The organism is Segatella salivae F0493 (assembly GCF_000477535.1).
In the GTDB taxonomy this organism is placed as follows: domain Bacteria; phylum Bacteroidota; class Bacteroidia; order Bacteroidales; family Bacteroidaceae; genus Prevotella; species Prevotella salivae.
Genome location: NZ_AWGW01000029.1, coordinates 57,672 through 115,342 on the forward strand (window position 1 = coordinate 57,672; position 57,671 = coordinate 115,342).

General features: G+C 43.6%; 47 protein-coding genes, 1 tRNA gene and 1 pseudogene (2 of these 49 cut by a window edge). 24 read left to right on the forward strand and 25 right to left on the reverse strand.

Annotation, left to right across the window (positions count from 1 at the left end; genetic code table 11):
* From HMPREF9145_RS10415 to HMPREF9145_RS10435, 5 genes are all read right to left on the reverse strand, one after another.
* On the reverse strand, positions 1-141 hold the start of the coding sequence (locus HMPREF9145_RS10415) for a DNA adenine methylase (RefSeq protein ID WP_021826402.1). 885 nt of this gene lie to the left of the window's left edge; 141 of the gene's 1,026 nt are visible here — the first part of the coding sequence; its start codon is at positions 139-141; its stop codon lies beyond the left edge, outside the window.
* Between the two features lie 12 nt (positions 142-153).
* On the reverse strand, positions 154-378 hold the full coding sequence (locus tag HMPREF9145_RS10420; protein ID WP_021826311.1) for a helix-turn-helix transcriptional regulator: 225 nt from the start codon (positions 376-378) through the stop codon (positions 154-156).
* Positions 379-697: 319 nt separating this feature from the next.
* Positions 698-1,681: an ISAon1 family transposase gene (locus HMPREF9145_RS10425; protein WP_458693788.1), complete on the reverse strand. Its 984-nt coding sequence runs from the start codon at positions 1,679-1,681 to the stop codon at positions 698-700.
* A gap of 1 nt (position 1,682) precedes the next feature.
* Entirely contained in the window at positions 1,683-2,027 is a 345-nt protein-coding gene (locus HMPREF9145_RS10430; RefSeq protein ID WP_021826298.1) for an ISAon1 family transposase N-terminal region protein, read from the reverse strand.
* A 150-nt stretch (positions 2,028-2,177) separates the two neighbouring features.
* Positions 2,178-2,251: transfer RNA gene (locus HMPREF9145_RS10435), tRNA-Ile, on the reverse strand.
* 547 nt (positions 2,252-2,798) lie between these two features.
* Here HMPREF9145_RS10435 and HMPREF9145_RS10445 point away from each other — a divergent pair.
* Positions 2,799-3,743, forward strand: coding sequence for a bifunctional riboflavin kinase/FAD synthetase (locus HMPREF9145_RS10445; RefSeq protein WP_021826381.1), 945 nt, complete (start codon positions 2,799-2,801; stop codon positions 3,741-3,743).
* Complete coding sequence (locus tag HMPREF9145_RS10450; RefSeq protein ID WP_021826322.1) at positions 3,740-4,564, forward strand: CPBP family intramembrane glutamic endopeptidase; 825 nt, start codon at positions 3,740-3,742, stop codon at positions 4,562-4,564. Before HMPREF9145_RS10445 ends, HMPREF9145_RS10450 begins: the two co-directional genes overlap by 4 nt.
* Positions 4,565-4,741: 177 nt before the next feature.
* On the opposite strand, the gene HMPREF9145_RS10455 is transcribed toward HMPREF9145_RS10450, so the two are convergent.
* On the reverse strand, positions 4,742-6,628 hold the full coding sequence (locus HMPREF9145_RS10455) for a heavy metal translocating P-type ATPase (RefSeq protein WP_021826356.1): 1,887 nt from the start codon (positions 6,626-6,628) through the stop codon (positions 4,742-4,744).
* 776 nt (positions 6,629-7,404) lie between these two features.
* Here HMPREF9145_RS10455 and HMPREF9145_RS14210 point away from each other — a divergent pair.
* The 4 genes from HMPREF9145_RS14210 to HMPREF9145_RS10465 all read left to right on the forward strand — a co-directional run bounded on the left by HMPREF9145_RS14210 (position 7,405) and on the right by HMPREF9145_RS10465 (position 10,460).
* Positions 7,405-7,533, forward strand: coding sequence for a hypothetical protein (locus tag HMPREF9145_RS14210; protein ID WP_081697760.1), 129 nt, complete (start codon positions 7,405-7,407; stop codon positions 7,531-7,533).
* A 522-nt stretch (positions 7,534-8,055) separates the two neighbouring features.
* The gene (locus tag HMPREF9145_RS13220) at positions 8,056-8,433 is read left to right on the forward strand and encodes a hypothetical protein (RefSeq protein ID WP_155945309.1); all 378 of its coding nucleotides are present in this window, start codon (positions 8,056-8,058) and stop codon (positions 8,431-8,433) included.
* Positions 8,434-8,773: 340 nt separating this feature from the next.
* Entirely contained in the window at positions 8,774-9,808 is a 1,035-nt protein-coding gene (gene ruvB / locus HMPREF9145_RS10460; RefSeq protein ID WP_007134845.1) for a Holliday junction branch migration DNA helicase RuvB, read from the forward strand.
* Between the two features lie 118 nt (positions 9,809-9,926).
* Positions 9,927-10,460, forward strand: coding sequence for a hypothetical protein (locus tag HMPREF9145_RS10465; protein ID WP_036907501.1), 534 nt, complete (start codon positions 9,927-9,929; stop codon positions 10,458-10,460).
* Between the two features lie 48 nt (positions 10,461-10,508).
* On the opposite strand, the gene HMPREF9145_RS10470 is transcribed toward HMPREF9145_RS10465, so the two are convergent.
* Positions 10,509-12,590, reverse strand: a complete 2,082-nt coding sequence (locus HMPREF9145_RS10470; protein WP_021826364.1) for a TonB-dependent receptor plug domain-containing protein — start codon at positions 12,588-12,590, stop codon at positions 10,509-10,511.
* 221 nt (positions 12,591-12,811) lie between these two features.
* Positions 12,812-13,462 carry an HAD family hydrolase gene (locus HMPREF9145_RS10475; protein ID WP_021826286.1) on the reverse strand — a complete coding sequence of 217 codons (651 nt, stop codon included), beginning with the start codon at positions 13,460-13,462 and terminating at the stop codon, positions 12,812-12,814.
* A 277-nt stretch (positions 13,463-13,739) separates the two neighbouring features.
* On the opposite strand from HMPREF9145_RS10475, the pseudogene HMPREF9145_RS14355 reads away from it, so the two are divergent.
* Positions 13,740-13,817: pseudogene (locus HMPREF9145_RS14355) on the forward strand (tetrahydrofolate synthase); the annotation flags it as partial.
* A gap of 75 nt (positions 13,818-13,892) precedes the next feature.
* On the opposite strand, the gene HMPREF9145_RS13830 reads toward HMPREF9145_RS14355, so the two are convergent.
* Complete coding sequence (locus HMPREF9145_RS13830) at positions 13,893-14,006, reverse strand: DNA-directed RNA polymerase (RefSeq protein WP_196809775.1); 114 nt, start codon at positions 14,004-14,006, stop codon at positions 13,893-13,895.
* Positions 14,007-14,114: 108 nt separating this feature from the next.
* Between HMPREF9145_RS13830 and HMPREF9145_RS13835 the strand changes: the two genes are divergently transcribed.
* A complete protein-coding gene (locus HMPREF9145_RS13835) occupies positions 14,115-14,279 on the forward strand; it encodes a hypothetical protein (protein WP_081697762.1) in 165 nt (54 codons plus the stop codon).
* A 77-nt stretch (positions 14,280-14,356) separates the two neighbouring features.
* Complete coding sequence (locus HMPREF9145_RS13840) at positions 14,357-14,506, forward strand: hypothetical protein (RefSeq protein ID WP_021826405.1); 150 nt, start codon at positions 14,357-14,359, stop codon at positions 14,504-14,506.
* Positions 14,507-14,595: 89 nt separating this feature from the next.
* On the opposite strand, the gene HMPREF9145_RS10480 is transcribed toward HMPREF9145_RS13840, so the two are convergent.
* Positions 14,596-15,792 carry an esterase gene (locus HMPREF9145_RS10480; RefSeq protein ID WP_021826324.1) on the reverse strand — a complete coding sequence of 399 codons (1,197 nt, stop codon included), beginning with the start codon at positions 15,790-15,792 and terminating at the stop codon, positions 14,596-14,598.
* A gap of 132 nt (positions 15,793-15,924) precedes the next feature.
* Between HMPREF9145_RS10480 and HMPREF9145_RS10485 the strand changes: the two genes are divergently transcribed.
* Complete coding sequence (locus HMPREF9145_RS10485) at positions 15,925-16,461, forward strand: LOG family protein (protein WP_021826372.1); 537 nt, start codon at positions 15,925-15,927, stop codon at positions 16,459-16,461.
* A complete protein-coding gene (locus HMPREF9145_RS10490) occupies positions 16,462-17,145 on the forward strand; it encodes a YiiX/YebB-like N1pC/P60 family cysteine hydrolase (RefSeq protein WP_021826302.1) in 684 nt (227 codons plus the stop codon). It begins immediately after the preceding gene.
* A gap of 129 nt (positions 17,146-17,274) precedes the next feature.
* On the opposite strand, the gene HMPREF9145_RS10495 is transcribed toward HMPREF9145_RS10490, so the two are convergent.
* The gene (locus HMPREF9145_RS10495; protein ID WP_021826399.1) at positions 17,275-18,210 is read right to left on the reverse strand and encodes a PfkB family carbohydrate kinase; all 936 of its coding nucleotides are present in this window, start codon (positions 18,208-18,210) and stop codon (positions 17,275-17,277) included.
* 147 nt (positions 18,211-18,357) lie between these two features.
* Between HMPREF9145_RS10495 and HMPREF9145_RS10500 the strand changes: the two genes are divergently transcribed.
* Entirely contained in the window at positions 18,358-19,590 is a 1,233-nt protein-coding gene (locus HMPREF9145_RS10500; RefSeq protein WP_021826320.1) for a M16 family metallopeptidase, read from the forward strand.
* 501 nt (positions 19,591-20,091) lie between these two features.
* Here the strand turns inward: HMPREF9145_RS10500 and HMPREF9145_RS10505 are convergent.
* From HMPREF9145_RS10505 to topA, 5 genes are all read right to left on the reverse strand, one after another.
* Positions 20,092-20,580 carry a hypothetical protein gene (locus tag HMPREF9145_RS10505; protein WP_021826333.1) on the reverse strand — a complete coding sequence of 163 codons (489 nt, stop codon included), beginning with the start codon at positions 20,578-20,580 and terminating at the stop codon, positions 20,092-20,094.
* Entirely contained in the window at positions 20,570-21,076 is a 507-nt protein-coding gene (locus tag HMPREF9145_RS10510) for an RNA polymerase sigma factor (protein WP_007134835.1), read from the reverse strand. The genes HMPREF9145_RS10505 and HMPREF9145_RS10510 overlap by 11 nt, the downstream gene beginning before the upstream one ends.
* Positions 21,077-21,188: 112 nt before the next feature.
* Entirely contained in the window at positions 21,189-23,081 is a 1,893-nt protein-coding gene (gene speA, locus HMPREF9145_RS10515; RefSeq protein ID WP_021826308.1) for a biosynthetic arginine decarboxylase, read from the reverse strand.
* Between the two features lie 54 nt (positions 23,082-23,135).
* Positions 23,136-23,663: a shikimate kinase gene (locus HMPREF9145_RS10520; protein ID WP_021826377.1), complete on the reverse strand. Its 528-nt coding sequence runs from the start codon at positions 23,661-23,663 to the stop codon at positions 23,136-23,138.
* Positions 23,664-25,991: a type I DNA topoisomerase gene (topA, locus tag HMPREF9145_RS10525; RefSeq protein ID WP_036907504.1), complete on the reverse strand. Its 2,328-nt coding sequence runs from the start codon at positions 25,989-25,991 to the stop codon at positions 23,664-23,666.
* 284 nt (positions 25,992-26,275) lie between these two features.
* Between topA and HMPREF9145_RS10530 the strand changes: the two genes are divergently transcribed.
* A complete protein-coding gene (locus HMPREF9145_RS10530; RefSeq protein ID WP_021826340.1) occupies positions 26,276-26,857 on the forward strand; it encodes a DUF417 family protein in 582 nt (193 codons plus the stop codon).
* A 147-nt stretch (positions 26,858-27,004) separates the two neighbouring features.
* Here the strand turns inward: HMPREF9145_RS10530 and HMPREF9145_RS13845 are convergent, their stop codons facing one another.
* Together HMPREF9145_RS13845 and HMPREF9145_RS10535 are read right to left on the reverse strand one after the other, a co-directional pair.
* The gene (locus tag HMPREF9145_RS13845) at positions 27,005-27,142 is read right to left on the reverse strand and encodes a hypothetical protein (RefSeq protein ID WP_196809776.1); all 138 of its coding nucleotides are present in this window, start codon (positions 27,140-27,142) and stop codon (positions 27,005-27,007) included.
* A gap of 53 nt (positions 27,143-27,195) precedes the next feature.
* A complete protein-coding gene (locus HMPREF9145_RS10535; RefSeq protein ID WP_036907438.1) occupies positions 27,196-27,456 on the reverse strand; it encodes a hypothetical protein in 261 nt (86 codons plus the stop codon).
* A gap of 624 nt (positions 27,457-28,080) precedes the next feature.
* On the opposite strand from HMPREF9145_RS10535, the gene HMPREF9145_RS10540 reads away from it, so the two are divergent.
* Positions 28,081-31,206: a hypothetical protein gene (locus HMPREF9145_RS10540; RefSeq protein ID WP_036907441.1), complete on the forward strand. Its 3,126-nt coding sequence runs from the start codon at positions 28,081-28,083 to the stop codon at positions 31,204-31,206.
* Between the two features lie 134 nt (positions 31,207-31,340).
* On the opposite strand, the gene HMPREF9145_RS10545 is transcribed toward HMPREF9145_RS10540, so the two are convergent.
* On the reverse strand, positions 31,341-32,165 hold the full coding sequence (locus HMPREF9145_RS10545; protein WP_394357113.1) for an alpha/beta hydrolase: 825 nt from the start codon (positions 32,163-32,165) through the stop codon (positions 31,341-31,343).
* 100 nt (positions 32,166-32,265) lie between these two features.
* Between HMPREF9145_RS10545 and HMPREF9145_RS10550 the strand changes: the two genes are divergently transcribed.
* Positions 32,266-32,796: an NUDIX domain-containing protein gene (locus tag HMPREF9145_RS10550; RefSeq protein ID WP_036907445.1), complete on the forward strand. Its 531-nt coding sequence runs from the start codon at positions 32,266-32,268 to the stop codon at positions 32,794-32,796.
* 192 nt (positions 32,797-32,988) lie between these two features.
* Here the strand turns inward: HMPREF9145_RS10550 and HMPREF9145_RS10555 are convergent, their stop codons facing one another.
* A complete protein-coding gene (locus HMPREF9145_RS10555; RefSeq protein WP_021826344.1) occupies positions 32,989-34,314 on the reverse strand; it encodes a plasmid pRiA4b ORF-3 family protein in 1,326 nt (441 codons plus the stop codon).
* 1,024 nt (positions 34,315-35,338) lie between these two features.
* Positions 35,339-36,217 carry a patatin-like phospholipase family protein gene (locus HMPREF9145_RS10560; protein ID WP_081697765.1) on the reverse strand — a complete coding sequence of 293 codons (879 nt, stop codon included), beginning with the start codon at positions 36,215-36,217 and terminating at the stop codon, positions 35,339-35,341.
* Between the two features lie 110 nt (positions 36,218-36,327).
* On the opposite strand from HMPREF9145_RS10560, the gene HMPREF9145_RS10565 reads away from it, so the two are divergent.
* The gene (locus HMPREF9145_RS10565) at positions 36,328-37,470 is read left to right on the forward strand and encodes a hypothetical protein (RefSeq protein ID WP_021826334.1); all 1,143 of its coding nucleotides are present in this window, start codon (positions 36,328-36,330) and stop codon (positions 37,468-37,470) included.
* 236 nt (positions 37,471-37,706) lie between these two features.
* Here the strand turns inward: HMPREF9145_RS10565 and HMPREF9145_RS10575 are convergent, their stop codons facing one another.
* A complete protein-coding gene (locus tag HMPREF9145_RS10575) occupies positions 37,707-39,368 on the reverse strand; it encodes a DUF6377 domain-containing protein (protein WP_021826397.1) in 1,662 nt (553 codons plus the stop codon).
* Positions 39,369-39,618: 250 nt separating this feature from the next.
* Between HMPREF9145_RS10575 and HMPREF9145_RS10580 the strand changes: the two genes are divergently transcribed.
* The 6 genes from HMPREF9145_RS10580 (at position 39,619) to HMPREF9145_RS10605 (ending at position 51,132) form a co-directional block, all read left to right on the forward strand.
* Positions 39,619-42,603, forward strand: a complete 2,985-nt coding sequence (locus HMPREF9145_RS10580) for a SusC/RagA family TonB-linked outer membrane protein (protein ID WP_021826359.1) — start codon at positions 39,619-39,621, stop codon at positions 42,601-42,603.
* Between the two features lie 31 nt (positions 42,604-42,634).
* Positions 42,635-44,374 carry a RagB/SusD family nutrient uptake outer membrane protein gene (locus HMPREF9145_RS10585; protein WP_021826285.1) on the forward strand — a complete coding sequence of 580 codons (1,740 nt, stop codon included), beginning with the start codon at positions 42,635-42,637 and terminating at the stop codon, positions 44,372-44,374.
* Positions 44,375-44,590: 216 nt separating this feature from the next.
* On the forward strand, positions 44,591-45,802 hold the full coding sequence (locus tag HMPREF9145_RS10590) for a SusF/SusE family outer membrane protein (protein WP_021826365.1): 1,212 nt from the start codon (positions 44,591-44,593) through the stop codon (positions 45,800-45,802).
* 94 nt (positions 45,803-45,896) lie between these two features.
* Positions 45,897-47,348: a lipoprotein gene (locus HMPREF9145_RS10595; protein ID WP_021826299.1), complete on the forward strand. Its 1,452-nt coding sequence runs from the start codon at positions 45,897-45,899 to the stop codon at positions 47,346-47,348.
* Between the two features lie 34 nt (positions 47,349-47,382).
* Complete coding sequence (locus tag HMPREF9145_RS10600) at positions 47,383-48,804, forward strand: alpha-galactosidase (protein WP_021826395.1); 1,422 nt, start codon at positions 47,383-47,385, stop codon at positions 48,802-48,804.
* A 183-nt stretch (positions 48,805-48,987) separates the two neighbouring features.
* Positions 48,988-51,132, forward strand: coding sequence for a glycoside hydrolase family 97 protein (locus HMPREF9145_RS10605; protein WP_021826342.1), 2,145 nt, complete (start codon positions 48,988-48,990; stop codon positions 51,130-51,132).
* Between the two features lie 450 nt (positions 51,133-51,582).
* Here the strand turns inward: HMPREF9145_RS10605 and pnp are convergent, their stop codons facing one another.
* Entirely contained in the window at positions 51,583-53,856 is a 2,274-nt protein-coding gene (gene pnp, locus HMPREF9145_RS10615; protein ID WP_036907452.1) for a polyribonucleotide nucleotidyltransferase, read from the reverse strand.
* Positions 53,857-54,414: 558 nt separating this feature from the next.
* Between pnp and crcB the strand changes: the two genes are divergently transcribed.
* Both crcB and HMPREF9145_RS10625 read left to right on the forward strand, forming a co-directional pair.
* Positions 54,415-54,819: a fluoride efflux transporter CrcB gene (crcB, locus tag HMPREF9145_RS10620; protein ID WP_036907455.1), complete on the forward strand. Its 405-nt coding sequence runs from the start codon at positions 54,415-54,417 to the stop codon at positions 54,817-54,819.
* Positions 54,820-54,914: 95 nt separating this feature from the next.
* Entirely contained in the window at positions 54,915-56,087 is a 1,173-nt protein-coding gene (locus HMPREF9145_RS10625) for a TlpA disulfide reductase family protein (RefSeq protein ID WP_021826296.1), read from the forward strand.
* A gap of 287 nt (positions 56,088-56,374) precedes the next feature.
* Here the strand turns inward: HMPREF9145_RS10625 and HMPREF9145_RS10630 are convergent, their stop codons facing one another.
* The gene (locus HMPREF9145_RS10630) at positions 56,375-57,502 is read right to left on the reverse strand and encodes a DUF4253 domain-containing protein (protein ID WP_021826330.1); all 1,128 of its coding nucleotides are present in this window, start codon (positions 57,500-57,502) and stop codon (positions 56,375-56,377) included.
* A 1-nt stretch (position 57,503) separates the two neighbouring features.
* A protein-coding gene (gene lgt, locus HMPREF9145_RS10635; RefSeq protein ID WP_021826288.1) for a prolipoprotein diacylglyceryl transferase crosses the window boundary here: on the reverse strand, positions 57,504-57,671 show its final stretch. Its footprint extends 693 nt past the window's final position; only the last 168 of its 861 coding nucleotides appear in the window; its start codon lies beyond the right edge, outside the window; it ends in the stop codon at positions 57,504-57,506.

The following is a 57,671-nucleotide window of genomic DNA, read 5'->3' on the forward strand; positions in this document are numbered from 1 at the left end:
CACACTACCTGTTCCTGAGAATACATCAAAGAAAGAATTAACGTCTGTACAATTCTCTTCTACAATTCGTTTAATCCACTCAAGCAACTTATATTTATTACCGAGATACCTACGATTACTTATGTTGAAAGTATTAACCATTTTAACGTATTTCTATTTTTCGTTAATCGATACTTCATCAAAACGCACAAGTTCATTGAGGTCAACATTTAAGACCTTTGCTATTTTGATAAGCATTTCAAGATTTGGCTGGGCATTATTCTGTACCCATTTGGAAATTGTTGCCTGCCCAACGCCAAGTTGCTCAGAGAGCCACTTGTTGGTTAGGTTCTTTTCGGCAATAATTACCCGTAATCTATTCAAATTCTTTTGTTCCATACTGCAATGTTTTGCTGCAAATATACAAATAAAAAATCGAAATAATTTTCTAATTTAGAAAATTTCTTCCAAAACGAAGCATGTAATTAACTCTTTTTAGGCAGATTGACGCCTGTAACACATATAATAAATATATATATAAACTATGTTTGGCGACTCAAAAACATTGGTACGATTGACTTGCTTGTTTTCGTTTCTAATTTGCGAAAACATTTCTTGAACTCACAAAAAATCACCCTAAGTTTCAGGGGGGCACGGAGGGTTACTTTTGCTTCAAAAAGGTGGGTCAGTCCTAAAACCCAGTTGCAAGCCTATCCTCTTAAGCATACAATTTCATAAGCCTATATAAAAAGAAAGGAATATCTGTGACTCCTCTGAACTGTGCCCTGAATGCCTTAACCTTAGCATTGAATGACTCGGCATTTGCATTCGTAGCTCTGTTTACAAAGAAATTGAGTATGGTTTGATAATGATTTTCAAACGTGTTAATCACTGTGTAGAAATTGTCCACTCCCAGCTCTTCAACTTCATTAAACCATTTTGCCAACTTCAGCCTTGCAGCATCCTTGATGCTCTTGATGTTATAAATATCTGTAAGTTTCATAGCCAGCTCATATGCCTTTTTCAGTGTCGGATAATGTTCAAAGATGATTTGTGCCCTACCTTTCTGTGTTTCAGTCCACTTGGTCTTGTGCTTGGTCAATATGAACTTTGCTCTGGCGAGCAACTGCTTACGCGTGTCACCATTGCTGTATCTAAATGGTATATATTCCTTTCCCTTACTTTTAGCTTCTTTTATCTCCTCATTCTCTTTATCTCTTTCTATCCATCGGTAAGCAATACGCATGTCATCCAGAGCATCATAATATAGTTTCTGCACATGAAATCTATCATTGGTAATAAGTGCTTTGGGAAAAACAGCACGGGCTATACGCATCATAGAAGATGATAAATCGAGTGTTATCTCTTTGACAGTCTCCCGTTTAGAAAGGTTTATCGTCTTGAGAATTTGGATGACGTCCTCAGCCTTGGTCCCTTTAACCACAGCTACCAAAGTCCCTTTTCTGCCCTTTCCCGCCTTGTTGGTCAGAAAAGTATAAACCTCGCCACTACTTAGACAGGTCTCATCAATACTTAGATTCTCTCCTATGTTATCTTCAAACAATAGCCAGTCTTGGGCATGTTCCAACTGATTCCAGCTACGGTAGTCGCTGAAATGTTCCTTGTACTGTGTGGATAACAGCTTGCCATTTACGCCATAGTGAGCACCGATGCTTGCGATGCTCTCTGCAGTGGACTCAATTCTATTCTTTTAAAAAAGAAACGAACTCGGGGGATAGTTTACTGTCCTCAGCCGTCAAGTCATCATATGAATAAGTAAATATCTCTCCGTTGGAACTGTCACGCCACTTGCGATGCCGAACATGAAGGTAGACTGCCTTGCCACGAAGAGGAAAGTCCTGAATTACACGCTCGCTGGTAAAACCATAACTGCTTACAGTGCCTAACTTATGGTCTGACTTTTCCATAAAGTTACGCTCGTCAAGCCAAAAATCAAACTGAGAAACACTCTCTTGAATATCGACAACATCAAAGTAGTCGACAAGTACATCTGGAAAAATGCAACGTAATAATTGGTGACTCTTCATGATGCAAAGGTAATAAATACTTATGAAATTATGTGCTTAAGAGGATAGACTTGCAACTGGGTTTTAGAACTGACCCAAAAAGGTCACCTGAAGGTCACCAAGAAAAGAAAAAGCACTTGCGAGAAACTCGTAAGTGCTTGATTATTAAAGTGGACCAGCCTGGGCTTGAACCAGGGACCTCCAGATTATGAGTCTGTTGCTCTAACCAACTGAGCTACAAGTCCGATAAACTAAGTTTGTGCGTGCAAAGGTAGTGGGTTTTGTGGAAAAAACCAAATAAAAGCGGAAAAAAACGAAGGGAAAAGGGAAATTATCTTGTTTTTCTTATCGTGTAAATCCATGCAGTTGGGTTTGCTATCTTGTTTTCTTTATCGTATAAATCCATGTAGTTGGGCTCGCTGTCTTGTTTTTCTTATCGTATAAATCCATGCGGTTGGGCTTGCTTAGTGCGTGACTTGAATACATAAATTGGTAGTTTTCATCGTGTAAAGTAATCGTTTTCATCGTGTGAATTGATTGCTTTCTTGTGGTCAAGTCTATTGCTTTAGTTGCTTGTTTCTGGTAGATTATTTGGTGATATTGATTGTACAACAATGGAAAAAGACTATCTTTGCATAAGATATAGCTGCACTCGACAAACTGAAAGTCTCTTTCTTTGTGCTCGTTTGCAATATCTTTGCATAAGATATAGCTGCACTCGACAAATTGAAAGTTTCTTTCTTTGTGCTCGTTTGCAATATCTTTGCATAAGATAAGCTGTAGTTTGAGTATATGAACACAATATATTTAGGGAAAGAAAATAATGCTGTGGCGCCTTGTGTGGCTACGATTGGCTTCTTTGATGGGGTACATCGTGGGCACAAATACCTCATTCAACAGGTGAATAGCATTGCTAAGGCTTGCGGATTGGCATCGACTGTGATTACGTTTGACCGCCATCCGCGTCAGGTTTTGCAAAGCGATTATGTGCCACAACTGCTGAATCCGCTTGACAGAAAACTGCTTTTGCTCTCTAAAATGGGCATAGACAATGCGGTGGTTCTGCCATTCGATGCGTCGGTGGCACAACTTTCGGCCTATGATTTCATGAAAGAAGTGTTGCGAAATCGTTTGAATGTCAAGAAGCTTGTTATCGGATATGACAATCGTTTCGGGCATAATCGCACAGAAACTTTTGAAGATTATGTGCGTTATGGCCATGAATTAGGAATTGAAGTCATTCATCACACCGCCTTTGAGCTGCATGGTGTGAACATCAGTTCATCGGTGATACGCGGTTTTTTGCAAGAAGGTGAGGTCGAAATGGCCACACTTTGTCTCGGCTATCCTTACACCTTGATAGGCAAAGTGGTTCATGGTTTTGCGCAAGGTCGGCTCATGGGCTTCCCAACGGCTAACATGGATGTGGCTGAAAGTGGTCAGTTGATTCCGGCAAAAGGGGTGTATGCCGTGAATGTTAAACTCAAAAACCAACTCCATCTGCTTCATGGCATGATGAACATTGGCCGCCGACCTACGTTTAACGGCACGACTTTGTCTCTTGAAGTCAATATTTTTAACTTCCGAGGCGACCTCTATGGCGAACTGATTGAGGTGAGTTTCGTTCGTCATATCCGTAAGGAGCGCAAGTTTAATAGTGCTGCTGAGTTGGCCGAACAGCTGCAACAAGATCGCACAATGATAGAAGAACAATTTAATAAAGACAGAGATTTATGAATAAAATAGGGAAAGAAATTGCCTGGATAGGCTTTTATATCGTCATGTTTATATTGATACAGGTGGTTATTCAGTTTGCTTTTGCTGGTGGATATCTTGTATATTATAAGATGCCATTGGCCAATTTGCGTAACCTTTTCATGAGCAACATTACGTTAACGATAGCTTCTACCATCGTCTCAAGCCTTATAACAATATTTGTTTTCTTGAAGAAAGGTTGGGCATCGCACTCTCGTGACTACCTTGCTTCACGTCCCTGGGCCACTCTTTTGTGGGTAGTTGTCGCAGCGATAGGCATTATCATCCCCTCAATGGGACTTGGAGAATTGTTTAAAGTCGATATGCCCGGTGAGTTACAAATGATGTTTGTGCGCATGATGCATAATCCTTTTGGTTATGTTGCCATAGGCGTCATCGTACCCTTTGCTGAAGAAATCGTGTTCCGTGGAGCCATTTTGCGCAACCTTCTCCGCCTTTTCGATGGCAAACCTTGGGCAGCTATCCTTATTTCGGCAGTCATTTTCGGCCTCGTTCATGGTAATTCTGCCCAGTTCTTAAATGCTTCTTTGCTCGGAATCTTATTGGGTTGGATGTTCTATCGCACGGGGAGTATCATTCCTGGCTTTGTACTTCATTGGGTCAATAACACCGTTGTATATGTTGTAGCCAATCTCATGCCAGGCTTTGAAGATGCAAGTCTAAGCCAGCTTTCCAATGGACGACCGATAGTTATCGCCCTTTACATCGTCTTCTCTCTATGTATTCTTATGCCTGCTTTGGTGCAGTTAAACATGAGAATGGGGGAGAATAGGGGGAAATAAGGCCTCACCCGCAATCTCAAGAAAAAGAAATAAGGGGGAAATAAAGCCTCACCCCCGGCCTCTCTCCGAAGAGAGAGGGGAGTAAAATGCTTTGAAAATAGAGTCCAAATAGAACAAAATTGTAGAACATATCACTCCCCTCTCTCTTCGGAGAGGGGCAGGGGGTGAGGCTTCCCCTTACTTCTTCATCACTCTCATGCTATTCATCACGGCCAATAATGCCACACCACTATCGGCAAACACAGCTTCCCAAAGGTTTGCCATGCCAAGAATGCCGAGCAACATCACTGCTACTTTCACGCCAATGGCAAAGATAATGTTCTGCAAAACGATGCGATGCGTGCGCTTACCAATGGCGATTGCCGTCGCAACCTTCGTCGGATCATCGGTTTGAATAACGACATCTGCCGTCTCAATGGCCATGTCGGCACCCATCTTTCCCATAGCAACACCAACGTCACTCAGGGCTAACACAGGGGCATCATTAATGCCGTCACCGACAAATGCCACGCTTTTCCCTTCTTGTTTCAAGGCTTCAAGGTGAGCCACCTTACCCTCGGGGAGCAGGTCTCCATAGCCTTTCACAAAACCTTTGCCATCTTCAAAGTGCGCAATGAGTTTGTCGATGAGGGCTTGTTTGTCGCCGCTAAGCACCTGCATAGCCTTGATTCCTTGTGCTTTTAGCCGTTTAGGAAGGGCAAAAACACCTTCTTTTGGGGTGTCACTCAATAGAATATATCCTTTGAAAACATGGTTTTCGGCCACTGCAACAATGGTTTCTGTCGTGTGTTTCAAGGCTTTGTCATAGCTCACTCCCTCTTTTTCCATGAATTTCAGCGTGCCCATCACCCATGATTTATACTTCATTCCATAGCCCGGAACATTCTCAATAGCTAACTTGTCAATGGTTTCGAGGGGCTGAGGTTGCAGAGATGACACGATAGCCCGTGCGATAGGGTGACTACTTACGGCTTCAACGGCTGCCACAAGTGATAGGTCTTCTTCGCTAAGCCCTATGGTTTTCTCCACCCGAAACACTCCCGTTGTCAGCGTACCTGTCTTATCAAACACCGCCATATCAAGCTTTGTAACGGCATCAAGGCTATTACTTCCCTTGAAAAGTATGCCTTGTCGGCTCGCAGCGCCAATGCCTGCGAAGTATCCTAAGGGTACACTGATGACCAAAGCACAGGGACAACTGATGACAAGGAAGACCAAAGCGCGTTGCATCCACGTTGTAAACTGATAGTCAAATGAGGTGAACAGCGACACAATCCAAGGCAAAACAACTGTCAGTGCAGCCAGAACAATCACTGTTGGCGTATAAACATGGGCGAAACGATGAATGAATGTCTCGGTAGCCGACTTGCGTTCGGCAGCTTCTTCAACCATTTTCAGTATGCGGCTGATGGCACTTTCGCCTGCCTTTCGCACAACATTGAGTCGCACAACGCTATCCGTTGCAATCATTCCTGCCATGACTTCCTGGTTCGTTTCTATCAATCGTGGCACTGATTCGCCTGTAAGGGCGGCGGTGTTAAACGTTGCCGGAGCCTCCAACAGACGTCCATCGAGGGGCACACGCTCGCCCGGTTGCACCTCAATAACAGCCCCAATCTCTACTGATTCTGGCTTCTCTTTGCGGCCATCTGCCAAGCGTGCAAAGTCAGGTCGAAAGGAAAGAAGACTCTTTATGTTGTCGCGTGCACGGTCAACAGCCTTGTCTTGCAATCCTTCGCCTATGCAATAGAGCAACATAACGGCTACAGCTTCGGGATATTCTCCTAAGAAGAACGCCCCAATCGAAGCCACAGACATCAGCATAAACTCACTAAAGAGGTCGTGTTCTCGCCTAATCGACTCCCAAGCTTCACGCATTACGGGCAGGCCTACAGGCACAAAGGCCACGACATAGATACAAAAGATGATGCGAGGATGAACAAACCATCCCATGTTTAGCTTGTCGAGTGCCAAGCCAATGACTAAGAATATCGCCGAGGCAATAATTAATCCCCAGTTCATACCTTCTTCTTCGTGTTCGTTTTGATGTGCTTCGTGTGCCATATTTAATTTGTTTTGATTTCTGCATGCAAAGATAAAGCAAAGGTTTTGCAACCGCGTTGCAAAGTGGAGTGGGCTGTATATTTTTTTTGTTCAGGCGAGAATATGGCGTTTGGCTATTCACATCGCATCGGGTTTTAGGGCTAACGATTTTCGAAAGAAATGGCATGTGCGGAACGAAGTCTATGGTTTGGTTAAATGGTTCATTATGAATGAGTTATCATCTATTCTTCGTTCTCCCTGCACTTTGCGTCATTTCGTGCCGTGTTTTGCCCCATTTCATCGGGTAAAATGCCACAGATCATGCGCCCATTTGCCGCAAATCATTTTTTTATTAAAAACAAATGAAAAGATGATAAAGGTTATAGAGACTATCCACGAAATATAAATGATGTACAAAAAGGAATCGTGTTAGCATGCAACGCCATCGGTATCGCGGTAAATTCCCAATGGATGCACCCACCATTGCGAATGTTATAACGGTGCAATGCCATCGGTTTTATGCCAATATTTCAATGAATACATCCGCCATTGCAAATGTTGCAACCACGCAACGCTGTGGTTGTTATACCAATATTCCAATGGATGTATCCACTATTTTGTATGTTGTAACCACGCAATAATGTCGGTGTTATATTAATATTCCAATGAATGTGTTCGCTATTTTGTATGTTGTAACTACGCAATAATGTCGGTGTTATATTAATATTCCAATGAATGTATCCACTATTTTGTATGTTGTAACCACGCAATAATGTCGGTGTTATATTAATATTCCAATGAATGTGTTCGCCACTATGAATACTCTCACCACGCAACTCGGTACGAGTTGTTCCTTTGATAGCCCGGGGTTGGCGAGGAACGAGCCTACCCCGGGTAAGCATCCGCAAGGAGATTCAACGCCATAGGTGTTGAGCTTTTTCTATGAAATCACGCTTACAATGAAACATTTTATGGCGGATAACGTCGAAAAAACGCAACACCTACGGCGTTGTTTCCCACACAACATACGTTAACCCAGGGTAGCCTGCACTATCGTTTGGCAACCCTGGGCTATCAAAAGCGCAACACCTACGGCGTTGAAATATTCATTTTTCGATACGATTTCCTTCGTTTTTCAACATGATTTAATGACCTGTCACGCGGAAATAAACATTATCTGCGACGTTAATCCAAATAATTTGTGAAACAATATGTATCGAGGCATAATTTAATATCCAAAACCTCATGCTACAATTTGTACCATTTCATCCAATAATCTGCGTCATTTCATTGTGTAAAACGCGGCATATTACGCGCTGATTTGCATTAAATCATTTTACGCTTCATTATCAACAACATAGCCACCCCCAATTACCCTTCAAACAACCCCCTCCATTTGCAAGGCTAACTACTCCCCTCCCTCTTCGGAGAACCATAGGTCGCTGTTCGTGAAGCCTGCGAAACGAGGAAAGCAAAGGGCTGGGGGTGAGGTTTTATTTCCCTTACACTATTTCCCCTTTTATTATCAACCACGCCATGCTCACAATTGTTTCATCTCGCAACTGCGTTGGTATTGCGCTATTATCCCAATGGATGAATTTCGCAAAATAAATGCCCTCATGGTGCAACTCGGTACGAGTTGTTCTTTTGATAGCCCGGGGTTGGCGAGGAACGAGCCTACCCCGGGTAAACGTTCGCAAGGAGATTCAACGCCATCGGTGTTGAGCTTTTTCTGTGAAGTCACGCTTACTATGAAACCTTTTATGGCGGATAACGCCGAAAAAGCGCAACACCTACGGCGTTGTTTCCCACAAACCATACGCTAACCCAGGGTAGCCTGCACTATCGTTTGGCAACCCTGGGCTATCAAAAACACAACACCTACGGCGTTGAAATGTTCATATCATGGTGTGTTTGACGGCATCATACGTATGAATAAATGGTGAACTACAATCTTAAAACTATGAAATTGTCTTATGCAAACACTGCATATACATTTGTGTTATAGTCATTTGAGCCTTTATTTCCTAAGTATTCTTCTTTTATCTCTTGCCTATTCGCCTTATTTGCACTATCTTTGCAGAAGATAGGCTGCACTTGGTAATCTACAAACAAGTTTGCATTACGCTCGTTTGCACTATCTTTGCATCAAATAAATTGTTAAGCATGACAGAAGATTTCGACATAAGAGAAGAGCGTATTTCGACGGAAGAGAAGGACTTTGAAAACGCACTTCGCCCGCTAAGATTTGTTGATTTCAACGGCCAAAAGAAGGTGGTTGAGAACTTAGAGATATTTGTTGAGGCCGCGAAATATCGTGGAGAGCCACTTGATCACACGTTACTTTACGGTCCACCGGGACTGGGAAAGACGACCCTAAGCAATATTATTGCAAACGAACTTGGCGTGGGTTTCAAGATAACCAGTGGCCCTGTGCTTGACAAACCCGGTGATTTGGCGGGCATATTGACGTCACTTGAGCCCAACGATGTACTCTTTATAGACGAGATTCACCGTCTTTCGCCCGTGGTAGAAGAGTATCTTTACTCGGCAATGGAAGACTATCGCATCGATATTATGATTGATAAGGGCCCGTCAGCACGTTCGATTCAGCTCGATCTTAACCCCTTTACACTCGTTGGAGCAACGACACGTAGCGGTATGCTTACAGCCCCTTTACGTGCTCGTTTCGGTATTAACATGCACTTAGAATACTATGATCCCGAGACCTTAAAACGCATTATACGTCGTTCTGCCATGCTGTTGAAGGTGCCAATTGACGATGAAGCCGCTATCGAAATCAGTAGAAGAAGTCGTGGAACGCCTCGTATTGCCAATGCATTACTGCGTCGTGTGCGTGACTTTGCACAGGTAAAGGGAAACGGAACAATAACAAACGAGATAGCACATATAGGACTTCAGTCGCTCAACATTGACCAATATGGACTTGATGAGATTGATAATAAGATATTACTCACTATAATTGACAAGTTCAAAGGAGGCCCTGTGGGTGTTAGTACGATAGCAACGGCGATAGGAGAAGACGCTGGTACGGTGGAAGATGTCTATGAACCATTCTTGATTATGGAAGGTTTCATCAAACGAACGCCCCGTGGTCGCATGGCAACTCCATTGGCTTATGAACATTTAGGGCGTAATCCTTATATGGGAAATGTAATGGAACCTGGGCTGTTTGAATAGAGAGGGTCTCACAACAAGCCTCTTTCTAAGAAATAGAGGAGAGTCTGTTGCATTGTAATATATGTGATTTGGAGGTCAGGTTCAAAGCCTTATATCATCTTTTTAAATAGTTATGCCTATGAAAAGAATGCTCATTTGTTGGATAATTCTAATGGGATTATTGACGAGTTGCAGTCATTGCGTGTTGCGTTCAGGTGGACTTGGTGATGCCGATTCTATTCATGTAGAATATACAGGGATGGGAGGAACAATACGATATGTCATTGATCACAGCGATACGCTCACGATATTGGATGGCGTTTTCTTTCATGATAGCCTTGGGAACGATTGCTCTCATCTCTTTGAACCTGTCAGAAAGGTTGCTTCTGACGATGTATTGGTGATTAAAAGTCTGGCGCGTCAGCTCTTTGTTGAACGCTCAAAGCCTGATACTTTGTGGGTAAAGCCCTATGAATATGGTGTTACTGATTTGCCAATTCTTTCCGTTCATGTGTTTAAAAAGGGGAAAGAAGGCGCCTATTATTATGATACTGGCGAGGAAAAGAATGGCATAGTGTATTCCACTTCCACTAAGATTAAGTACTCACCTGCCTTTCTTGAGTTTACACATCGGCTGGATCAGTGTTTCGAAGAGGCGCAAAAAACGAAATGAAAAAGAAGAAACAGGCAAGTGATTTCACCTGCCTGTTTCTGTTATTTCTTATAAATGGAGGGTTAAAGAGCCTCCAGCCATGACCCAACAGCCTGGTTGTTTCACGTTACCTACATCCACATAGCTTCGGTTTAGAAGGTTGTTTCCCTCGAGATAGAGGCTATATTTCGGCATATTCCACGCCAATCGAGCGTCCAATAAGCCATAAGAGCCATAACGATGCAGTGCTCCTGACGGATCCTTATAAGTGCCCATGCGATGCTGAAAGCGGTAGTTTACGTTAAGATCTAACGCTTTCCAAAGGTTCAATTGCAGGCTACTTGTCACCTTATTCTTTAGATATTCCAACGCGTAAAGGCTGTGAATACCGGCTGCTTCTATTTGATGTTGTTGAATGAAACAATAGCCAACACTAAATGATTTCAATAACTTCTGACTTGGAAGTAACTGGCGGAAGTCTGCATTTAGTGTCGTTTCAAAGCCTAAAGCGTTAATCGTTCCGAAGTTAACGGACTTCCAAAGTATTGCTCCTGCAGCGTCTTTTTCGCCATCATCAATCCAATCGATGAGGTTAGTATGGTGATTATAGAAGCTACTTACAGTGCCTGAAAGTCCCTTTTTGTTATATTTCACCCCAACTTCTACGGCAGAAAGTTCCTCAGGTTTAAGGTTTGGATCGGCTTTATGGCCTCCAACCGAGTAGAAAAGTTCGGTTACTGATGGCATGCGAAGCGACGTATTATAACTCGCATAGACTTTCCATGCATCACCAAATCTATAACTTGCGTTGATGCTTGGATAGACTTTTACATTCATTTCGGCCCAACTGTTCTTCACACCCACTACTCCTGCCGACATCGTTAGACGCCCAATGAGAAGGTTATGCTCTGCAACGAACTGGATGTTTGTGCGATTAAGCCCCATCTTATACATCACATTGTCGGTTCCTTTCACGTGTTTGGGCTTGGAAAGTGGGTTGCCAAGGTTCGTACTTACTAAGTCTTCGTTTCGCAATTCAGCACCAAACGCCGTGCGACCTAACGTCCAATCAAAGTATGCATTGACGTTAACGCCGTAGACATCTGTACGATGATAGTTGAAAGGATAACGTTCCGCATGGTCGCGAAAGAGTTCAAAGCGGTCGTAGTTATGATTCCAATAGATAGCCGGACGCCATTTAACAGCACCCTTTCTTGTTTCAGCTTGCACCGCCGTATAGGTCTTAAAGGTATGTTCAAACTGGTCATCATACTTGGAACTATAGTTAGTACTCGAGCCAAAGTCTTTGTTGCTAAGGCCTGCATGCCAACTAATGGAGAGGTCATCATCGTCATAAAAGCCCTGATAAAAAGCCTTCTGACTTCGGAAATCAGTATTTAACGCGCCGGCTTTATTGCGATTATAGCCATCGGTTCGCATGAAACTGCCCGATAATTGATTGTTCCATTTGCCCCTCGCTACATTGATTCTTCCTCCCGAAGTGACTGAGCCGAAGCTGCCACTTGCCGCATGTAGGGTGACACTTGAAGTTCGATTGGCCTTTGTAACGATGTTTATGGCACCAAGAAGTGACGATGTTCCATAAACACTTGCAGCCGGTCCTTCGAGTATTTCAATGCGTTCTATCTCACTGATATCTACGGGAAAATCAAATGCATTGTGTCCCGTTTGCGGATCACCAATGTTGATTCCATTGAGAAGCACCGTCATCTGCTCATAGTTTCCGCCTCGAATACTCACGTCAGTCTGCGCTCCCAATGGGCCACGCTGACGCACATCGACGCCTGAAACCAATTTCAATAGGTCGTTAACACTATGTACTGGCGCCGCGTTTACATCCTTTCGACTCAGTACAGTTACCATTCTCGACTGCTGACTTTGCGTCAGAGGCGCCCTTGATCCGGTGACTTTCACCTCGTCAAGCAACGTGGGTTGTCCGCTCTTATAAAGCGAAGTGTCGGCCTTTTGCACGTCAGTGCTAATGCCTTTTGCTTGCGCATTAGAGAGTGTTGCCACGCTAAGTATACCGATAATTACCTCTTTACCAAGGCATGAAAAGAGTGCAAAGCCCTTGTTGGTAAAGTGATTAAAACGGATACAACGGCGCTCGTTGAAAACTGTTTTGTTCACGTTTAAATTACTTTTTAGCGTTTATGCAACTGCAAAAACGATGGCAAAATTAGTAAAAATAAATGAAATAAGGAGTAGAAATGATAGAAATTTGTAAATAATAAATAGGGAAAAAGATTGTCAAGTGCAGCTAACGGAGCAGCGGAATGGGGCTGTTCGCGTTGATACACATCATATTATGTTATGTGCTTTACTGCCTTTTGGCGTGTGTTCTCGCTGTTTTATGGTTCCAAACACTGTTCAATCTCAGCAAAATTATCAATGATATAGTCGGCGAGGGCAGCCTCAAGGTCTTCTCTTTTGCCATTTCCATAGGTCACACCGCAGGTCTTTGCCCCCGCATTTTGTCCCATCTGAATATCAAAAATGGTGTCGCCGACCACCAAAGCTTCGGCAGGTTGCAACCCGAAATGATGCAAAGTGTTGAGCACTGGCTCGGCATTTGGCTTTGCATTTTCAACGTCGTCAGCCCCCAAAATCAAACGAATATAGGGCTCTAAATGCAGTTCTTGAACGAAAGCTACCAACGATTGATGGCCTCGACTGCTTGCAATCGTCACGATAAGTCCCTCATTGTGCAATTGTTTTATCGTCTCAACAACCCCCGGAAAGGCTGGAACGGCGCCGGGAACATTGTTTTCCATGAACAATTTATGATAGAGATGAGCACATGCTTCGGCCTGTTCTTCAGTCATGTTTTGCAAGGCTTTGAAACATTCTTTCAATGGAAGTCCGATGGTTTTCGCACATTCTTCGGTCGTGCGTTCAGGCAAACCGAGTTGTTTGAGCGTTGTTTTCATCGTGCGGGTGATGAGCGCTTGCGAGTCGCCGAGCGTTCCATCGAAGTCCAAAATCACAATCTTTGTCTTCATCTTCGTTGCAGTTTTGCTCGCGAAGGTACACATAAAATCGCAAAAAACAGCTGCTTTTCGGATATAAAATGCCGCAGTCCATCTTTTTGTGGGTTATAAACCATAAGCCAATGATAATCAAAATGTTATCTCATTCCATAAAAATGGTTTTGTAGTTTGCACCAAATCAGCCTATAATTTGCATCAAAACACGCGATGATTTGAGGCAAATTATCGCACGAAATGCCTCAAATCGTTTGTCAATGTTCATTTAACAACGAGGCAACGCCGTAGGTGTTGTGCTTTTGATAGCCCGGGGTTGGCGAGGAACGAGCCTACCCCAGGTCAACGTTCGCAAGGAGATTCAACGCCATAGGTGTTGCGCTTTTTCTGTGAAGGCACGCTTACAATGAAACATTTTATGGCGGATTAATCAAAAAAAGCTCAACACCTACGGCGTTGTTCCCCGCAAACCATACGCAAACCCAGGGTAGCCTGCACTATCGTTTGGCAACCCTGGGCTATCAAAAGCGCAACACCTACGGCGTTGTTCCCCACAAACCATACGTTAACCCAGGGTAGCCTACACTATCGTTTGGCAACCCTGGGCTATCAAAAGCGCAACACCTACGGCGTTGAAACATTCATTTTATAATACAATTGCTACCTACATATGAATAAATTAATAGCAAAATATGCCAATATTCCAATTAATGTATTTTCCATTATACATGCTCTCATGGTGCAACTCGGTACGAGTTGTGTTTTTGATAGCCCGGGGTTGGCGAGGAACGAGCCTACCCCGGGTAAACGTTCGCAAGGAGATTCAACGCCGTAGGTGTTGAGCTTTTTCTGAGAAAGCATGGTTATAGCGAGGAGATTTATGGCGGATTACGCTTAGAAAGCGTAACACCGATGGCGTTGTTCCACGCAAACCATGCATTAACCCAGGGTAGCCTACACTATCGTTTGGCGCCCCTGGGCTATCAAAAGCGTAACACCTACGGCGTTGATTCAAATTATTTACACGCTAAAATGAGTCGAATGACAACGCAAGATGTGTAGAAACACAACGCAATACGTCTTATTTTATACTGCGATTTATCTCAGAACATGCAGTGATTTGGGGCAAAACGGATGATGGATACGCCCGGTTATTTGAACAATTTGGGCACAAACTCACTCAAATAGATGCGCCAATTGCGCCAAATATGTCCTCCTTCGGTCTCTAAATAGGTGTATTTGAAGCCCTTACTATCAAGATAATGGCGCAAATTGGCATTGCTTTGATAGAGGAAATCGGTGCTACCTATGCCTATCCAAAATAGCTTTGGGTGCTTCATGAATAGCGTATTGAGCTTTTCATTGCGTCGAGCGTAAATCTCTTCTATGCCTCCTTTCTGCTCTTTATCAATGGCAGCAGAGAACAATCCGATGTAATCGAAGGTGTCAGGATGGTTGATGGAGAGATAGAGTGAATGGAAACCACCCATCGAAAGGCCTGCAATGGCGCGATGAGCCTTGTCGTTTTGGATGCGATAAGTATGCTCAACAAAGTGCATTAAGTCAGGAAATGCCTGCTCAAAATAGCCATCCATTGTCTTCGGTAGGTGCATTGTAGGAAGTTTAAAGCCTTCGGGCGTTTCGCCAGGACAGGCTACTTGCGAGATGTTTCCATTTGGCATGACGACTATCATGGGCTTAGCTTTGCCCTCAGCAATAAGGTTATCGAGGATTTGTACGGCTCTTCCGAGTTCTGACCAGGCTTGTTCGTCACCGCCCATACCATGTAGCAGGTAGAGCACGGGATATTTTTCGCGGCTCGTTTCATAGCCAGCGGGGGTGTAAACAGTGCAGCGTCGTGTCATTCCTGCCGTCGGACTGTTATACCATATCTTTGAAACAGTGCCGTGAGGAACATTGTTCACCTTATAGAGATTGGCTCTTCCGCCGTCTATTAAGAATATACTTGCAACGTTGGCAACGTCTCTCAACACATAGACATTTGACGGATCAGCCACCTTTACGCCATCAATGACCATGTTATATTGGTAGAGTTCGGGCGCCAAAGGAGTCTTTGTGGTGTATGTCCATACGCCGTTTGCGTCTTTGTTGAGGTCCGTTGTGCCTGCAATTTCATATTCTCCTTGAGGCGTTTTCACCTTTTGTGCTGGTAGAAAGTCACCTGTTATCTGCACCTTTTGAGCCTCGGGAGCATTGATTCTGAAAGTAACCGTCTTGTCGTTGTGTACTTCTGGCGACATGGAACCTTGTGCATTGAAGATGTTTTGTTGGGCAAAACAGCCTGTCGAAACACTCATAAGACAGAGTGTAATCAATTGTTTTTTCATATCTTTTGATTTTGATTGTGTTTATGTTTCTTTCGATTGTTTCGTTTCTATGAATGATTTCGTTGTGTAAAAGTAATAAAAAAGTGGGCCGCATCCTATCTTTCTGTCGTTTTTTTTAATAATTTTGCACGTATGAAAATAGGTGTTTTTTGTTCTGCAAACAATCAGATTGATGCAGAATACTTTAGATTAACCAAGGAGTTTGGAGCCTGGGTAGCCCGCGAAGGCCATTCCGTTGTCTTCGGAGGAACCAACACTGGGCTGATGGAAGCTATCGGAACAGCCGTTCATGAGGGTGGGCAGAGAGCCATAGGAGTTATTCCTCGCATCATTGAAAAAGGCGGAAAGGTGAGCAAGTCGGTAGATATCAACATCGCATGTGACAATCTTAGCGACCGAAAAGACCTGATGTTAGCGCAAAGCGACATATTCGTTGCATTGCCAGGTGGCATAGGAACACTCGATGAAGTGTTTACTATTGCAGCCAGTAACACCATTGGTTATCACTCCAAGAAAGTGATTTTGTATAACATGAAAGGCTTTTTCAATCCACTCATTGCCTTACTTGACGCGTTGCAAGCACAGGGTATGATTCGTGGAATGTGGTCTGATTATATCCAAGTAGCCTCAAATCTTGACGAAATTGCAGCCTATGTAGCTCAAGTATAGATGGAAAAGAGTTGTAAACACATCGTGCTTTGCCTTATGGTGGCAGTCATAAGCTTGTTTTGTGGCTGTCAAACAACAAGGCAACGTGCTGCTGACGGCACGCTGATAGCTACGGAACGACACCTCAAAACGGGTGATCTCTTGTTTGCTTTCGACCCTCGTGGCAATGCAATTACAGCCGTAACAAGTGGAGTTCAAGGCCTAAAAATAGACCATGTTGGTATCGTTTTAAAGGATAAAAAGCAAGTGGTTGTGGCCGAAGCAACGTCAAGAAAGGGCGTGATTCTTACGCCTTTGGCCGAATTTCTGACGCATAACACGATACCAGGAGACCGCTATCCGTCGGTGGTTCGCGGTCGATTAAAGACGAATTTCGATGAGGCTGTGTTGCGAACACGCGTGAACCATTACCTCGGATTACCCTATGATTCGCTCTATATGCCTGATGATAGCGCGATATATTGTAGTGAACTCGTGCAGAAATGTTATGTTTCAAAGGGTGGAAAGGCTATATTTCCGACAATTCCCATGTCATTTCATGACGCGAGTGGGCAGATTACACCTTATTGGAAGGCCTTTTATGCGCAGCGACACAAGGCTGTTCCAGAGGGAATGTCGGGCACAAATCCCGGTCAACTCTCACGGGATAGCGTCTTGAAGATTAGTGCTTTGCTGTCGTATTGAACGGGTTTTGCACCTCAAAGTATGGTGCTTGCTTCTTCAAAGAGATGCTTTTCACTCAATAAATAGGTGCTTTTCACTTCTCAAAACAGATGAAAGGCGTTGAATTTTGCCGAAGTTATCGCCGTATAATCAAAGTTCTTGTTTCTTCAACAAACCGAATTCCTTGCCTACATAGTTATAGATATCTTTGCAACATTCGGCAGAAAAGGCCTTACCTGAAGCGATAAGGCGATCCCATTGCGCTTCGGTCAGTCCGTTTTGAATATCATCTCGCGTGATGTGTTGACGGAGAAGGCCATAGATAAAGCCTGCATTAAAGGTGTCACCAGCCCCAATTGTGCTCACTGTTTTGAGGCTTTCAATGTCGTAATCTTTATGGAAGTTGCCTTCAGCATGCACCGAAATAGGATCTTTTCCGCGTGTACAGATGAAGTTCTTGCAATAGAAACTAATCTCAGAATGATACACTTTATCCACATCATTCAGCTTATATATCACCTCAAAGTCTTCGTTACTGCCTCGTACTATGTCTGCAAACTCAAGGTTTTCAATAAGATTTGGTGTGATTCTCATCACCTCATTGCGGTGTGAAGCACGATAGTTCACGTCGTAATAGAGTATTGCTCCATGACTATGGGCATGCTCTAAGAAGGCTAACATCTGTGGACGTATGATGGGATTAATGGCAAAAAACGAACTGAAAAGCACGATATCATCGCGGTTTATCTCTGGATAAGTGAAATCAAACTGGTCGTGTGGGTCACTCTTATAAAAGAGATAATCGGCATTGTTGTGCTCATCGAGGAAGGCAAGTGACAGCGATGATTTGCTATCGGGATAGCAATTGACGTATTCTGTGCGTACACCATTGTCATGAAGAAAGTCAATAACGGCCTTGCCCACGCGGTCGTTGCCGGCTTCTCCAATAAAAGTGGTGTCAACACCCGAGCGTCCGAGCGAGATGATGGCATTGAAAGCCGAGCCTCCCGGCACTGCATTGATGGGCTTGTTGTCTTTGAAAATGATGTCAAAAGTGGTCTCTCCGATTCCTATTACCTTACGCATAATGATGTCAGTCTTTGAGTTTTGTTTGCAGAAATGAAGCTTGCTATCCCCTCATAAGGTGGTCAAGACAGGATAACTGCCGTTATATTTTACTGCAAAAGTAAACGATTCCACGCGCAAATGCAAATTTTTAAGTAACTTTGCACCATGAATTTATATAATACAATGACGCTTTCTAACGGCTTACGTGTCATTCATCAATCGTCTGATTCGAATGTCGTTTATTGCGGATATGAACTCAACGTTGGTACGAGAAACGAGGAACCAGGCTATGAAGGCATGGCCCACTTCTGCGAACATGTGTCGTTCAAGGGCACGAAACGACGCAAATCATGGCATATCAGCAATGCACTTGAGAGTGTGGGAGGCGACTTAAATGCGTATACAAACAAAGAAGATACGGTCTATTATGCGGCAGTTTTGAAGGAGCATACAGCGAGAGCGATAGACCTTTTGACGGATATCGTGTTTTATAGTACCTATCCTCAGGCCGAGATAGATAAGGAAGTAGAAGTTATTTGTGATGAAATTGAGAGCTATAATGACTCTCCTGCCGAGCTTATCTATGATGAATTTGAGAACCTTCTCTTTGCCAATCATGCCTTAGGACATAATATTCTTGGCACAGCGGAACGTGTAAGAAGCTTTAAAACTGCCGATGCACAGCGCTTCACTCAACGCTATTATCGTCCTGAAAACAGCATTTTCTTTCTTTATGGTGACGTAGATTTCAAGCGCGTTGTTAGGCTTTTGGAGCGTGCAACGAGTGATTTTGCCCCATCAAAACCTATCATCGAGCCAGCATTAAATCAGCCATTACCTCCAAATATGCCCGATTTCATCGAGAAAAACCATGGCACTCATCAAGCTCATGTGATGGTGGGCACACGCGGATATGACATTCATGACAAGCGAAGAATGAGCCTTTATCTGCTCAATAACTTATTAGGTGGGCCGGGAATGAATGCGCGTTTGAATCTCTCTCTACGCGAACGACATGGTTTAGTCTATACGGTTGAGAGCTCAATGGTTAGTTATTGTGACACCGGTGTATGGGCAATTTACTTTGGATGTGACCCAAAAGACGTCGGACGTTGTCTGAAATTGGTGCGTAAAGAGCTTGATCGTGTCATCCAAAAGCCCTTGTCTGACACCCAGCTTAGAGCCATAAAGAAACAAATAAAGGGGCAGATTGGGGTGGCATGTGACAACAGAGAGAGCTTCGCTTTGGACTTCGGTAAGAGCTATTTGCACTATGGTTGGGAGCGCGATCTTAACTCATTGTTCCGTCATATCGATGAAGTGACGGCGGAAAGTATGCAGCAAGTGGCTGCAGAACTCATGCAACAAGAGCGACTAACGACGTTGGTGATAGATTAATTTACATCATAAGACAAGACGTTTTTATGGTGTCCGCAAAATATTGACAACCAAAAGGTTATGCGAAATGCGAGATTTCTTTTTGTGTTATGAAAGAAAAGGCGTTGTGTTTTAGGTCATTTTGTATTGTGATTTGCATCATTTTATGCGATGAAATGGGCCATTTTACACGATAAAGTGATAGCTTTTATTTTTCAAACGAATAGAGACAATTTGCAAAGCGGATAGGAAGCATCATTAAAGAAGAGTTTGTTGTTGATGGATTATGCCTGTTCTGAGGAAGAAAACTTTGGCAAATAAGGTTAAGTTTTAGGGGGAAACGTCTTGCAATCTGTTTGGATTGAATGTGTAATTTATTTAAAATCGAGAAGGCCTGCGACTCATTATGGAGTGCAGGCCCTCTGTCGTTAGTATGTTATGAAAAATTTGAGAGAATAGAAACTTCACAGTTTCATTGGTTGTTTTAACTAAACATGATTTATAGAGAAAGCATAGAAATATCTACTTTAGAATCGGTTCGGCCGGCGTTTCGACTGCTTCGATGCTGCTATGATGCATCGTATCGATGACGGCGGAATCGCTTAGTGCGACTGAATTGCCTTTATGTGTGGCAGAATTCAATTGCATTGAGGGCGTTGTTACCTCTGAATCACTGTTCATAGAAACCTGCGCCGCATTGCCCAATGTAAGCATGATTGCCACCACTGCTGCTGCTTTGAAAAGCGGTTTGAGCTTTTGTTGCAGTGTGATAATACGGACTTTGACAGGCGCAGGTTCGTTGATGAGAGACAGTATACGCTCGTCGAAGTCATTACCCAATACATCTTGTCTCGGCTCGGCAGTCTGATAGTCGAACAAAGGCTTGTATTTCAGCAATTCGGCGGGTATGTCGTCTTGACTGAAAAAGGCTTTAAGAATCTGCTCTTCTTCAAGAGAAGTCGTGCAGTTCCAATAGCGTTCGAGTAATTGAGTAATGTATTTATAATCCATAATCTTCTATTTCTTGAAACTTAATTTTAACCGTCTGACGCGCTCGGTAGATATTAACCTTCACTTGTTCCTCGGTAATTCCGAGCACGTCAGCAATGTCTTTGTAGCTCTTTCCCTCAAAATCTCTCAGCTGCATACAGCTTCGTTGTTTCTCGGGTAGGCTGTCTACGATTTGCTTTACCACGCTAATCTTGTCGCGATGGATAATCTCTTCGTAGGGGTTATAGGCGCTTTCTGGAGCAGTTTTGTTGTCGAGTGAGTCGTTGTTGTTGTCGTACTTCTTGAGCGAATCAAGGGAAAGATTCCGACATATCGTGAGACTGAAGGCCTCTATCGATTCTAACTCGGTCCAAATATCACGTTTGTTCCAGACTTTTATCAGTGTTTCCTGCACAATGTCTTCGGCTTCTGCGCTGTTCATTGTAATGCGAAGCGCAAGCCGGTAGAGTTTATTCTTCAGCGGCAATACATCGTTTCGGAAGCTGATATTCTTCATCTGCGCTCTATATTGATGACGATTGGTGAATGGTTTTGTTACAGCAAATGTTATGCTTTAACGTCTTTTAAGTTTTGAAGTCAGGGATTTCTTACCTTATTTTAATGGTGTTCTATTCAAGATAGGTATATCCGTAGAGTCCCGATCGATAGTTGTTGAGGAACTCTTTGCCTTCTTCGAGCGATATTTTGCCTTGTTTTACGCTCTTAGTAACCCATTGTTCGAGCTGACGTACAAGCTTTTTAGGATTATATTGCACGTAATCGAGCACCTCTTCTACGGTCTCTCCGTCGAAGATTTGGTCGATATGGTACTTCCCATCCTTAACCGATACGTGGGCAGCATTGGTATCTCCGAAGAGATTATGCATGTCTCCAAGAATCTCTTGATAGGCTCCGATGAGGAAAACACCAAGATAATAGGGTTCGTTTTTCTTCAAAGGGTGGAGTGGAAGGACGTGGCCGACATGACCATCTGTAACGAAGTTGGCTATTTTTCCATCGCTATCGCACGTGATATCCTGTAGGGTTGCGTTGCGTGTTGGGCGTTCTGTAAGTCTCTGTATAGGCATAATAGGGAATAATTGATCGATAGCCCAGCTGTCAGGTAGACTCTGAAAGAGAGAGAAATTGCAGAAGTATTTGTCGGCAAGTAGCTTATCTAAGTTCCTAAGTTCCTCGGGAATATGCTTCATTGTCTTTGTAAGCATGTTGATTTCATGGCATACACTCCAATACATTGCTTCGATTTCAGCTCGTGTTTTCAAATCAACGATGCCATGAGAGAAAAGCTCTAATGCTTCTTCTCGTATCTGTTCAGCGTCATGCCAGTCCTCTAACATCGAGCGAGAATCAAGATTATCCCAAATATCATAAAGGTCTTTGACGAGTTGATGGTCGCTTTCCTTAGGCTCAAAGTCCTCATTCATCTCCGGAAGACTGGCCGCTTCAAGGACGTCAATGACTAAAACGGAGTGATGAGCAGCAAGACTTCGGCCGCTCTCTGTAATGATATTAGGATGTTGAATGTCGTTCTTATTCGCTGCATCTACAAACATATAGACGCAATCATTGACATATTCTTGGATGGAATAGTTAACAGAACTCTCGCTGCTTGATGACCTTGTACCATCATAATCGACTCCAAGTCCGCCACCACAATCCACAAAATCGATGTTGAATCCCATCTTATGAAGGTTCACATAGAATTGAGCGGCTTCGCGAAGTGCTGTCTGTATACGTCTAATCTTTGTGATTTGGCTGCCTATATGAAAATGAATGAGGCGCAAACAATCGTGCATTCCCATTGCGTCGAGCTTGCCGAGGGCTTCTAAAAGCTCTGCACTGGTGAGGCCAAACTTAGAGGCATCACCCCCACTTTCAGCCCATTTACCCGATCCCGACGATGCAAGTTTGATGCGAATACCAAGATTTGGTTTCACATTTAGTTTCTTGGCAGCGCGTGCAATGATATCAAGTTCGTTGAGTTTCTCTACGACAATGAAGATACGTTTACCCATTTTCTGGGCCAACATGGCCAATTCGATGTAGCTTTCATCCTTATATCCGTTGCAGATGATAAGCGAATCGCTCTTACACTGCACAGCAATGACGGCATGAAGTTCAGGCTTTGAGCCTGCCTCAAGACCGAGATTAAACTTCTGTCCGTGTGAGATAATCTCCTCAACTACAGGTTGCATCTGATTCACTTTAATCGGATAGATGATAAAGTTCTCTGCTTTATAGTCGTATTCTCGCTTTGCTTTCTGGAAACAACTAAAGGTTTTCTCTATCCGATTGTCTAAGATGTCGGGGAAACGCAATAGTACTGGTGCCGTGACATCACGCAAGGCAAGTTCATCCATGACGTCGCGCAGGTCGACTTCTGTATTGTCTTTACAGGGTGTTACATAGACATCGCCATTCTCATTGATGCCAAAATAAGAGGTTCCCCAGCCATTAATGTTGTAGAGTTCCTTTGAATCGTCAATCGTCCACTTTTTCATTATCAGTCAAAAAAACGTAATTATTAAAGTCGTTTATGTATGGTTGCCTTGACATTAGAGTCTTAGCATTGTTTTTAATTGCTCAATAGAGCGTTCAATTTTATCGTAGTTATCAAGCAAATCCACATGATGCACATACTTAGCTTTGGCATAATAGGGTTCACGTTGCGTCAGTTGATCTTGTATAAACACCTTAACCTCCTCGGCAGTTTTATTCAAAAGTAAAGGTCTTATGACTTTACTCATCTTCAGATGTCCATAGAGAACCTCAGGGCTTGCTTTCAAATATACGGTCTCTCCCTGTTGATTCATGTAGTCGATATTATCGAAAAAGCATGGTGTTCCGCCTCCACAACTGATGATAACGTCCTCAAATTCGGCCACTTCATGCAGCATATTATGCTCTATTTTGCGAAATCCTGTCTCGCCATTTTCATCGAATAGTTCCTTCACTGATTTGTGCATACGACTTTCTATGTACCAATCGAGGTCATAGAAAGCCATACCTGTAGCGTTGGAGAGAGCCTTTCCAATTGTCGTTTTGCCGGCTCCCATGTATCCGATGAAGATGATTCGTCTCATTTATTTCTTCTTTCTGCTCTTTGGTTCGGGTGCATTGTTCACAATGTTCATACACTCTTCAAAGCTCAGTTCAGCGGCCTTTTCGTGTAAAGTCTTAGGCATACGATAGTTCTTCCCGTCATAAGCTATGTAAGGACCATAGCGACCATTGAGCACTTCGAGTTTAGGATCTTTCTCAAATGTTTTGATGTGGCGTTTTTGTTCCTGCTCTCTTTTCTCTGTAATGAGTTGGATAGCTTCGTCAAGTGTTACTTTCATTGGGTCTGTTCCTTTGGGAAGAGACACATATTTCTTGTTATGCATGACGTAAGGACCAAAGCGTCCGGCGCCAATCACTACCTCACTGCCTTCAAATTCGCCTATTGTGCGGGGGAGTTTGAATAGCTCTAACGCCTCGTCTAAAGTGATTGTCTCAATACTTTTGTCGCTCGGCAGTTGAGAAAAGCGTGGCTTTTCCGCATCATCTGCAGACCCAATCTGGACTACCGGGCCAAATCTTCCTATCTTAACAAACACGGGTTTGCCCGTGCCTGGCTCTTCTCCAAGTTGTCTTTCGCCTGCTTTGTGCTCCGAACGAGCATTCATTACCTTGTCAATGGTAGGCTCAAAGCTCTTATCAAAGAGTTTCATCATGGAGTTCCACTCTTCATTTCCCTCGGCAATTTGGTCGAACTGTTGTTCTACTTTGGCAGTAAAGTTGTAGTCCATGATGTCTGGGAAGTTTTCCATCAGAAAGTCATTAACAACGATTCCGATATCTGTGGGCAGCAGTTTTCCCTTTTCGTTGCCCACCATCTCTTTGCGTTCACGGCTCGTTACCTTTGTTCCTTTCAGCGTATCAATAGTATAGGTGCGCTCTTCTCCTTTCTTGTCGCCCTTCTGTACATACTCTCTTTGTTGTATTGTCGATATGGTTGGAGCATAAGTAGACGGGCGTCCAATGCCCAATTCTTCGAGTTTGTGCACCAAACTGGCTTCTGTGTAACGGATAGGACCCATGCTGAATCGCTCTGTTGATGTGATTTCATGACGTTCAAGCACGTCACCCACCTTCATAACGGGTAGGATATGTGCAGTCTCTTCCGTGTTGTTGTCTTCCTCATCGGTTGATTCTCGGTAGACTTTCAAGAAGCCATCAAACGTAATGACTTCTCCGTTGGCAATAAACTTGGCTTGACTGCCGGCGATATCTATTGTTATTGTTGTCTTGTCTATCAGTGCATCAGCCATCTGACTGGCTGCCGTTCTCTTCCAAATCAGTTCATAAAGTCGTTTCTCTTGAGCCGTTCCGTCAATCTGAGTGTTACTCATATATGTGGGACGGATAGCTTCATGCGCCTCTTGTGCACCCTTTGAATGCGTATGATAGTTTCTAACCTTGCTGTATTCCTTTCCCCATAGCTTGATGATCTCATCCTTACTGGTGTTTATAGCAAGTGAAGAGAGGTTCACAGAGTCCGTTCTCATATACGTGATATGACCGTTCTCGTAAAGCCGTTGAGCCACCATCATGGTCTGACTCACCGTGAATCCCAACTTACGTGCAGCCTCTTGTTGCAGTGTTGAGGTAGTAAAAGGAGGGGCAGGAGTGCGGTGTAATGGCTTCTTGGTTATGCTTCCAACGCTAAATTTGGCATCCTTACACTGCTCAAGAAAGTCAATTGCTTCCTTATGTGTTTTGAAACGAGTGTCTAATTCGGTTTTAACCTCTCCCTGACTACCGTCAGAATTGGTGATACTAAATACTGCATTGATGCGGTAATATGGTTCAGAATGGAATGCTTGTATCTCTCTTTCACGCTCTACAATAAGCCTTACTGCCACGCTCTGTACACGCCCGGCACTGAGTGCCGGCTTTACTTTTCGCCAGAGAACTGGGGATAATTTGAAACCAACTAAACGGTCAAGTACACGACGAGCTTGCTGTGCATTGACCAAGTTCATATTCAAATGGCGAGGCGATTTGATAGCATCGAGGATGGCAGATTTCGTGATTTCATGAAACACAATACGGCTTGTCTTAGCCTCGTCTAAGCCTAATACTTCGCAAAGGTGCCACGAAATGGCTTCTCCTTCGCGGTCTTCATCGGAAGCAAGCCATATCTTTTTTGCCTTCTTGGCATTTGCTTTGAGTTCTGAAACGAGTTTCTTCTTCTCGTCAGGGATTTCATAGTCTGGTTCTAAAGTCTTAGGATTAATACTAAGTTCCTTTTTCTTTAAGTCACGAATATGACCATATGATGACATCACCTTATAGTCGTCACCCAAAAACTTCTCTATAGTCTTCGCCTTTGCAGGGCTCTCTACGATAACTAAATTCTCTTGCATACTCATTAATGAACTTTTATCTTGGTGCGCAAAAGTAATGAAAACTTTCACGCTATACCTTATTATATGATGTTTTTTCTACTTTTTTAAGAAATGAACGCAAGCACTTCAGACGCCATTGAAATCAAAACCATACCACGAATGTGGCATTTTTCAAAGAAATATAATACTTTCTATTGGAAAATATTAATTAAATTGCTTATATTTGCAGCGTACTTTTTGATGTCGTTGATTTGACATCACAAGACTTAACAACATTATTAACGAAAAAAAATGATTAAACAATGGAAAGAATAACAAAGTTTGTAGAGTCAGTTCTCCATTTAACAGCCTCATTAAACGGCTTGGGTGTGCATCTCATACGCGTTGCAATCTTCATTATTTTTATTTGGATTGGCGGATTAAAGTTCTGGAATTATGAGGCCGAAGGCATCGTTCCGTTCGTTGCTAACAGTCCTTTCATGAGCTTCTTCTATGAAAAGAAGGCTCCGGAATACAAGGATAATAAGCTCAAAGAGGGTGAGTTTGATAAGAAAAAGCATGAGTGGCATGTGGAAAATAACACTTATGGTTTCTCACATGGCTTGGGATTGCTCATCATGTCGTTTGGAGTGTTGACGCTCTTAGGCATTTGGTTCCCCAAGATTGGCTTCGTTGGATCTGGTCTTGTCATTCTTATGACGTTTGGAACACTGTCGTTCCTTGTCACGACACCTGAGTGTTGGGTGCCCGATTTGGGTAGTGGCGAACATGGATTCCCGTTACTTTCTGGCGCAGGTAGACTCGTTATTAAAGATACAGCGATTCTCGCCGGTGCGTTAGTTGTGCTGTCTGACTGTGCACAACGCATCTTAAAACGGAAGTAAAGCTTTTGTTTTAATTTCTCACCCCAGCTCCTTGCTTTCCTCATTCCGCAGGTTCCATGAATAGCGTCCTATGGTTTTTCGAAGAGAGCAGGGTGTAGTTAGCCTTGAAAACATAGGAAATTGGTTTGGCGGTATTGGGGAATTGTTTTATAAATTATATATTTCAACGCCGTAGGTGTTGTGCTTTTGATAGCCCAGGGTTGCCAAACGATAGTGCAGGCTACCCTGGGTTAATGTATGTTGTGAGGGGAACAACGCCGTAGGTGTTGCGCTTTTTAAGCGCAATCCACCATAAAATGTTTCATTGTAAGCGTGCCTTCAAAGAAAAAGCTCAACACCTATGGCGTTGAATCTCCTTGTGAACGTTTGCCCGGGGTAGGCTCGTCCCTTGCCAACCCCGGGCTATCAAAAGAACAACACCTACGGCGTTGCACTATGAGGGCATTTATAATGTCAAACACATGCATTGAGTAATCATCATAAAACGCACGATGTTGCGTGCCGGAAACATTCACTATGGCAAATACATTCATTGGAATATTGGCACCAAACCTACGGCGTTGCGTCATTGCAATATCCGTAATGGTGGGTGCATTCATTGGGAATTTACTGCGACACCGATGGCATTGCATCTCTATAACATTCCTTTTTGCGCATAATTTATATTTTGTGCGTATTCCCAATAATATTTATCATCTTTTCATTTGTGTTCAATGGTAAAATGATTTGTGCCAAATCATCGCGTAAATTGCCGTGTTTTACGCGATGAAATGACGCAAAATGTGGCATGATTTGACGCAAATCGTTTTATCGTTTGTTAGCTATTGCCGCGTGCTCCTTATTGATTGGTTGAATCACTTGATTCACAACAGCTTATAAAATCATATGAGGGGACTTTTGCTTCATCATATTCCACCACGCTTTTCCCTGAATTTTATACGCGAAAATGAATGAGTTTAATTTCTAATGGTGCTTTTTCGATGCTATGAATAGCGTTTTGTAATCTTACTATTCCGCTTTCCTTATTCTTTGTTTTATGGCACACGGCAAAATCATTTTTATGCAAGTGTGAGGAAAAATAAATCGAAAAATATTGTCAGATGCTTGCATCTTGATTGTTTTTATTGTATATTTGCCACGCAATCTCATTCGTGTTGTGCCCCATAATAGGGCATGATGCCATGCAAAACCTTTGTAACAATCCAATTTAACCTATCAATAACATGTCTATTAAACCATTTCTTATCAGTTTGTGCTGTGCATTTGGCAGCGTTGTTTGCCATGGACAGACCCTTTATGACCTATCCGATGTTTACTTAAAAAATGCCGATTTCAACGCGAATTATGACCATGCAGTCGGTGAAACGGGTAATGTTGCGCAACAAATTTGCGAACTTCCCGGTTGGAACAAAGACTTTTCAGTAAATTATACGATAGCGGGTGTCTATCAAATTGGTACAAACAAGACGTTCAATGGAGCGAAAGTACCTGATAAAGCCTTTGATGGCTCGACATCAGGAGGCGTACTTGCCTTGAGCACGGGGTGGGAACAAGCGCTTAAATATTATCAAACGGTGACGCTTCCAGCTGGAAATTACACGATGAAATCGGCCTTTTTTAATGGTAGTGATAAGTCTTCTGGCATCTCACTTATGGCCTGGTTACCTGATGGAGGCACGCCTGTTAAGTCGTCGTTGACCTCGTTTTTGGTTGACAACTGGACCGAAGATGTCGTTCATTTCACCCTAACGGAGACGACAACTGGCCGTATTCAGCTTGGTTTTCAAGCGCCAGAGAGCAGAGGAAGCGCCAATTTCGCACGCGTATGTATGGACTTTATCCATCTTTATAGAGACACTCCAGTGGGTAAATTTGAGGTGGATATAAAGAAACACGACTTGTTGAATGATATTGACCAGGCCAAACAGCAACTTGGTTCAACTTCAAATGCGTCGGCAACTGCCTTTCGCGAAGCCATCACTAAGGCGCAAGAGGTGTATGATAACGCCTCGGCCACACTTGAAAATGTCATGCAAGCACGTGTTCATCTGGCTCAGGCTGCCGAGACATTTGCTTGGGCAAATCCCACAGGAGAGGCGCCATTGGTGACTACTGACAGTCGTTTTGCACGCGGATCTACCATGGCTTTCGCCCGTATTCAGGTCAAAGGAGAAAACATTGTGGAGCAAGGTGTTTGCTGGAGTACGTCACCCAACCCCACCATTCGCGATGAACGAACAACAGAAGTCATTCATCACAAGGGGCAAATCTATTGGATGAAGAACCTCCTTCCAGCCACTTGTTATTACATACGCGCCTATGCTATCACGCAAGGGAAGCTGGTTGGTTATGGCAATAACGTCAAATGTTACACCCTTCCGAAAGGAACGTTGTCGTATACGCTGCGAGATGGTGGTGACAATGAAACGAAAGCACGAATAGAAGCGGCTATGAAGACGGCCGTAAATTGGTGGAACAACCTCACTTCTATACATGGAGTTACGTTCAATGTTGGCTTTAATTCGGGCACGCCTACAGCCGATTGTTCTTATGGAGGCTATATCCGTGTGGGGGCAAACACAGCCTATCAACGCACTGGAACGATGCTACATGAGATGGCACATGGCGTTGGTGTCGGCACACATAACCCTTGGTGGGATGGTCGAATGCGTTCAAATGGAAATCGCGGACTATGGCTTGGCGACCGCGCTACAGCCGTTTTACGCTTCTGGGAGAATGATAACACGGCAACATTAACAGGAGATCACATTCATTTTTGGCCTTATGGCATCAATGGAGCACATGAAGATGATGGGTCGGATGCCTTATATATCATTCAATCGCTTATCGTTCAAGCACTCGGAGAGGATGGACTTCCACCATCAGGAGGCTTTGCAACGCCGGCATATAGCTTCGAACAAGAGAATAATCAGCGTTATTATTTGAAGAATGAAGCCATAGAAAATGGGCGTTATTCGACGTTTGTTACCGAACAAAAAGATGGGCGTTTGGCGCTGAAAGAACTCTCTTCAGAAGATGTTTTGACGAATGATAGTGCGGCATGGCACGTCATTTTTAATGCCGAAAAGAGTCTTTATAACTTCAAAAATGTGGCAACTGGTCATGTGATTACCTATGACACACACACTTCTTCGATGCGAACTGGCGAGGCAGATGGGGCAACTGATGATGTGCTTTTCCATTTGATGCGTGGCCGAAAGGATGTTGTTGAGGGCAGTAGTGTGAGAGGTTATTGGATGATTCATAACGATGGGTCGGAGAGTCCGAAGGTAATGAGTGCGGAAAATGGTTCAACACTCACGACAGCCACTTATAATTTGGGGAATGATGCCACAGCACAACGCTGGTTAATCCTTGATAAAAACACGATGGAATCGATAGAAATGCAAGCTAAGAAGGATTATTCTAAACAATTAGATGACTATCTTGACCTTGTGAAGAAACTGCGTTCTACCCCTCATCGCGAAGATGTTGCAGGCACAGATAAGACCTTTGACGATGGGTTGGAAGCCATTAAATCTCGTCGTTTGACGGCAACGAGTGCGGGAAAACTATCAAGTTTAGTAGCCGAAGCACATGCTTTGGCCTATAATTTCCTGTCACATGTGACGCCATTGAGTAAGTATGAACCTTTTGATTTGACGTTTATGGTGATGAATCCCGGCATGGATCAACTGAATGGTTGGACTGGAAAGCCAGCCTTAAATCACTCTTCAGGTGAGTTCTATCAAGCCACTTTTGACTTCAATCAGACGATTTCGAATTTGCCAGTAGGCAGTTATCAGCTGCGTGTTCAAGCCTTTCAACGTCCTGGTTCAGCAGAAACGGCTTACCAAGCACACATGTCAGGAGACGATAAAGTGACTACAGAAATCTATCTTGGTGACTGCTCTTGCAAGGTGAAACAGGCGGTAACTGAGGCTCGTGAGACGCCAATTGGGGTTGGAAATGAATCAATGTTGCCGAGCAATCCAGCCAAATATATTCCCAACGACATGCTTTCGGCGAGTGAATATTTTGCAAATGGGCTCTATGAAAACAATGTTTCGGCTCGGGTAGAGACTGAAAACTCAAGTTTGAAACTTGGTATTCGTTGTACGTTTAGCGACAATATGTATTGGAGTATCTTTGATAATTTCAGGTTATATTACTTTGGTAACATGCCGTTTGAAGAGGTTATGCCGGTTAAAAAGATACAGGTGCAGACGCAAAGTGTTTCAGATAGGGTGTTTACTATAGACGGAAGAGCGATTAATATGCATGGAAAAGGGGTTGAAAGTCTGCCTCATGGCGTGTATATTATAGGCGGAAAGAAGATTGTTCGCTAAGTTTTTATGGGCTGCAATGCATTGAAATATTCGCGGTTAAGTTTCATTTGATAAAGAAAGGGACACCAATTGATGGTGTCCCTCTTTATGTATTAGGATAGGAATAGTGTTGTTTTAGAAAGCAAAGGATAACATTATTTCTCCTGTAACCAGTCTTTTAGCTCCTGAAGCATAGTCGTATGGAACTTGAAATTCGGTCGAATGCCCCAGCCATGTCCGCCACTTGGGAATACATGTAGCGTCGCAGGAACGTCATGTCTGTATAGTTCTAAGTAGTAATTTACGCTATTTGCGGGCATAACGGCCTTGTCATCATCACTTAAAGCAATGAAAGCTCGTGGTGTAACTCGAGTCACTTGGAGGTCACTACTGTAGTCTTTTTCGTCCTTCTTTCGGGCATCTTTCCCTAATAAATTGTCGTGACTTTGCTGATGAGTATAGCCAGGTAACATCGTAATGACAGGGTAGAAGAGAATCTGAAAGTTTGGTTTTGCATCGCCTTTGCTATGCGTTGCTATGACCGAAGCTAAGTGTCCACCAGCCGAAAAGCCCATGATGCCAATGTCGTTTCGGTTGATATGCCATAAAGAAGCATTGTCGCGAACGAGCTTAATGGCTGCTTCGGCATCGGCAATAGGTACTTCTAAGTTACCATTTGGCATGCGATATTTCAATACAATGGCTGCAATGCCGAGGTTGTTTAAGTAACCTGACCAGTCTTTTCCTTCGTGATTCATGGCCAATCTGGCGTAAGCGCCACCGGGACAGATAACAATTGCGCGCCCCGTTGCAGTCTTTGCATCGGGCAAGTAGACATAAACCTTCGCCGTGTCTGCATCATTTCCATTGCTCACAGCAGGCTTTCCTTGCCACAAATTGATTTCCATGGGAGTTTGAGCCTTGGCATTTGTTAGACAGAAACAAGCCAAAAGTGCTAACATTAAGTGTTTTGTTTTCATATGATTATATTTAATTTTTCCGATGATTTTCGTCATTGTAGTTGCAAAGATAACGAAAAAATCGTAATATTGCAGCATTAATCAATGAATAACCAAAACGATGTTACTCTTAGAACGAATGGCCTTTTGCCCACTATGTGGCTCATCTCATTTTGTGGTGAATAGCGAAAAGAGTCGCCGATGCAAGGATTGTGGCTTCGAATACTTTATGAATCCCAGCAGCGCGAATGTGGCTTTGATCTTCAATCAGCGTCAAGAACTGCTCGTGGTAAGGCGTAAGAACGACCCCGCCCGCGGCACTTTAGACCTTCCAGGAGGCTTCGCTGATATGCAAGAAACGGCAGAAGAGGGAGTCATTCGTGAGGTAAAAGAGGAAACCGGGCTTGAAGTGACATCGCTACGCTACTTGTTCAGTCTGCCCAATCGGTATAAATTCAGTGGTGTAGTGCTGCCAACTCTTGACCTCTTCTTTGCTTGTGAGGTGGCCGATGATAGCAAATTACAGGCTTCTGACGATGCTTCTGAGGCCTTTTGGGTGGCATTAGATAAAATCAATCCTAATGAATTTGGACTCGATTCCATTCGAAAAGGCATTGAACGATATGTGAAAAGCAAGGTCCATCCGCAGTAATCATCTGACAATATCATGCTAACAGGCTGTCAAGGAGAAAGACTTTGCTCTGCATCTAATCCCTCTTATCTGCTTAGGAAAAGCAAAATTTAGAGACAACCTTAGCCAAAATGCCTCCTGTTAGCAAGGCTTTTCAACGTAAATTTTATTGTAATCAGGAACCCTTTCTATGGAAAATATGATGTAAAGCGCCTATCGGTTGCAGTGCTTTACTATCTTTTGAGCTTCTTTAAGCGGGAATAACTCGGGGTCATATCTAAAGCCCAACCACTCCATTTCATTCAAAGCATCGGGCGAAGCAGGTTTTTCCATGAGCATACAAAGGCGTTGGTAGCCCGGCACTCCACCGCAATCATTCGGCGGACACGCACGTTCGCCACCGAGAAGACTCACTTCTTTCTTCTCGTCTCCATATTCGTTGACGGCCAAAAGCGTTACCGTGTGCAACCAACAATCACCATAATCATATTCAAAGGTAACCGAATCGCCCTTTTGTTTCAGCAGATCGGCAATGCAATATTGGCGTCCATCCTTTGTCTCGGGTTGCATTCGGCTTTCCATTATCTCATGAAGCGAAGTGGCATAAAACGTAGATTGTCGTCCATTTCGCATGATAAACTGATGTAAATGCTCTTCCGCCCAGCCCATAGAAAGCAGGATTATTGACGCAATGGAAGTCAAGGTAATCGACGAAGGGACTTCAATTTCGCGCCATATCGGTGGTTTTATCGTGTCAAGAACAATGCGAAGGCGATATTTCCACACGTGCATCACGGGCTTATATATGGCCATTGGGTGCTCCACCCAGCCGTCAAAATTCTGCCAATCATAATCATCGACGTTGAGATTTTCAACGATTTCATCGGTGTTTTCAGTGTCTTCATGCTCGGGAGTAAGTTCTTCGGGCCAACGTTCTTCGTCTTCTTCATCAATGTCGGGGTGCGAAAAATAAGACAATGGCTTGCCCAGAAGGGGATGAGAACAGGTGTCTTGCCCTATGGTTTGCCCATGGAAGGGGCGCTCTTTGGCTATTCTGAGCTCTTCATTGTCGTTGGAAGACGCGCTGTGAAGCATCGAAAGCACCGACTCTATATCAGCCGTTGTGAGCTGCTCACCCCCAGCTTGCTTGGCCACTAAATTGAAAAAGTCTTGCACAGGGCGTGTCTTCACAGCCTTCTTGATGTCTTCTTTCATGGCCTTTTCGGCCTGAACCTGCACCATTTCACAAAGTTTCTGGAAATGTTTAGCGGTCTTGTTTGCCTTTAACTCGGGCGCTTCAGCCAATCGTTTAGCCAACTTTCGCAACATAGAAAGGTTACAATGCCAAATGTCTTCAAGCGAAAGACGCAACCGAAGCACATCAGCTGCGGCGTTGGCTGCTGCATAGTTGATGACAAACTCGCTGTATTCACGTGCTTTTGAGGCAGACAACAGTTTCTCTTTAATGAGTTCTGAACGGTTCTTCTCTATGAAGTCGAACAGGTCAGTGGTGTAATTTATGAAGTACTTCCTGCCCATATGCACAAAAATAAATGTTGTCTTGTATGCAAATATAATATAAATTTCGAGATAACAACGCATGTTATCCATACAAAAATAGGGTCTATAGATAAAGTTTTCGGCTTTTATTACAGGCCTTTTTGAGCCTTGTAGTCTTTTTTCAGCACTCGGTTTTATCCCCTATTTATAGGGGATTTTACTGTGGTTGGACAACTTTTGTAAAATGCGTAGTGTCAGAAGTACAATTTCTTAAGCCTAAAATGTAGTTTAATGCGAAGGGAGGTGCGGTGTGAAGATGTAAAGTTTATTGGCCAAAAAACAGGGGGTTTGGAAATCGTCAAATAGAAATGATGGGTTCATGAAAGTCTATTGGTTGGCCCATTTCATTGTAAAGAAATCACAATTTCGGGTGAAAGAAGTTGTAATTTTCGTCGTTTTGTCACCTGATTTGCATGTTTTTAGAAATAAAATCGTTCATATTGTGTTATGAAATGACGTTTGTTGTCGTATGAAATGCGTCATTTCGCACGATGAAATGACTCAGTTTACAACTTAAATGTATGTAATATTGCACGATGTTTTCAGTCAATATGTATAAGTGTTTGATTGATAGAAGGTTGTAAAACCGCGAAAATCATGGGGTATTTTGAGGGAGAGGACTTTGCGTTTCAAATATGCTCGTTGTGCGAAGGCTTTTGTTAAACTAATTCTGAACCTTTATTTTTTATCCCTTTTCCTGCTTTTTTGAATTATTAACGCAATGATTTCATGTCATCATTCAATTTTATTTCGTTTTAGAAATGATTGGGTAAATCGCATGGCGTGAGCGGGGGCATTGGGTGAGTTGTGCGTTTCCATGCCGTTGGCGTTGTGCTTTAAGCGCGTAATAGCTGTGGGGTTGTCATGCGCAGGATTGCAAAGGGCACACGAAACGAGGCGAATCATTCGCCAAAATGGGGCAAAAAATGGCATAATGTATGCCTCGTTGCCCTGTTTTTACGGGATAATTTAGGCGTAGAACAAGACAAAGAGCAACACAAGTTTATGCGAAGAGGAAGGCTTTTATGCGGTTGAGTTCGGCCAATCCCTGTTGTTTCCCCATGTCATATACCTCTTGCATGATTGCAGGGTCATGCGAAGTATGGTTGATTTTCAACTTCCTTTCTGGTGCAATAACAAGCGTTTGGCCAAGTTTTTCCTGCTCTTCGAGATAACGAAGTTGGGCATTATACATCTCATGTCGATGCATTAGGGCTGATAACATGTGGGGATATTTGCGCAGGGCAAGGCGCATTAAGGGCATGAACGATGTGGGTTGTTTCACGTAATCGCGTGGTTGCGTGAGAATAACCACGTTGCGTTGGAAACCAATTTCTTGGAAATAGCGCAAAGGAATCGAATCAGACACACCGCCATCGAGCAGCTTTCGCCCACCAATCTCAACAATTCGTGACACCAAAGGCATGGAAGCTGAGGCCCGAATCCATTCGCATAGCTCGTCGATAGACATCTCTTGTTCGGCCTTTTGATAGACAGCACGACCTGTTTCGACATCTGTGCAGACCATATAAAAGTCGGTTGGGCTGGCCTTGAACGTCTCAAAGTCGAATCGGTCCAGCTGTTGTGGCACGTGATGATAGGCAAATTCGGCCCCGAAAAGGTCGCCTGTGCGCAGCCAAGAGCGTAGACTGCAATAGCGCCAATCATGAGAAAAGCGCTGGTTATAACGCAAAACACGACCCGGTTGGCGGCTCAAGTAGTTGCAACCAAAGGCAGCTCCCGCCGAAACGCCAATCAAACCATCGAAGTGAAGCTGGTTTTTGATGAGCACATCTACAATGCCCATCGTGTAGAGTCCACGCAAAGCACCTCCTTCTAACACAAGACCTGTTTTTATTTTTGCGTCATTTGTTGTTGTCATATCCGTATCTTTTACCTTCAAAATGAAGATTCTTGCGGCAAAGATAAATATTAATTCAGAAATAATTGGTATTTTTGTAGTCTAAAATATAGATGTAACAAAGGCGTGCTATGATAAAGATTAAAGAAGTAAGGAACTTGAATGATTTAAGGAAATTCGTTCAATTCTATTATGATTTGTATCGCGATTGCAAACAGGCTGTGCCATTTTTGTATGGTGATGAAATGAAAACACTGCGCAAAGACCGCAATCCCTCGTTTGAATGTTGCGATGCTTGCTATTTCATGGCATTCAAATCAGGGCGTATGGTGGGCCGAATAGCAGCCATTATCAACCATCGTGCCAATGAGAAATGGCATAGTAAGGTGGTGCGTTTTGCTTGGTTTGACTTCATCGATGATGAGGAAGTATCGGCAGCTTTGTTGCAGGTGGCAGAACAATGGGGGCGTAAGCGGGGCATGACAGAGATTGCAGGACCACTCGGTTTCACGGATATGGACCGCGAAGGCATGCTTATTGAAGGGTATAATCACCTTTCTACGATGTACATTAACTACAACTTTCCGTATTATCCGCGTCATATTGAGCAATATGGAGGCTTCCGTAAGGACAACGATTATTTGGAATATCGCATCAAAATCCCAGAAGTTGTGCCACCAAAGATGCAGAAAGTGGCAGAGATGATAGCCTCGCGATATCATCTGCGCACCCATAAGTTCACACGAGAAGAGTTGGTTCGTGGCGGAAAGGGACGCGAATTGTTTGAGATTCTCAATGCAACCTATAAGGATTTATATGGCTTTTCGGAGCTTTCTGATAGGCAAATCAGTGGCTTAGTGAATGAATATATCAAGAAAGCCGACTTAAATCTCATCACGGCGGTTGTCGATGAAGAGCGTGATAATAAGATGATTGGCTTTGGAATTTCATTCCCTTCGTTCTCTAAAGCCTTGCAAAAGACACGCGATGGGAGGTTATTTCCCTTTGGCTGGTGGCCGTTGTTGCGTGTATTAAAGTGGCATAAGACCGACACAGTAGACTTACTTCTCATTGGTGTTTTGCCTGAATATCGGCGCAAAGGAGCTAATGCACTCATCTTTAAAGACCTCATTCAGTGTGTTCATTCCTATGGTTTTAAGTGGGCAGAAGCTATGCCTCAGATGGAAACGAATACTGCTGTGCAAAGTGAATGGCAATATTTTGATGCCGAACAACACCGTAGACACCGCTGCTATCGAAAGGAAATAGATTGAAACGGGGCTGAAGCTGTTGTTTGTTGTGGAGCAAACGAGTAAACAATCGCTTGCTTATGCTGACCTTTGTTGTGTTCAATGTTGATGAGTTTTGCCGTGTTTTGTGCAAAATATCGCCATTTCATCGCATTTAAAAGCAAAGAAATCATTCGCTAAGATCTTATGCTGTCTGCATTTTATAGCTCTATATCATGAAGAAAAGTGATAGGCTTTGGGTGATGTTTGGTGCGAAAATACTATCCAATCACTGTGCATAACTTAGCCACTTCGCTTTCAAACGACTCTTTGAGTATAGCCTTTGCCTTGATAGCCGACCTGTAATTATAAATGGTTTGTGGGGAGTAGAAGAGCAGGTTTGCTATTTCTGCGCTTTCGTTTACACCCAAACGAACGAGTGCCATGATGCGTTGTTCGGTTGTCATTGCATGCGAACTGGGTTGTATTATCTGGCAATCGGGCAGCAGAAGTGCGTTGAGTTCTTGTGGAAAGGTAGGGTAGAGGTCGAGGAAAGCGCGGTCAAAGCGCGAGAGAAATGTAGCTGCATCCTCTTCGGAAAGACGCTCGGAAGACAGCTGACTGAGTAGTTCTTGGGCCTGATTAGCCTTGATTTTTCGCTTCACGAGCGTCTGTTGCTTCTTTAATCTGTTGATATATCGAGAACAAAGGTCAATATATAAGCGCACGAGTCCTTCGCGTTTCTTATTCGTTTTGACTAATTGTTCGTTGAGATCATGCAGTTGTTCGTTGAGGCTTCCTTGTCTTTTATTCATTTCAGAGAGTCGGTTGTTGGACTCTTGTAACTTTTGTCGGCTTTGGGTTAGACGGCTGTTTTGTTTGAAAATAAAGCCAACGGCAGCGATAAGGAATACAGCCAACAGCGAAATGGCAAAGAGAGTGTTGCGTAAGTTGGTGTTGCGTTCACTGAGTTGTGCCTGATAACTGTCGACAATGGCAGGCAAACGGTCGGATATTTCGAGGATACGTAGGCGGTTGTTATAGAACTTTGCGTTCTCAAGAGAGATGTTAATATAACGTTGTGCGGCTGCAATGTCGAGATTACCATGGCCGTGTTCGAGAATATACATGGCCAAAACTTGCAGTGCAAGGTTCTCCATGGTCAGACTACGGGCATCACTAATGCACGCCATTACAATGTAACGTTCGTAAAGAGAGATTTCATTTGGGGCCGAATATGTACAGGCTAAGGCGAAACATGCCATGGCATGAACACGTGAATTCTCTGGAGTCATGGCAATAGCCTTAAGATAATGTTGCTGTGCCTCTATTGGATTATTGAGAATATAGCCACAATACTCGCCCTGATAATACTCATAAGTGCGGTCTGTTTTGTCGAGAAAAGGCATGGCAAGACTAAGATTTGTGCGTGCATATTCGCGGTAACGAGGAGCATAGATGGCATCGTTGCAGAAGTCACTCCAGTAGGAATAGATGCGGAAATGTGTCAAATAATAGTTGAAAAACTGTCGTCTGCTGAGGTCTGTTGTGTCTACAAGTTCGATGGTTTGCAGCGCCTCGCTGTATAATCCGCCGATAGCCAGCAGTTCAGCCTTATGAATAAGGTTATCGGCATAATAGGTTTTATTATGTAAATTATTGGCAAGTTGCAGTCCCTTTTCTACGTAAGTCATGGCTGAATCAAATTGAAACACATGGTAAGCTTCGTAAAGTTGGTCGCAGAGTTGAAGCTTTTGGAGTCCATTTCTCTCGTGATTTAATCTTGTCTTTAGCGTCTTTATTTCTCGTTCTTTGCCTTCAATTTGCAGAGATTGGAGCTTTAATATGCTATCCAATCGGTCGATAAGATGGTCATTAACTACTGCCTTCATGGGGAGAAATCCCATGAGTAAGCATGTCAATAGCATTAGTTTGTTGTGCATTATATAATGTCTCTTATTTGTTATTCAAACAAATGATTTGGTCATTTTATAGCAAAAGTAATGAAATCTATTATATTCTGTTGTTCTACTTGAATGAATTTAATAAATTTTATAATATCAAGAGAATCAACACTTTATGCAAATAATGATTTCGTTACAATCTACTTGCACCCTACTAACAAGCAGATTGAGGTTCAAAATACATTATCTTTGCGAAAAAGTAAATTAAAAGAAACCTAAATTTAAGATTATGCTGAATTCTAACAACCGATTAACAAGTAGACTTCTTGTTATTCTTTTCATGATGTGCATACCTCTTATAGGAGTTGCACAGAATGCATTCTCTGTTGAAGGTGTTGTGAAAGACGCCAACGGAGAGCCTATTATCGGTGCCAGCGTTGTAGAGAACGGTACACAAAATGGTACGGTTACCGACATCGAAGGTGCTTACAAGTTGAAAGTTAAGAATGGAAACGCCGCCTTAAAGATTTCATATTTAGGGTATAAAACACAGACAATTGCGTTGAATGGACGTGGAAAACTCGACGTGAAACTTGTTGATGATGCTGCTAATCTCGGTGAAGTTGTCGTGATAGGTTATGGCACTATGGACAAGAAAGAGCTTACTTCTGCGGTGTCACATGTGTCATCTAAGGACTTCACTCGTGTGGCAAGTGTAGACCCTTCCATGATGATTCAGGGTAAGGTTCCTGGCGTTTCAATTACCAATACGGGTGCAGGTGACCCGAATAATGAGGCAAGTATTCAGATACGTGGAGTCTCTTCACGTGCTGCAGGGCTTGGTCCTTTGATCGTAATTGACGGTGTTGTAGGGGGTAATTTGACGAATCTTAACCCCAATGACATTGAGAGTTTCGACATACTTAAAGACGGAGCAGCCAGTGCTATCTATGGAACGCGTGGTTCAAATGGTGTGATTCTTGTCACAACTAAAAAGGGAGAACGCGATGGAGTGCTGCATACTTCTTACAATGGTAACGTATCTTTTGATGTTATTAAGCATGAACTTGACATGTTAAATGCCGATGAATATCGTGCGAATCGATTGGCTTCTGGTATTGGTTATGACCTTGGTGCTTCGACAGATTGGCTGAAAGAAGTAAGTAGAGTGGGTGTACGCACGCAGCATACACTAACATTAAGCGGTGGAAACGCACGTTCAAACTATCGCGCTTCTATTGATTATCGTGATGCAAAGGGTGTTGATAGATACTCTGGTCGCCAAGAATATGGCGCACGTTTCTCTATAAACCATACCACGAAGAGTGGCTTGTTTACCTTCAATGCCAATGTAGCGCCACGTATAGCATATAGAAAAGGTGCGCAGTGGGACGTCTTCCGAAACGCTATTGAGGCTAATCCTACGACGCCAATCATGGACCCTCGTCAGCCAAACTTATATTATAACTTCAAAGGACAGATGGCAGGTTACAACCCTGTTGAAATGGAAAAGTTAGAAAAGCATACGGGAACAACGAAGCTGTTAGACTGGGATGGTACGATAAAACTCAATCTTTTCCCACTTCTTTTGACCAATCCCGGTAAGCAAGTACTGACAACTCAGCTCACGTTTGCAGACCATCAGTATGACAATTACAATCAATGGTTCCGCCCTTCTACCAGCACTTTAGCTATTGAATCAGGTCGAACGGGTGAGGCATCTCAGGATTACTCCAAATCTTCTTTACACAGTTTAGAGTGGATAACGAATTATAGTAACTCGTTTGGTGACCATAATGTAAAGGTCATGGCAGGCTACTCGTATCAATATAACAAGTATTCGGGGTTGAATGCAAGCAATAAAGACTTCCCCAATGATGCTTTGGAAGACAACAATCTCGGTTCAGGTACGTTTGCAAAAGACGAGGGTGAGGTCGACATGGGCTCTTATATGAACGACAATAAGCTTATCGCTTTCTTCGGACGCGTTAGCTATGACTGGAAAGGTCGCTACATGATGACAGCTTCTTTGCGTCATGAGGGCTCATCAAAGTTTGGTAAGAACTACAAGTGGGGTAACTTTCCAGCTGTTTCTTTCGGTTGGCGTATCTCGGATGAACCCTTTATGCAGGAGACAAAGAGCTGGCTTACAGACCTTAAACTGCGTGCAGACTACGGCGTAACTGGTAATCAAAACTTCGATAGTTATAAGTCTTTGAACACTATGTCGGGCTTCGGCTACTATATATATAATGGTAAGTATTACCAGGTTTGGGGCCCAGGAAAGAACGTTAACCCTAATCTTCGTTGGGAGAAAGGCAAGAACTGGAACATTGGTCTTGACTGGACACTCTTCGGTGGCAAGCTTTTTGGTTCGTTCAACTACTATAATCGTAAGCAACAAGACCTCTTGGGAGACTATAAAGTGTCTATCCCTCCTTACTTGTTTGACCAGACTTTTGTCAACGTTGGTACCATGAGCAACAGTGGTTTCGAGTTCGATATCACATGGAATGCTATAAAGACCAAGGACTTCAGTTACTCTTTGAATGTCATTGGCGCTACAATGAGCAACAAGTTTGTTAGCTTTAGCAACAACAACTTTGAGGGACAAGACTATTATGACGTAGAAAGTCCACAGGATCCATACCCATTCCACACGCTACAACGTATCGAAAAGGGACGTCGTATCGGTAGTTTCTATATGCTAAAGTATGCCGGAGTAGACCCACAAGGCCGATGGATTGTCTATGACAAAGAAGGAGATAAGGTGCTCGCAGATAATGCAACAGACGATGATCGCCAGTTCCTTGGCAACGGACTTCCTAAGTTTACAGGTTCAATGACCCACACTTTCCGTTACAAAAACATTGACCTCTCGTTGTTCTTCCAAACAGCTTTGGGCTTTGATATCTTCAATATTCACGATTTCTACTATGGAACGAAGAACTTCCAAGGCAATGTTATGGACAAGGCTTATAGCAAAAACAAGATCATTTCGCAGAATCCTATCGTCTGTGATTACTTCCTTGAGCCGGGCGATTACCTCAAATTATCGTCTATAAACCTTGGATATACGTTGAATTTGAATAAGAAATACGTTGATGCTATACGTCTTTATGCAACGGCAAGCAACCTATTCACCATCACAAAGTTCTCGGGAATAGACCCTTCTAACTATCAGTTGAATGGGTTAAATCCTGGTGCTACGGGTTCACGTACTTACTTCCCATCTACCCGTCAGTTTATGATTGGTATGCAAATTGATTTCTAATAAACTACGAACCTATTATTTTCATTTCAATATGAGAAAGACTTTTATTTATGTGGCAAGTGCTTTACTGGCGGCTTCTGGCCTATCCAGTTGCACCAATCTGGACGAAACACTTTACGACCAGGTAGCCTCTGGCAACTATTATAATACAAAGGAAGATGTTATTCGTGCTGTCTTACGTCCTTTTGAGCATGGATATTGGAGCATACAAAGCCGTCAAGTACTCAATGAAGAGACTGCCGATCAGCTCATAACGCCTACACGTGAGGACTGGTGGGATGATGGTGGTCGCTGGGCTCGACTGCATCGACACCAGTGGTTGACTACAAACGGAGAGGCACAAAGCGAATATAACGGCTGCTTTCAAGGCATAATGCAAGCTAATCTCGTGATAGAAGACTTGGAGAAACGCTCTGCCCGGCAGTTTGGTTTCAGTGAAGCTGAGTTCAATAACCTAAAGGCTCAGAACCGCGTTCTGCGTGCTTGGTTCTATCTTCGATTGCTCGATGCGTTCAGAAATGTGCCACTTGCGGTTAGCTATTATGACACTTCAAAGAATTCTGAGGGTCAGGTTGAACCTCAAAAAGTTTACGATTTCATCGAAACAGAACTTAAAGAAGCTATTCCTGAGCTATCAAAGAAGACCTCACTCGGCGGTAATCAGAATCTCGAAGGCGAGTGGACACAAGCTGGTGCGGCTTCATTGCTCGTGCGCCTTTACCTCAATTCAAAGCCCTATATAGGCAGAGAGCGTTTCAACGACTGTGAAAAGGTGGCACAAGATATCCTTGATGGCAAATATGGTGTTTACAAAGTGGCCGACCGTTGGGATGCCGCTTTCGACTGGAACAACGAAACTTGCGATGAAGTTATCTTCGCTTTCCCTGGTGCTCCGGGTTATTCTCACTGGCATTATTCGGCAGATATGTACATGTGGACAGTCCCTGCAAAGTCTAACGAGTGGCTACATGACAAGAAAAACAAGGCTGGTGGCCACAACATTAAATACTCTTGTTCACCCAGTTTCAATTCAGATGGCACTCCATATCATTTCGAATTGGGTATGCCTATCGCCCGTTTCAAGGACTATCCATCAGATGTTCGTCTGAAGAAATACCGCAACTTAGGCAACAGTCAGCGTGAAGGTATGTTCGTATATGGCAAGATTCAGTACACCGATGATGAGGGACATACTCAGTATTTAATGGACCATAACAGCAAGTTTGTACTCGACTTGCGCGATGCTGTGGGTCGTTTTGGTGGCATGGATGGTGATAGATGGCTCGCATCGGGCGACAGTAAACTCGAAAACGGGGATGATAACTCTGGGTGGATGTTCGTGAAATATCCTCTCTATCCCGATGGAGATGCAGGCCAGACGCAGTCAGATTATGCCGAGATTCGCCTGCCAGAGATTATCTATAGCCTTGCAGAGTGCAAACTTCGCAAGGGAGATGCGGTCACTGCTGCTAAGCTTTTGAACAGTGTTCGCAAGCGCAACTATCCGTCAACCGACTGGGCTACGGCGCTCTATGTACCCGAAGGAAGTGCTCATCTCGATATGAAAGAGATGTTGAATGAATGGGGTCGTGAGTTCTTTGCAGAGGGACGGCGCCGTGTTGACCTTATCCGCTTCGGCAAATTCCTTGACTCTTGGTGGGACAAAGATGCCGATGCAGACAATCACACGCTGATTTTCCCATTGCATCCTGATATCCTTGGTGCCAACAAACACCTCGTTCAGAATCCTGGTTACGAATCCGCGAGATAATAAACACACACACATGATGTTTTGAAGTAAGTTTCTGAGACAGAGAGAGGTAGGCTCTGTGTGAGCCAATCCCTCGTCAACGAGGCTATGATTTCATGCAAATTGTACGATAAAATGGCGCAAATTGCGCGATGAAATGGTACAAATCACACGATAAAATGACCTAAATCACTTCACTACTTCACTAAGAAATAAAAACAACTAAACTTTTGTGATATGAAAAAACTATTCAAATATGGATTGATTCTGTTTGCAGCGGTCTTCATGCCAATGCTGTTTCAGTCATGCAAAGACGACAAAGATATCGTCATTATCGATGAAGAGTTGCCGTTAAAGGTAGACCATGTCTACATGGTTGGCGATGCTTCACCCGTAGGTTGGAATATAAGCGACCCGTTTGAACTAACCCGTGACGCTTCAAATAAATATGTTTTCACTTATCATGGCGTGTTGAAGGCGGGCGAAATGAAGTTCCCTTTGTCTAAAGGTGATTGGGGAGGACTGTTCATTTACGCTCCGGCTGCCAACACAGAGATTAGTGCTAATGGTGTAGCTAAAGACGGAATAGACATCCGTAAGGGTGGAGACGATTTGAAATGGAAGGTGACTAAGGCTGGAATCTATCAGCTTTCACTCGACTTAAAGACACGAAAGATTGAGGTAAAATATGAGGGTGCAGAACCTGAAAAGCCTCTCACTTCAGCATGGCTCACGTTTATTGGTGATGCAACGCCATGGGGATGGAACAATGACCCAGCGGTGATGGAGAAGTTCCAAAAGACATCTGACAACCCACTTCAATTCACTTATGAAGGTGTTTTGAAAGAAGGCGAGTTCAAAGTTGCCTTTGATCAGACCGACATTCCAGCCTGGTCTAACTATCTTCAGGCTCCCGAAGCAGGCGTAACCCTTAACCATGAGGGCGTTTCTAAAGACGGAATGGTGAAAGGCGGCGAGGATAATAAGTGGAAAGTAACCGAAGCTGGTGTCTATAAACTTGTCTTCGACCTGACTAATAAGAAGATAACCGTGGCCCACTTTGACCCAAATATTCCTGTTGTTACTGAATGGGATACGAAAGTTCTCTATATGATTGGTGATGCAACGAGTGCCGGATGGTCGGCTGAAAACCCTGTAACCATGACAAAGTCTGGTGACCATCTGTTTACGTTTGAAGGCGAATTGAAGGTTGGTGAGCTGAAGTTCACCCCCAACAAAGACGGCTTCAGTGGTTCAAAGCCTTGGTTCTTGGCTAAGGAAAGCGGTGCTGTCATCAACGAACATGGTGCTTCTGTTGCCGACATTGTTTATGGAAGTGATGACAAAGGCACACCCGATAACAAGTGGAAGGTAGAGAAAGCCGGTAAGTATAAGGTCACTGTAGACATGACAATACATAAGATTAAGGTTGAATATCTTGGTGCTTGATATACAGAACGTATTTAGTAGAGAGAGGTTTTGCCCCTTTTCATGAGACACTGCACAGCCTTTCTCCCTTACAATTCAAACAAAACGAAAAGAAATGAAAAAGTATATTCTTGCCAGTTTGGCTTTCGCAACATTGCTTTCTGGCTGTAACAGCAACGAATGGGACGTCACAAGTGACCTTTCAGTGGATAAAACTGATCCGACAATTGGGCTTACTCCTGTTGCCGAAAAACCCGGAATGGACTATGCTCCGCTTTATTGGAGTCTCTATGGCAACCTGTATGACCAGGAACAAGCAAGGTCTTTCCCTAACATTTTCACTCCCAACGATTGGGATACAGCCATTGATTATGTAGCCACTAACCTCAAACCTTATGGTTATGACATGCTTGTGACCGATGGTTTTGCATCGATGAGTGGTGAGAATGGCTATATGACACGTTATAGTCACACCCAGAAAGACAACAGCTCTCCTGAAGTTCGTCTCTCAGATATCGTTGCAAAGTTGAGCGCAAAAGGCTTAAAGCTCGGCGTTTATGATAGTCCTTTCTGGCTGCATTACGACAATGGAGACGCTGTTATCCCTGGAACAGACGGGATAAAGGTTAGTAGTTTGCGCTTCAATCCTAAGACAGATAAGGTTCTTCACCCTGAAAAAGAAGACTACTTCTGGTGGGTTAACACCTCACATCCAGGCGCAGAACAGTTCTTTGAGGGCTTCTTTAAGCACTATGCAGACTTAGGTGTGCACTTCGTTCGTATGGACTTCCTCTCTTGGTACGAGGATGGCATGAACTATACTGACGTGATTGATAAGGGATATGGACGCGAAAACTATGTTCGTGGCATGCAATGGATTTGCAAATATGCCCAGAAATATGATGTATATGTATCGCTTGTAATGCCTCATTTGAAAGATAATGCCATCATAGAAAAGTATGCCGGCAACATGGTTCGTATTGATGCAGACGCTTTAAAGGGTGGATGGTTCCGCTTCTCTGAAAACAATCGCGGTAATATTCGTGGCGGTTGGCCAAACTCAGAGACTGCTTTCGACGGCTTTGTCAACTGGTCTAAGATCTCAGGTCGCAAGAAAATACGTCTTGATGGCGACTTCATTCGCATAGGTTCTTATGCAAACGACGATGAGAAGATGAGCGTTGTATCACTTCCTTTGATGGCCGGTGGCCCAGTTGCAGCTACAGATATGCCGACAGGTCATGACCTTTCATTCTTCCAAAACGCTGAACTCTTGGCGTTACAAAAGGATGGTTTCGTTGGACAACCAGTCGCTCGAGACCTTTGGAACACTGATGGTGAGATGTGGTATGGGCAGATGAAGGACGGAAGTTGGGTCATAGGACTCTTCAACCGCAGTGCAGATACAGCCTTACGCAGCTTAGAACTCTCAAAGATTGGACTCACAGGAACTTGGAAAGTGCGTGATCTTTGGAAGCATGCAGACGAGGGAAAGGTCAGTGAAAAGATAGAAGCTTCAGTGCCTTCTCATGGTTGTAAGATTGTGAAGTTAACGAAAGCAAACTGATAAGGCTTAGAGATTACGACTTGGGTGCATAGTAATGAAATACAACCTGTTATTATTGATTGCTTTGATTCTCGTGGTCTTGCCTGCTAAAGGCCACGTGATTGACGGGGAAGGAGCGCCTTCCTCGTCAACAAATCAAAGGCTATCGGCCAACCATTCGCTTCGAGCGCCCCTCTATTGGAGCGTATATGAGCACTGCTGGTTAAAGGAAAAGACAGGTGAACAGCATATAGACATCACGCAAGCTCAATGGGATTCCATTATAAACTGGGTCGCAACGAACCTCAAACCCTATGGTTATGAGATGATATGTACCGATGGTTTTATCCCTATGTTGGCTGAAAACGGCGCGCCATATATGACGCGTTACGGCAGCATTACACTCAAAGAGCTCATCAAGAAGTGTAAGGCTAAGGGGTTGAAAGTGGGTGTTTATGACAATCCTCTATGGATTCATGGCGACGATTCGGTTCATGTCAGGGGCACAAAAGATGTTACTATTGGCGATCTTCGTTATCGTTCGAGCGACAAGGTGCTTCATAAGGACACAACAGATCGCTGGTTTTCGTGGGTCGTTGCTACGCGTCCGGGAGCCAAAGCCTATATAGATGGCTTCTTCAAACACTATCATGACCTTGGTGTTGACTTCATTCGGATGGATTTTCTGAGTTGGTATGAAGATGGTTTTGACCGAAATATGGGTCGCGTTGGCCGTGGATATGGTCGTGATTCCTATGCGTTGGCATTGCAATATATCTGTGAAGCAGCCCGTAAATACGGTGTTTTCACGTCGTTGGTGATGCCACATCTCTATGAGAAAGCTATGCTTGAAGCGCGTTATGGCAATATGATTAGGGTTGTAGCCGACACAGGTGATGGTGGCTGGAAGCACTTTTCAGCGGCTCATCGCGGTCAGTTCTTTCCCACATGGCCCAATTATGACAACATGTTTGATGGCTTTATCTATTGGTCTTCGCTATCAGGCAGGGACAAAATCATCTTAGATGGTGATTTCACTCGACTCAATACGTTTGCCAATGCCAATGAAATGGAGAGCGTAATCTCGTTACAATTGCTCGCCGGTGGCCCCATTGCAGTGGCTGATCGCCCTTCGTCGATAGGCAATCGCGTGTCGTTTTATCAGAATAAAGAACTGCTTCGACTCAACAAAGAGCGTTTTGTCGGCAAGCCTTTATCCGTTGATCACCACGATGTTCGCAGTCAGATTTGGGCTGGAAAGCTTACAGATGGCAGTTGGATTATAGGCTTTTTCAATCGCGAAGACATGCCCCAAGTAAGACAAATAGACTTTCATCAGCTCGGCTTAAAAGGCAAATGGCACATCAGAGACATGTGGAAACACACTGACGAACGACCCGATGAGGCCTATCAAGTGATGCTTGCGCCACATGCATGCAAGGTGATTCATCTGACGAAAGCAATGAAAAGTCGTTGACATCTCAATAGAAAATAATATAGTTATCACTCAATAGCAGAGATAGCCATAGGCTTGTTATGGTATCTTCTGCCTACGATAAAGGATAAATGATTGTTCATTTTCAATGTAAAGCCAGTGTTGTGCTTTACAAAAGAGAGTTGAACTTACTGAAATGTAATTAGGAAACAATAATCAAAAGATATGAAACGAATCAAGAACAGCATTGCTCTTGGAGCAATCCTCCTCATGCTTTCACCGAACGTTAAGGCACAAACAGTGAAGTCACCCGATGGGAATGTCGTCCTCACTTTTGCCTTAAAAGAGGGTGGTGTGCCTACGTATACGTTAGATTATAAGCATAAACCCGTTATAAAGCAATCGGAATTAGGACTCGAACTCAAGCGCGATAAGCACGCAAGTAAGGGGATGAACGAAACCGATCTATTGGCAGGATTCAACGAAACCTGTCATAAGGTGTCTACATTTGACGAAACTTGGAAGCCCGTTTGGGGCGAAACAGCCACGATTCGCAATCATTATAACGAATTAGAAATAGATCTTAACCAGCCAAGTAGTAAGAGAAACATCGTGATTCGATTCCGTGTATACAATGATGGCATGGGATTGCGCTATGAATTTCCACAGCAAAACGAGCTCAACTATTTCATTGTGAAGCGTGAACACACGCAGTTTGCCATGGCAGGAGACCATACTGCCTACTGGATTCCTGGAGATTATGACACACAGGAATACGAAACACAAATCAGTAAGCTATCGGAGATTCGCCAAAGGATGAAGGCTGCCATCACCGATAACTCCTCTCAAACTCAATTTTCGCCTACAGGCGTGCAGACATCTCTACAGATGAAGACGGCCGATGGACTCTATATCAATCTTCATGAGGCTGCTTTGGTGAACTATCCTGCCATGCATCTTGACCTCGATGATAAGAATATGGTGTTTGAAAGCTGGCTAACGCCCGACGCAGTAGGCAATAAAGCCTATGTGCAAACACCCTTTAATACGCCTTGGCGCACGGTGATTGTCAGCGATGATGCCCGTCAAATGTTGGCAAGTAACCTCATTTTGAATCTTAACGAGCCTTGTAAGTTGACCGATACCAGCTGGATTCACCCAACAAAATATTGTGGAGTTTGGTGGGAAATGATAGCAGGTGGCAAGCCATGGAGTTACACTTTTGACCTCCCTTCGGTGCATATTGGTGAGACAGATTACACGAAAGTGAAGCCTAATGGACTTCATCCGGCGAACACAGCCAACGTGAAACGTTACATCGATTTTGCCGCAAAGAACGGACTTCAGCAAGTACTTGTCGAAGGATGGAACATCGGTTGGGAAGACTGGTTTGGCCATTGGAAGGAAGATGTGTTTGATTTTGTGACGCCATATCCTGACTTTGATATCAAATATCTTAATGAATATGCACATAAAAAAGGTGTAAAACTCATGATGCATCATGAGACCTCAGCCAGCACTGCAAACTATGAACGTCGCATGGAGAAAGCCTATGAGCTCATGAACAAGTATGGTTATGACGCCGTTAAAAGCGGATATGTAGGCGATATCATTCCACGTGGCGAATATCATTACAGCCAAAGCATGATTAACCACTATCTTCATTGCGTTAAAGAGGCTGCAAAACATCACATCATGGTCAATGCTCATGAGGCGGTTCGACCCACAGGACTTTGCCGTACCTATCCAAACCTTGTTGGAAATGAAAGTGCTCGTGGTACGGAATATGAGGCGTTTGGCGGCAGTGAGCCTTATCACACGGTGATATTACCCTTTACTCGTTTGCAAGGGGGCCCCATGGATTACACTCCCGGCATATTAGAGACGAAGTTAAATAAGTGGTGTAACAACCAAAGTTACGTACATACAACGCTTGTTGGGCAACTCGCGCTCTACCTAACGATGTATAGTCCACTCCAGATGGCAGCCGACTTGCCTGAGAATTACGAGAAGTATGACGATGCGTTCCAGTTTATTCGCGACGTAGCTTGTGACTGGGATGACTCTAAATACCTTGAAGCTGAGCCGGCACAATATATTACTGTGGCCCGAAAAGCAAAGGGAACGAACAACTGGTTCATTGGAGGCAAGTGCGATCAGAACGGACATCAGAGTACGATTAAGCTCGACTTCTTGGATAAAGGCCGTAAGTATGCATGTACAATCTATGCAGATGCGCCCAATGCCGACTATGAAAAGAACCCTGCAGCCTATCGTATCACAAAGAAAATTGTGAAGCGTGGCGACACGCTGAAACTCACAATGGCTCGCGGTGGAGGCTTTGCTGTTAGTTTGATAGCAGATAAATAAGACTTTTGTAAATTTGAGTGAATCATGAAGAAGCGGGGATCAGGTGTGTCATCTGAATCCCTGCTTCTCGCGTTTATAAACTTGTTGTCTAAGGGTTTGATTCACAAGTGGTTGTAATCTCAGTGATTTTATGGAATGATTTGGCTCATTTCACGCGATGAAATGGGGCGTTTTGTGGCGCGAAATGCGTGTGTTTGCAATAGGGATAAGGGTGAATGGGTTTGCAGTCTGTCTGGCGCAAGGAAATGGGTTGTATGAGGTTGGGTTGTATTTGGTTGCTATTGTTGGGAAGAGGTCTGTTGTTTTGCGGAAAGTTTTGTTGTGTTGTTCATTCTTTTTAGAGGTTGATTTGCTCTTAATGGGTATATAACAAAAATGCCCTCGCATTTGGTTTTCACCATTTGCAAGGGCACTACTTTAAATAATACTTATGTAATAATTCGTTAGAAACTATTCAGCGGTATTGTTGTTCTCCTCATTTTCATGATGCTCGAAACGGCGACCACGATGGTTTTCGCGGTTATCTCCGTCGCGACGAGGGCGGCGTTCGCCACGATCTGGACGTGGACGACGTTCGCGTTCAACGTAGCCTTCGGGCTTTTCAAGCAGTACTCGGCGAGAGAGTTTATACTTACCGGTCTTTGGATCAATCTCCATGAGTTTCACTTTCACCTTGTCTCCCTCTTTGATTCCAGCCTCTTCAACGGTTTCAAGACGCTTCCAGTCAATCTCAGAGATATGGAGTAAGCCATCCTTTCCAGGCAGAATCTCTACGAAACAGCCATAAGGCATGATGCTACGGACAACACCTTCGTAGACTTCGCCTACCTCAGGAACAGCCACAATGGCTTTAATCTTGCCCATCGCAGCGTCAATGCTCTCCTTGTTGGGGGCTGAAACAGTGACATGTCCCTTACCATCAGCTTCGTCGATAGTAATGGTTGCGCCAGTCTCTTCCTGCATTTGCTGGATGATTTTGCCACCAGGGCCAATGATTGCACCAATGAATTCCTTAGGAATGTCAAAGGCTTCGATGCGTGGAACCTGTGGTTTGAGCTCTGCACGAGGCTCAGATATCGTCTCAAGCATGCAGTTGAGGATGTGCTCACGGCCTGCTTTTGCCTGCATTAATGCCTGTTCAAGGATTTCGAAAGATAGTCCGTCACACTTGATATCCATTTGAGTTGCGGTCAAACCATCACGTGTTCCGGTCGTCTTGAAGTCCATATCACCTAAGTGATCTTCGTCACCAAGGATGTCACTTAGTATGGCATACTTGTCTTCTCCGGGGTTCTTGATGAGGCCCATTGCTATACCACTGACTGGCTTCTTCATGGGAACACCGGCATCCATGAGTGCTAATGTGCCGGCACAAACGGTTGCCATTGACGAAGAACCATTCGATTCGAGAATCTGACTGACTAAACGTACAGTGTAAGGATAGTCTTCTGGGATCTGACCTTTAAGGCCTCGCCATGCCAAATGACCATGACCTATCTCGCGACGTCCTACACCACGCTGTGCTTTTGCTTCGCCAGTAGAGAATGGAGGGAAGTTATAATGCAACAAGAAACGTTGGTAACTCTTTTCCATTACGTCATCAACCATCTTCTCATCAAGCTTTGTTCCCAGTGTACATGTGGACAAAGACATCGTCTCACCACGCTGGAATATGGCGCTACCATGAGGCATTGGGAGAGGTGAAACCTCACACCAGATAGGACGGATATCGGTAGTTTTGCGGCCATCAAGACGCTGTCCTTCGTCTAAGATGCAACGACGCATGGCGTCACGCATAACATCTTCGTAGTAACGGGTAGCCTCTGCGTGCTTCTCTTCAAGGTCTTCTTCAGACAAATCGCTATGAGCGGCATCGTATTTCTCAAGGAAATCGGCCAAGATTTTATCGAAAGCATCGTGACGAGCGTGCTTTTCAAGCGCCTGCTTATTTACATCATAGACAGGCTGATAAAGTTCATTCTTAATTTGTTCGCGTAGTTCCTCGTCGTTAATCTCGTGATCATATTCACGTTTTACATTCGTTCCGAGCTCTTTAGAGAGTTCTTCCTGAAGCTCACACATAGGTTTTATTGCCTCGGAAGCAGCCTTGAGAGCATCAATAAGGTCTTGTTCTGAGACTTCTTTCATCTCACCTTCGACCATCATAATATTGTCTTTGGTTGCAGCAACCATTAAATCCATGTCTGCATCTGCCATCTGTTGGAACGTTGGGTCAATGACAAATTCGCCATTAATGCGTGCAACGCGGACCTCAGAAATAGCATATTCGAATGGAATATCTGAACAAGCCATGGCTGCAGAGGCTGCAAAACCGGCCAAAGCATCAGGCTGGTCAACACCATCGGCTGATAAAAGCATCACTTGTACATACACTTCAGCGTGATAATTGGAAGGGAAGAGTGGACGAAGTGCACGGTCCACGAGGCGAGATGTTAGGATTTCATTGTCACTCGCCTTGCCTTCGCGCTTGGTAAAACCACCAGGGAATCGACCAGCAGCACTGTACTGTTCGCGATAATCAACCTGCAAAGGCATGAAATCTGTACCCGGAACTGCATCCTTTGCTGCACAAACAGTTGCCAATAGCACTGTGTTGCCCATGCGAAGTACCGCAGCTCCATCAGCTTGTTTTGCAACTTTTCCGGTCTCAATTGTGATGGTTCTTCCATCAGGCAATTGAACTGATTTTGTAATAACGTTCATCTAAAATTTAATAACTTATTGTTTTGTCAAACATCTATATTCTTTGCAAAGTTACCTATTATATATTAAACAAAAGAAAACGAATGTAAGTTTTCAGCATTTTTAAATATAAAAGAAGACAGCAGCCCTCTCTTTGAGGGGCGACTGCCGTCTTTCATCAAGCTAATTTGAAAGAAATGTTTGTGAAAACTCATTTCGTTTATCATGTTTGCAGCAATCCATCATTGCAGAAAGTCATGCAAAGAATGAGTCTTACTCATATTAGCCTGAAATCAATTTACCTATTTAAAAGCTCTACCTATTGAGAAATCGAATAACTCTCTCCTTTTTTCTGTTTGCAAAGGTATAGCTTTTTAATATATCGTTCAAGAGGAATTTTCCTATTTCTAAAGGGGGATTTCCCTATTCATAGCATGAAATTTAATTGGTATGTGAGGTTTATTGTAGGCTTATATCGTTGAAAATCAAAGATATATATTATTCTCTTGTTGTGTTGTTTGCAGGGAGAAATTTCCTGAATAGAATGATATTTCTTCGCGTTTTTTATGCAATAAAAGCATGAAAATGTGTATCTTTGCCGAAGATATGTTGCAATCGATTTTCTATATTGCCATTGGAGGTGCCTTGGGATCAGTCTCTCGATGGCTTCTTCCAAAGTTTTTGCAGGGCACTTTCCTTGCCGTTTTCCCGATGGGTACAATGACTGTAAACCTCTTGGGCTGTTTGCTTATCGGATTTTTCTATGGCATTGCCGACCGAGGTACAGGCATGTCAGAGAGTTGGAAACTCTTTCTTACGGTGGGATTCTGTGGCGGTTTCACCACCTTTTCTACGTTTTGCAACGAAACATTGACCCTTCTTCGCACCCAACAGCTTTGGCAAGCCGCCGCATATTCTGGCGGAAGTGTTGTCCTTGGCATTGTAGCCGTTTATATAGGGATGTCACTTGCCCGCGTGATATAAAAAACTTCACGATTTATTACCTTTTTATCTATTTACTGTTTTACTTTTCTAAATTTTGTGTACTTTTGCATATAGAACTTGAAAAAACAACAATCATGAAGATAAAAAGCCTTTTCTCTGTTGCAGTATTGACACTTGTGGCATTGAGTTTTGCATCTTGCAACAACAAGAAATTCCATGTAAATGGTGAGATTTCGAACGCTAAAGACTCCACACTTTACTTTGAAAACATGAGTCTTAATGGCCCTGTGGTCGTAGATTCGGTAAAGCTTGGAGAGGATGGAGCCTTTTCTTTCAGCGAGAAAGCACCCGAAGCACCCGACTTTTATCGTCTGCGCATCGCCGGACAAATCATCAATGTGAGCATCGACTCTACGGAAACAGTCACTATTAAGGCTGCTTATCCACGCATGTCTTCAAGATATGAGGTCACAGGTAGTGAGAATTGTAGTCAGATTAAGACGCTCGCGCTCATGCAACAAGGCTTGCAACACCAGATCAATGACATCATTTCAAGTCCTACTCTCGGTGTAGATTCAGTGGAAAGTAACATCAATCTATTGCTCGAAAGCTATAAAAACAGGGTGAAATATGACTTCATTTATAAGGCTCCAATGAAGGCTTTTGCCTACTTTGCACTATTCCAAACCGTCGTAATTGGTAATCAAGAGACCTTGATTTTCAACCCTCGTAACAATAAGGAAGATAACAAAGTGTATGCTGCTGTGGCGACAAGTTGGGACACGTATTACCCCAAAGCTGAACGTGGATTGAATCTACATAACATCGCAATTCAGGGAATGAAGGATGTGCGCATTATCCAAGCAGAGCAACAAAAGGCTCAAATTGATGCCAGCAAAGTTAAAGAAAGCGGCATCATCGACATTGCGTTGCCTGACAATAAAGGTCATGTGCGCCGATTGTCTGACCTTGCCGGTAAGGTGGTGATGCTCGATTTCCATGTCTTTGCCAATGAAAACAGTTTGAAACGCATTATGATGTTGCGCGAACTTTATAACAAATATCATGCCCAGGGCTTTGAAATCTACCAGGTTTCTATAGATCCCGATGAGCACTTCTGGAAGACTCAAACGGCTGCTTTGCCTTGGATTAGCGTGCATGATGACGCAGGTGTCAACTCGCCTACACTCTCTCAGTATAATGTTCAGCAAATCCCCACCTACTTCCTTATTGGAAAAGACAACAGCGTTAGAATGAGAGATGTGCAGGTTAAGGATATCGATGCAGCCATAAAGAGCTTGCTTTAAGCGATGTTTCTGAACATTTCAAAAGCATAAATAAGGGATAGCACAAACGCTATCCATTTCTACGGCCTTTCAATGCAACTGCTATTGAAAGGCCGTAGGTTTTTAATAGGTTTCCAATTTGTGTGATTTCATCGTATGTTTTGCGTCAGATGATGCCCTCTTTCCATTCATTTCATACGACCATCTGACGCATTTTGTTTCCTCACTTTATGGGAATAATAAAAAAGGAGGAAAGCCGTGATAACTTCCTCCCTGTTTCGTCTCTTACTAAGGTCTTTCACCTGATGTTATTCATAGGGTTCGATGGGTTCAACACTCCATAGCATTGTCCACACCTTTGCATCTTTAATCATCTGCTTTCCGTTAGCCAAATTGAAGAAATCCTGGTAAATCCAGTCGGGACAATAGCTGAAAAGATTGAGTGCGAGCGGCTCAATCTCGTCGTCGGGAATCGGCTCTTGTGGAAGGAAGTCTATCAACTGGTGGTCTATGAAGGCAGGAATCACCTTATGATGTTCATAGAGATATTTCGCAACAGCCATGTTTTGTGTGGCTGAAATGGCGGGACTCACGATGTTTATTGGGCACCATGCCAGCAACTGCCAAGGCTCTTTAACGGGTACTTCGCAAAGAAGCAGCCGGCCTTCAAACGTGTCATCAATGAGGAAAGTGGTGGAAAGTTCGACCTCAGTTGGCTCTCCCATCAATTCCTTTAGCCAGTCTTTACCCAGGTCTTTATTTACATTTATGCACTCGTTTAGCCACTGATCGAAGAGCACTTTGGCATCGGGTAGGGGATAGTTCATCATCTCATTGCGATATGTTCTGACGCGTTCGATGTCGCCGTTTGCAGCCTTCATCTGTGTCAGCATAGCCTCAAGATTCTCTTGTCTCACATAGATGAGCAGTGGCCAGAAGCCCTCTTTGCGTCCTCGTTCAAGGCATTGCACATAGGTTTTCATTATCTCTTCACCGGCTGTTTTGGCTGAGAGTATGGTATAAGGGCAGTCTATGAATGTCGTAAAGTCATTGAGCATGGTCTCACTATGGGCAGTAACGTCTCTATAGTCTGCCGTTTCTTGCATATTAAGTTTAACGAGCATAAGAAGTCGTATATACTTATACAGGCGGTAATAGAAAACTGCTACGATGCTCACTGCAAAGATAACTCTGTAGTTTTTGACGATACACACGATAAGAAAGGCCGTTGCTAATACAGTAAGGGCAATCCAACCCCGCAGCTCTTTGAATATAAAACGGCGCACACCAGGCCAGTCTAATTGCTCAAGGAGCGTTGCTAAGTCGCTTTTGGCCTGCTCTTCTTTCTCTTTCTTATGTGGATAAAACAGAGCAACGAACATCAGAACAAATCCAGAGATGCCCAAAAACACGTAGAGCGTAGACTGATTCATCATTCTAATTTGACTTGTTTGCTCTAATCATGCAGTAGGTTCCGAGAAGTACAAAGGGAATACTGAGCAGCTGCCCCATGTTGAAGAGCATGCCCGACTCAAAGTTAACTTGAATGTCTTTGGTGTATTCGATGAAGAAACGGAAGGCGAATATCAGCGTGATGCACAGGCC

Excerpts from the sequence above, each read along its gene's own strand:
- HMPREF9145_RS14210 (WP_081697760.1), top strand. The coding sequence starts at position 7,405 with ATGAATGTGTTCGCCACTATGAATACTCTCACCACGCAACTCGGTACG.
- HMPREF9145_RS13835 (WP_081697762.1), top strand. The coding sequence starts at position 14,115 with ATGAATAAATTAATAGCAAAATATGCCAATATTCCAATTAATGTATTT.
- HMPREF9145_RS10540 (WP_036907441.1), top strand. The coding sequence starts at position 28,081 with ATGTCTATTAAACCATTTCTTATCAGTTTGTGCTGTGCATTTGGCAGC.
- HMPREF9145_RS10520 (WP_021826377.1), bottom strand. The coding sequence starts at position 23,663 with ATGAGACGAATCATCTTCATCGGATACATGGGAGCCGGCAAAACGACA.
- HMPREF9145_RS10595 (WP_021826299.1), top strand. The coding sequence starts at position 45,897 with ATGAAAAAGTATATTCTTGCCAGTTTGGCTTTCGCAACATTGCTTTCT.
- ruvB (WP_007134845.1), top strand. The coding sequence starts at position 8,774 with ATGACAGAAGATTTCGACATAAGAGAAGAGCGTATTTCGACGGAAGAG.
- HMPREF9145_RS10455 (WP_021826356.1), bottom strand. The coding sequence starts at position 6,628 with ATGGCACACGAAGCACATCAAAACGAACACGAAGAAGAAGGTATGAAC.
- HMPREF9145_RS10480 (WP_021826324.1), bottom strand. The coding sequence starts at position 15,792 with ATGAAAAAACAATTGATTACACTCTGTCTTATGAGTGTTTCGACAGGC.
- pnp (WP_036907452.1), bottom strand. The coding sequence starts at position 53,856 with ATGAACGTTATTACAAAATCAGTTCAATTGCCTGATGGAAGAACCATC.
- HMPREF9145_RS10575 (WP_021826397.1), bottom strand. The coding sequence starts at position 39,368 with ATGCACAACAAACTAATGCTATTGACATGCTTACTCATGGGATTTCTC.
- HMPREF9145_RS10585 (WP_021826285.1), top strand. The coding sequence starts at position 42,635 with ATGAGAAAGACTTTTATTTATGTGGCAAGTGCTTTACTGGCGGCTTCT.
- HMPREF9145_RS13840 (WP_021826405.1), top strand. The coding sequence starts at position 14,357 with ATGGCGTTGTTCCACGCAAACCATGCATTAACCCAGGGTAGCCTACAC.
- HMPREF9145_RS10530 (WP_021826340.1), top strand. The coding sequence starts at position 26,276 with ATGGAAAGAATAACAAAGTTTGTAGAGTCAGTTCTCCATTTAACAGCC.
- HMPREF9145_RS10500 (WP_021826320.1), top strand. The coding sequence starts at position 18,358 with ATGAATTTATATAATACAATGACGCTTTCTAACGGCTTACGTGTCATT.
- HMPREF9145_RS10485 (WP_021826372.1), top strand. The coding sequence starts at position 15,925 with ATGAAAATAGGTGTTTTTTGTTCTGCAAACAATCAGATTGATGCAGAA.
- crcB (WP_036907455.1), top strand. The coding sequence starts at position 54,415 with ATGAAAATGTGTATCTTTGCCGAAGATATGTTGCAATCGATTTTCTAT.
- HMPREF9145_RS13830 (WP_196809775.1), bottom strand. The coding sequence starts at position 14,006 with ATGGTTTGTGGGGAACAACGCCGTAGGTGTTGCGCTTTTGATAGCCCA.
- HMPREF9145_RS10580 (WP_021826359.1), top strand. The coding sequence starts at position 39,619 with ATGCTGAATTCTAACAACCGATTAACAAGTAGACTTCTTGTTATTCTT.
- HMPREF9145_RS10605 (WP_021826342.1), top strand. The coding sequence starts at position 48,988 with ATGAAACGAATCAAGAACAGCATTGCTCTTGGAGCAATCCTCCTCATG.
- HMPREF9145_RS10550 (WP_036907445.1), top strand. The coding sequence starts at position 32,266 with ATGTTACTCTTAGAACGAATGGCCTTTTGCCCACTATGTGGCTCATCT.
- HMPREF9145_RS10545 (WP_394357113.1), bottom strand. The coding sequence starts at position 32,165 with ATGAAAACAAAACACTTAATGTTAGCACTTTTGGCTTGTTTCTGTCTA.
- HMPREF9145_RS10450 (WP_021826322.1), top strand. The coding sequence starts at position 3,740 with ATGAATAAAATAGGGAAAGAAATTGCCTGGATAGGCTTTTATATCGTC.
- HMPREF9145_RS10600 (WP_021826395.1), top strand. The coding sequence starts at position 47,383 with ATGAAATACAACCTGTTATTATTGATTGCTTTGATTCTCGTGGTCTTG.
- HMPREF9145_RS10430 (WP_021826298.1), bottom strand. The coding sequence starts at position 2,027 with ATGAAGAGTCACCAATTATTACGTTGCATTTTTCCAGATGTACTTGTC.
- HMPREF9145_RS10445 (WP_021826381.1), top strand. The coding sequence starts at position 2,799 with ATGAACACAATATATTTAGGGAAAGAAAATAATGCTGTGGCGCCTTGT.
- HMPREF9145_RS10555 (WP_021826344.1), bottom strand. The coding sequence starts at position 34,314 with ATGGGCAGGAAGTACTTCATAAATTACACCACTGACCTGTTCGACTTC.
- HMPREF9145_RS10630 (WP_021826330.1), bottom strand. The coding sequence starts at position 57,502 with ATGATGAATCAGTCTACGCTCTACGTGTTTTTGGGCATCTCTGGATTT.
- HMPREF9145_RS10510 (WP_007134835.1), bottom strand. The coding sequence starts at position 21,076 with ATGAAGAATATCAGCTTCCGAAACGATGTATTGCCGCTGAAGAATAAA.
- HMPREF9145_RS10565 (WP_021826334.1), top strand. The coding sequence starts at position 36,328 with ATGATAAAGATTAAAGAAGTAAGGAACTTGAATGATTTAAGGAAATTC.
- speA (WP_021826308.1), bottom strand. The coding sequence starts at position 23,081 with ATGAAAAAGTGGACGATTGACGATTCAAAGGAACTCTACAACATTAAT.
- HMPREF9145_RS10420 (WP_021826311.1), bottom strand. The coding sequence starts at position 378 with ATGGAACAAAAGAATTTGAATAGATTACGGGTAATTATTGCCGAAAAG.
- HMPREF9145_RS10505 (WP_021826333.1), bottom strand. The coding sequence starts at position 20,580 with ATGGATTATAAATACATTACTCAATTACTCGAACGCTATTGGAACTGC.
- HMPREF9145_RS10535 (WP_036907438.1), bottom strand. The coding sequence starts at position 27,456 with ATGAATGCACCCACCATTACGGATATTGCAATGACGCAACGCCGTAGG.
- HMPREF9145_RS10475 (WP_021826286.1), bottom strand. The coding sequence starts at position 13,462 with ATGAAGACAAAGATTGTGATTTTGGACTTCGATGGAACGCTCGGCGAC.
- HMPREF9145_RS10590 (WP_021826365.1), top strand. The coding sequence starts at position 44,591 with ATGAAAAAACTATTCAAATATGGATTGATTCTGTTTGCAGCGGTCTTC.
- HMPREF9145_RS10495 (WP_021826399.1), bottom strand. The coding sequence starts at position 18,210 with ATGCGTAAGGTAATAGGAATCGGAGAGACCACTTTTGACATCATTTTC.
- topA (WP_036907504.1), bottom strand. The coding sequence starts at position 25,991 with ATGCAAGAGAATTTAGTTATCGTAGAGAGCCCTGCAAAGGCGAAGACT.
- HMPREF9145_RS10490 (WP_021826302.1), top strand. The coding sequence starts at position 16,462 with ATGGAAAAGAGTTGTAAACACATCGTGCTTTGCCTTATGGTGGCAGTC.
- HMPREF9145_RS10465 (WP_036907501.1), top strand. The coding sequence starts at position 9,927 with ATGAAAAGAATGCTCATTTGTTGGATAATTCTAATGGGATTATTGACG.
- HMPREF9145_RS10625 (WP_021826296.1), top strand. The coding sequence starts at position 54,915 with ATGAAGATAAAAAGCCTTTTCTCTGTTGCAGTATTGACACTTGTGGCA.
- HMPREF9145_RS10560 (WP_081697765.1), bottom strand. The coding sequence starts at position 36,217 with ATGACAACAACAAATGACGCAAAAATAAAAACAGGTCTTGTGTTAGAA.